The sequence below is a fragment of the Pseudonocardia sp. Ae331_Ps2 genome (genome assembly GCF_001932405.1).
In the GTDB taxonomy this organism is placed as follows: domain Bacteria; phylum Actinomycetota; class Actinomycetes; order Mycobacteriales; family Pseudonocardiaceae; genus Pseudonocardia.
In genome coordinates this window covers 644,042-700,055 of the sequence record NZ_MCIM01000001.1, presented here as the reverse complement: position 1 = coordinate 700,055, position 56,014 = coordinate 644,042, and the positions used below count along the sequence as shown (strand labels likewise).

The following is a 56,014-nucleotide window of genomic DNA, read 5'->3' as shown; positions in this document are numbered from 1 at the left end:
CTCGTGGTCCATGTGCGGGGCCAGCGAGGCACGGCAGTAGATGCCCAGCGGGATCTCGGCGTGCTCGTCGCGGTAGGTGTCGTGCCAGCTCGCGTACGGACCCGCGATCAGCGCCACCAGGTAGGTGGAGAGGATCTCGGTCCGTTCGAAGCGGTGGACCCCGCCCTCGACGGTCGCCGGCGCGTTGGAGATGACCTTCCAGTCCTCCGGCGCGGTCACGGTGAGGGTGTAGCGGGCCTTGAGGTCGGGCTGGTCGAAGCAGGGGAACAGCCGCTTGCAGTCGGCCGTCTCGAACTGCGAGTACAGGTAGACGGCCTGGTCGACCGGGTCGACGAAGCGGTGCAGGCCCTCGCCGGTGTTGGTGTAGAGGCCGGTCGCGACGATCGTCAGCTCGTTGTCGGCGGCCAGATCGGGCAGCGCGAGGTCGTCCTCCTCGGTCCAGCCCGAGACGTCGAGGTCGGCGCCGTTCAGGGTGGCCGAGGTGATGCCGTCGCCGACCCACTCGATCCAGGTGCTCCCGCCGGGCTCGGTGGCGGTGAAGCGCACCGTCGTGGTCACCGCGAACGTCCGCTCGGAGGGGGCTCCGGCGCCGTCGGTCAGGTCGATCGTGACGTCGTAGGTCGACACGTCGAGCAGCGCGGCGCGCTCCTCGGCCTGGGTACGGGTGAGGTTGGGCGGGGTCACGTAGGTCCTCTCCGGGGAGTGGTGTCGTCCGGCATCCAATCACGGTGGGCGCGGCGCGGTCCGAGGAATCGGGGGCGCGTGGCGTGCGTTGTGCCGTACATGACGACTGCTGCTGCTGACGGCAAGGCCCGCATCGACATCTGGTTCGACCCGCTGTGTCCCTGGGCGTGGCTGACCTCCCGCTGGGTGCTGGAGGTGGAGAAGGTCCGTGACGTCGACGTCACCTGGCACGTGATGAGCCTGGCCGTGCTGAACGAGGGCCGTGACCTGCCCGAGCAGTACGTGGAGATGATGAAGAAGGCGTGGGGCCCGGTGCGGGTGTGCATCGCCGCCGCCGAGCAGCACGGCACCGAGGTGCTCGCGCCGCTCTACACCGCCCTCGGTGAGCGGATCCACAACCAGCAGAACAAGGACTTCGACGACGTCGTCGCCGGCGCGCTCAAGGAGGTCGGCCTGCCGGAGTCGCTGGCCGAGGCCGCGCACTCCACCGAGTGGGACGAGAAGCTGCGCGCCAGCCACCACGAGGGCATGGACCCGGTGGGTCTCGACGTCGGCACCCCGACGATCCACGTCGACGGCGTGGCGTTCTTCGGGCCGGTCATCTCCCGGGTCCCGAAGGGGGAGGACGCCGGCCGCCTGTTCGACGGCGCCCGGCTGCTGGCCGAGAACCCGCACTTCTTCGAGCTCAAGCGCACCCGCACCGAGGACCCGTCCTTCGACTACTGACCGGCTCCGGCGGGTGATCGCCGCGGCCGAGGGGACCGGTGCCGGATCCGGCACCGATCCGCTCACCGCCGGTGATCTCCGACGACGGCTGCTCGCGATCGCGAACGGGATGGCCCGTTCGGCCGTGGCGGGCCCCGCGGGGGCGCACAGTGCTCGGCCGTGGACACCTGGTTCTCGCGGCGGACGACGTCGGTGCTCGGGGCGGTGGCGCTGGTCGCCGGGACGCTCGCGGGCGGGCAGATCGCCGTCGGTGCGGTGCTGGAGCGTGGGGCACTCGCCGACGCGGTGCCCCGCACGTCGCTGAGCCCGTATTCCGACGGCGCGTTCACCGTGCGGGCGGCGGCGGTGGACAGCCGGGTCGACATCGCCGGGGCCGAGGACGGCTCCTACGTGCTCGGCCACACCCCGGCGGGCAGCGACGTCGTCCTCGACCTCGACCTGCTCTCCGGCGACACCGCGCGCCCGTGGTGGGTGCAGCCCGCGACCGGGACGACCCTGGAGCTGGCCCAGCTGTCGAGCTCGGGGATCGCCCGGTTCCCGGTGCCGCAGGGCACGGGCGGGAGCGCCGACTGGGTGCTGGTGGTCGACGACGTCGCCGCCGGGTACGGCGCCCCCGACGCCGACGCCATCGCGCGGGCGGTGGGGGAGCGGGTGCGCGCCGCGGTGGCGGAGGCGGGGTCCGGTGCGGATCCGGACCGCGCCGGCTCCGGGGGCGGCTCGGACAGCGGCTCCGACAGCGGCTCCGGCGACGGCCCGGACGGCGGCGGCTCCGACGGGCCTGATCCGAGTGGTTCCCGCTCGGGCCGCTCCGGCTCGGACGACTCTGCCTCGCGCGGCTCCGGCTCGAACGGATCTGGCCCGGGCGGCTCCGGTTCGGACGGCGGTGTGGCGGACCCCGGCGGTTCCGGCCAGCGATCCGGCGGTAGCGCCGGTGACGGCCCGGCCTCGGGCTCCGAGCCGGAGGACCGCGACTTCGGCGGCTCCGGAGACTCCGGCCGCTCCCGCGACGACGATGGCTCGTCCGAGGGCGGGTCCGGAACCGACGGCTCCGGGTCCGGTCGCGACGACTCCGGTGGAGACAAGCCCAGTGGAGACAAGCCCGGCGGCGACAAGACCGGCGGCGACGACAAGTCCGGCGGCGAGAAGTCCGGCGGCGACGGCTCCGGCGGGAATGAGGCCAGCGGAGCGAAGGACAGCGGGACCGAGGACAGCGGGACCGAGGACAGCGGGACCGAGGACAGCGGGACCGAGGACAGCGGGGCCGAGGGCGGTGGAGGCGACAGCGGGACCCCGGCACCCCGAGCCCCGGCACCCCGGGCCCCGGCCCCGGAGCGGGAGGAGAAGAAGGAACCGACGCCGTCGTCGTCGGCGAAGGCGGCCGACGGCACCTGGGACCGGTTGGCGCAGTGCGAGTCCTCCGGCGACTGGGCCATCTCGACCGGGAACGGCTACCACGGTGGTCTCCAGTTCGACAAGGGCACCTGGAGCGACTTCGGCGGCACGAAGTACGCCCCCACCGCCGACGGTGCGACCAAGGAGCAGCAGATCGAGATCGCGACCAAGGTCCGCGACGCCCGCGGTGGTTACGGATCGTGGCCGGCGTGTGCCAACAAACTGGGCCTTCCGAGGTGATCGGGCGTCCTGTGGTGTGGCGTACGGTTACTGGCTGCGGGACCGGTGGACGCGTAGGGTCCGTGGTCCCTCTCCCGGTCGTCCGCAGCACCTGCCCTGCCGACGGCGGCCCGGCCTCGATTCCCTACCCTTGGACCTCATGAGTTCGCCCACCCCCGACACGCCCCGGATCGGGAACCGCTACCGGCTCGACGAGCGGATCGGTGCCGGTGCGATGGGTGCCGTGTGGCGGGGGACGGACGAGCTGCTGAACCGGACGGTGGCGGTCAAGGAGCTGCTCGCGGCGGCGCTGCCGTCCGACGAGCAGCTGGAGGAGTCCCGCCAGCGGATCCTGCGTGAGGGCCGGATCGGTGCCCGCCTGCAGCACGCGCACGTGATCAGTATGTTCGACGTCGTCGTCCACGACGACCGTCCGTGGCTGGTCATGGAGTACCTGCCGTCGCGCTCGCTGGCCGCGGTCCTCGCCGAGAAGGGCCCGATCCCGCCGCGGGAGGCCGCCGCGATCGGCCGTCAGGTCGCCGACGGGCTGGCCGCCGCGCACACCGCCGGTGTCGTGCACCGTGACATCAAGCCGGGCAACGTCCTGATCGCCGAGGACGGCCGGGCCAAGATCACCGACTTCGGTGTGTCCCGCGCCGTCGACGACGTGCAGCTCACCCGCACCGGCGTCATCGCCGGCACGCCGGCGTTCCTCGCCCCCGAGGTCGCCCGCGGCCAGGAGCCGACGGCCGCCTCGGACATCTTCGCGCTCGGCGCGATGCTCTACGCCTCGGTCGAGGGCGAGCCGCCGTTCGGCCTCGACGACAACGCCTACGCCCTGCTCCACAAGGTCGCCACCGGCGCGATCACCCCGCCGCGGGAGGCGGGCCCGCTGACCGCGCTGCTGATGCGCCTGCTCGCCAACGACCCCGCCGAGCGGCCCAGCGCCGCCCAGGCCCGCGACGCGCTCGCCCGGATCGCCGCGGGCCAGTCCGTCGCCGGTCTCGCGACGCCGTCGACGGCGTCCGCGGTGATGGACACCGGTGACGCCGTGGCCGCGCCGCACGGGCTCGCCGCGCAGGGCGGCGGGACGGTCGTCGACGCCCCGGCCGTCCCCGCGCCGCAGGTCATCCCCGGTCCCGGGGGGCGCGGTGCCCGCCGGAAGGGTGCCCCCCGTTCCCGGGACGGGCGGGGCCGTCGCACCCCGGTCGTGCTGGGTGCGCTGGCCGTGCTGCTCGTCGTCGGCGGCGGTGTCGCGTTCGGCATCTACTCGACCAACCAGCAGCAGGGCACCCCGCCGGTGATCGCCGCCCCGCCGACGAGCGGGTCGCCGTCGCCGAGCGCGACCCCGACGACCACGCCCGCGCCGACCACCTCCGCGACGCCGACGCCCACGCCGACCACCGGCACCGGGCAGGTGCAGGACCCGGTCTCGTTCGTGCAGAACTACTACCGGATGCTGCCCGACGACATCGACGGCGCGTTCGCGATGCTCAGCCCGCAGGCACAGGCCCAGAGCCAGGGCATCCAGGGCTTCCGGTCCTTCTACAGCACCGTGCGCAACGTCTACGCCGAGAACCTGCGCAACGCCGGCCCGAACACGGTCACCGCGACCGTCGTGTTCATGCGCAACGACGGCACGACGACCCGGGAGAACTACCGGTTCGTCGTCGGCACCAACAGCGAGGGCCAGGAGATCCTGCAGTCGTTCAGCACGGCCTGACCCGCTCGGCCGGGCCGGGGCGCCCGTTCAGCCACGGGCCGTCGTCGCGGTCACGAAGTCCACGATCCGGGCGTTCGCCGCGGCCCGGGTGTGCCGGTCGTGCACCTCGTGGCCCTCGTCCGGGATGCGCAGCAACTCCACCGGGGCGCCGCGCCCGGCCAGCGCCGCGTGGATCGCGAGCGCCTGCGAGAGCGGGACGTTCGTGTCGTGCTCGCCGTGCACGACCAGCAGCGGCACGGCGATCCGGTCCGCCGTCCGCAGCGGGGACAGCTCCTCCAGCAACGCGCGGTCCCGGTCCGGGTTCCCGTACTCGGTCGTCGCGGGACCGCTGATCCAGGGCTCGGAGTCGGCGAAGAAGGCGGCCATGTCGGACATGCCGCACACGTCGACGCCGGCCGCGAACAGCTCCGGGAACCGGGTCAGCGCGGCGAGGGTGAGGAACCCGCCGTAGGACCGGCCGCCGACGACGATCCGGCGCGGGTCGACGTCGGGCACCCCGGCCAGGAGCCGGGTCGCGGCCCGCACGTCGGCGATCGACTCCGGCCGCAGCGGGCCGTCGTCGAGCCGGGCGAAGGCCCGCCCCCGCCCGGAGGAGCCGCGCACGTTCGGCGTGAGCACGGTGACCCCGGCGGCGACCAGCGCGTGCAGCAGGGGCGCCCAGCCGGGCCGCTCCTCGGACTCGGGGCCGCCGTGCAGCCAGACGAACCCCACCCCCGTCGGCGACGACGGCCGGTGCAGCCACCCGGCCAGCCGCAGCCCGTCCTCGGCGGGGAAGCCGACCGCCTCCGGGCGCGGGGGCCGGGGCGTCACCGGGGTCCCGCCGAGCAGCGGTGTGGCCGGGCGGGCGTCGAGCGGCAGCCGCACCACGTACGGCGGCACCCCCGGGGAGTGGCCCGCGACCAGCAGCGACACGCCGTCGCGGGCGAAGGTCACCCCGGTGACGACGTCGCACGGCGCGGGCAGTCGCTCCGGTCTCCCGCCGCGCAGGTCGGCGATCTCGACCTGGCTGCGCCCGCCGACGTTCCACACCAGCGCGGCCCGCGGGCCGCCCGGGTCCAGTGCCACGACCTCCAGGTCGGCGCCGGGCCGGACGGCGACCGGGCGCGCGGGGGACAGGCGGTGCTCGGCCGTGGGGCCGAGTGCGACGGCGAGCAGCGCGGCGTGCTCGCGGTCGGCGTCGGTGTGCACCCACAGCGTGCCGGGGGCGGAGCCGAAGCGGGCGGCGGCGGTCAGCGCACCGCCGGGCCCGCCGATCACCCGGTCCCGGGTGCCGCGGTGCAGGTCGACCAGCTCCAGGGCGCGCTCCCCACGACGCCCGGTGCGCAGCACGACCCGGCGGCCGTCCGCCGACACCGCCTGGACGACGGCCGCCTGCCCGGACCCGAGGACGGTGGAGGAGCCGTCACGCACGTCGACCAGGCAGGCGGTGCCGTCGCCCGGCTCGCTGCCGCGCGGTGTCGCGTCGGACAGCACGGTGACGCCGAGCGACCGTCCGGTCGGGGCCCAGGCCCCCAGCACGACGGCGGTGGCGTGCGTCGCGATCCCGACGGCCGGACCGCCGTCGGGGTCGAGCAGCGCCACCCGGGTGCGGTCGCCGCCGCACGGGGCGACCTGCACCGCGATCCGGCTGCCGTCGGGGGACCAGGACAGCGCCGTCACGTCGGCGTACGGGCCGGGCGCCGACAGCACCCGTGCCTCGTCCGGGTCGATGGGCCCGTCCGGCGGCAGCGTCGCGACGTGCACCCGTGGGCGCCCGGTGCGGTCGGAGATCCAGGCGATGCGGGTGCCGTCCGGGGACACCGCGGGGGAGTGGTGTCCGGGTGCGGCCCCGGCGCCGTCACGGTCGGGGACGGTCTGGGTGATCTGCCCGGTCTGCCCGGCCTCCACCGATCACACCCCCCGGTTCTGCCCTCGTGTCCTGCGGTTCCGCCTGGCCGGACGTCGAAACTACCCGGTGGGTCCGCGCCGGGTTCCACCTCACGTGCGCCGGGCCGCTCGTGCAAGACCCACAGCGTTTCGGGGTGATGACGACCACTACGGCGAACGAGGGATTCGTTCGTAGGTAAAACGAACAAACTCTGGACCGGGACGGGCCCCGGGAGCATGCTCGCCGGAGCCGGACCCCCACCTCCAGGAGCAGACGATGGCCGTCCCCGCCCCGACCCCCGCCGACAAGTTCTCCTTCGGACTGTGGACCGTCGGCTGGACCGCAGCCGACCCGTTCGGCTCGCCCACCCGCCCCGAGCTCGACGTGGTCGAGGCCGTCGAGGAGCTCGCCGCGCGCGGCGCGTGGGGCCTCACGTTCCACGACGACGACCTGTTCGGCTTCGCGCCGGACCCGGCCCACCGGGACCGGCAGATCGCACGCCTGCGGAAGGCGTGCGAGGCGACGGGCATGACCGTCCCGATGATCACCACCAACCTGTTCTCGCACCCGGTGTTCAAGGACGGCGGGTTCACCTCCAACGACCGCACCGTGCGGCGGCTCGCGCTGCGCAAGGTGCTGCACAACGTCGAGCTGGCCGCCGAGCTCGGTGCCCGCACCTTCGTCCTCTGGGGTGGACGGGAGGGCTCGGAGTACGACTCCGCGAAGGACGTCCGCGCCGCCCTGGACCGCTACCGAGAGGCCATGGACCTGCTCTGCGGGTACGTCCTGGAGCAGGGCCACGACATCCGGTTCGCGATCGAGCCCAAGCCGAACGAGCCCCGCGGCGACATCCTGCTGCCCACCGTCGGGCACGCCCTGGCCTTCGTCGAGCGGCTCGCCCACCCCGAGCTCGTCGGGGTCAACCCCGAGGTCGGGCACGAGCAGATGGCCGGGCTCAACATGGCCCACGGCGTCGCCCAGGCGTTATGGGCCGGGAAGCTGTTCCACATCGACCTGAACGGCCAGCGCGGCATCAAGTACGACCAGGACCTGGTGTTCGGCCACGGTGACCTGCTCAACGCCTTCGCGCTGGTCGACCTGCTCGAGACCGCGGGCTACGACGGCCCCCGCCACTTCGACTACAAGCCCTCGCGCACCGAGGACCGCCGTGGCGTGTGGGACTCCGCCGAGGCGAACATGCGGACCTACCTGCTGCTGCGTGAGCGGGCGGCCGCGTTCCGGGCCGACCCCGAGGTCGTCGCCGCGCTCGCCGAGGCCGGGGTGCCCGCGCTGTCCGAGCCGACGCTGGGGGCCGGGGAGACCGCGGCCGACCTGCTCGCCGACCCGGCGCTGGACACCGTCGACCCGGACGCGCTCGGCCGTCGCGGGTACGGCTTCGTCCGGCTGCACCAGCTCGTGGTGGAGCACCTCGCCGGAGCACGATGACCTCCGTGCCCGACCGACCGGCTCCCCGTGCCCAGTCCCTGCCCGCGCGTCCCCCGACGGTGCGCCGGCACAACCTCGGGCTGCTGCTGGGAGTCCTGCGGACGGCCCCGTCGTCGCGGGCCTCGCTCGCCGCGGCGACCGGGCTGACCCGCGGGACCGTCGCGGGGCTGCTGGACCCGCTGGTCGCCGCGGGGGTGCTCGCGGAGGGGGAGCCGGACCGGAGCGGGGTCGGGCGGCCCGGGACGCCGCTGGCGTTCGCCGGCACCGGGCCCGTCGTGCTGGCCGTGTCGGTCGAGGTCGACGGCGTCGACGCGCTGGTCACCGGCCTGGACGGGCAGGTGGTGCGTCGGTCGCGCCGGCGCCGGGACCACCGCGGCCTCGATCCGGACGCGGTGTTCGGGCGGGCCGCTCGGACCGTGGCGACCCTGGCCGCGCGCACCGGACGCCCGGTGGCCGGGGCCGGGATCGCCGTCCCCGGACCGGTGCACGGCTCCGACGGCGCGGCGGTGCTGCTGCGGGCCCCGAACCTGCCCCTGCTCGACGGCTGCCGCCCCGCCGAGCACACCGACGCGCTCGGCGGGGTGCCGCTGCTCGTCGGCAACGAGGCCTCGCTCGGCGCGCTCGCGCACCTGGGCCAGGCCGACGACTTCGTCTACGTCTCCGCCGACGTCGGGATCGGCGGCGGGATCGTCGTCGACGGGCGGGTGCTGCCCGGTGCCCGCGGCGTCGCCGGGGAGATCGGGCACGTCGTGATCGAGCGCGACGGGCGGCGCTGCGGCTGCGGCGGCACCGGCTGCGTCGAGGTCTACGCGGGCCTGCCCGCCCTGCTCGGCGACGCGGGCGTCGCCGACGTCGCCGCGCTGCGGACCGCCGCCCGCGCGGGGGACCCGGCCGCGACGGAGGCGCTGGCCCGGGCCGGCACCGCGCTCGGGACGGCGCTGACGTCGGTGCTCCACGTCGTCGACGTCGGCACCGTCGTCCTCGGCGGCAGCTACGCGGAGCTGGGCACCTGGCTGGCCCCCGCGGTGCGGGCGGAGCTGGTGCGGCGCGGTGTCGCGACCGGGCCGGACGTCGCGGTGGTCGTGTCCCCGCACGGCCGCGCGGCCACCGTCACCGGTACCGCCCGCGCCGTCGCCGACCGGGTGCTGGGCGAGCCGGACCTGCTGCTCGCCGGCTGAGCCGGCCTCAGGCCAGCACCCAGGTGTCCTTCGCCCCGCCGCCGCGCGAGGAGTTCACGATCATCCCGCCGGGCGGGGCGACCCGCGACAGCGCCGCGGGCAGCACGTCGACCTCGGGCACTCCGCCGGCACCGGGGGACTGCACCGCGAAGACCCGCAGGTCGACGGACTGGGGCTGCAGGGCACCGTCGGTGAACGTGGGGTGGGTGGAGATCCCGACGAGGTCCTGGGCGACCCAGCCGGCCGGGGTGGCCCGGATCGCCTCGGCCACCCGGTCCAGCTCGGCCCGATCGGCGTACGGGCCGATCACGATCCCGGCGCCGCCGTAGCCGTCGACGGGTTTGAGCACCAGCTGGTCGAGCCGGTCCAGGACCTGCTCACGGGCCGCCGGGTCGACGCAGGGCAGCGTCGGCACCGAGGCCAGCACGGGCTTCTCGCCGAGGTAGTAGCGGATCATCTCCGGCACGTAGGCGTAGACCAGCTTGTCGTCGGCGACGCCGTTGCCGGGCGCGTTGCGCAGCGCGACCCGTCCACGGGCCATCGCCGCCCACAGCGCACGACCGAGCGGCCGGTGGTCGGCGCCGCGGGCGGTGGCGAGCTCGTTCTCGTCCATCCGACGGTAGAGGGTGGTGATCCGGCGCCGCCGCCCGCCGCCGACGAGGAACACCGCGCCGTCGGTGACCTGCAGCCGCGCCGGGGTCACCAGCGGGACGTCCATCGCCTCGGCGAGCAGCTGGTGCTCGAAGAACGCCGGGTCCACCTCGCCCGCGGTCAGCAGCGCGGCCTCCCCGTCGGGCCCGTCGGGGTCGCCCGCCGCGAGCGCGGCGCGCAGCCGTTCCGGCACGTCGTCGAGGTGGCGGACCTCCGACGGCGACTCGAGGTCGGGCAGCACGCTGCGGATCAGCCGCCGGCTCATCATCGAGAACCCGATGCCCGACGGGACCCGCAGGTTGTCCTCCAGCACGACCCAGCCGTCGGCGTCGTCGCGGACCAGGTCGATGCCGCCGACGGCGATCCGGACGGCGTCCGGGGGCACCAGCGCGCCGGAGCGGGTGCGACCGGGGGCCTGCTCGACCACCGACCCCGGGACGACCCGGTCCCGCACGATCTCGCGGCGGCCGTAGACGTCGCGGACGAAGCACTCGAGCGCCCGGATCCGCTGCTCCAGCCCGGACGCCAGGTGCGCCCAGTCCTGGGCCTCGATGATCCGTGGCACCAGGTCCAGCGGGAACAGCCGCTCGCCGTCGTCGCCGGGCTCGACGCCGGGCACCGGGAAGGTCACCCCGCGGGCGCGCTGCTCGGTGCGCAGGGCGGCTTCCGCCGCGGCCAGGCCGCGCGGGCCGAGCCGCTCCAGGGACCGGAACAGCCAGCCGTAGCCGGGCCGGACGGCGCCGGTCGCGTCGACGGCCTCGTCGTAGCGGGGCGGGACGTAGCCGTGCAGCAGCTCCGGCGCGGACGGCACGGTCTCCGCGGGGGCCGACGGCGGCCGCTCGCCGTGCGTGCGTGCCAGCAGGTCGTCGACGACGTCGGCCAGCGAGCCGCGACGCCCGAAGGCCCGCCGCTGCGCCGCCGCGCCCGACCCGCGGGCCAGGACGCCCTCGGCGAGCTCGGCGACCTGGTCGTGGTCGCCGACCTCCTCCAGCCACGGCCGCAGCTCCTCGACCAGCCCGCGCAGCTGCATCGACGGGGAGCTCAGCGTCGGGGGACCGCCGGGGGCCCGGCCGATGTCGACGAGGTCGCCCTCCAGCCCGGACCGTGCGGCCCGCCACCCGGCCGCGCGCAGCAGTTCGTACCGGGCGCGGGGCAGCGGCCTGCCCGCCTCGGTGTCGGCGCGGGCGCGGGCGACCAGGGCACGGAACAGTCCCGCGACCAGCACGACGTCGTCGACGTCGGGGCAGGCGTCGCACAGTCGCAGCTCGACGGTCGGCAGGTGCGCGCTGGGGCGGACGTCGAAGTAGAGCATCCCGGCGTCGCTGATCGTCCCGGACGCGATGAGCTCGTCGATCATCGCGTCGTACTCGGCGGCGGTGGTGACGTCACCGGGTGGTCCCGCGGTGGGCCAGCGCTGCCAGATCATGCTGCGGTAGCTGGCGTAGCCGGTGTCGTGGCCGCGCCAGTACGGCGAGCTGGCGGTGATCGCGAGCAGGGTCGGCAGCGCGGGCGCGACCCGGCGCGAGACCTGCACGGCGGTGTCGCGGTCGGGGACGTCGACGTGCACCTGCACCCCGCAGATGTGCTGCTCGCGCACCAGCATCTGGTACTCGTGCTGCATCCGCTCGTAGCGGGCGCCGGCCGAGATGTCGTCGCCGGACAGGTCGACCAGCGGCACCGTCCCGGCCGCGACGACACCCAGCCCCAGCGGCTCGGCGGCCTCGCGCAGCCGGTTGCGCAGGCGTCGCACGTGGGCGCGCAGCTCGTCCAGCGACGGGGTCGCGGGCGAGTTGGTCTCGACCAGCGACCGTTGCAGCTCGGGGAAGAACTCCGCCCCGTCCAGGTGCTCCAGCAACCGTTCCGCGTCGGGCGCGGCCCGGCGGTCGGCCAGGCCGACCACGTGGAACTCCTCCTCGACCCCCACCAGCGGCACGTTCCCCACGGCCGGTGACGCTAGGTGGCTCCTGTTACGTCCGTGTGTCCCGCGGCGATCACGCCCGACACTGCGTCGGCCGCTGGGCCGGACGGCGGTACCGAATCGTCTGTCCGGACCAGTTTCCACTGGGTGTTTTCGCTAGCGTGTCCGGATCCGCCGACCCCACGGAGCCGCCATGACCGCCGGCCGCCGCGCGCGGGCCCTGGTCGCCCTGGTCCAGGTGCTCGGGCTCGCCGTGTGGTTCTCCGCGTCCGCGGTGCTGCCCGAGCTGCGCGCCGAGTGGAACCTGTCCGCGACGGCCGGGGTCTGGCTGACGACGTCGGTGCAGCTCGGGTTCGCCGCCGGCGCGGTGGTCTCGGCGGTGCTGACCCTCGCCGACCGGGTCCCGCCGCAGCGGTTGCTCGCGGCCGGCGCGGCCGCGGCCGCGGCGTGCACGCTGCTGCTCGCCGCCGTCGTCGACGGGCCGGTGGCGGCGCTGGTGCTGCGGACGCTGACCGGGGTGTGTCTCGCGCTCGTCTACCCGGTCGGCATGAAGATCATGACGTCCTGGTCGGATCGGTCGCGCCGGGCCCGCGACCTCGGCGTGCTGGTCGGCGCGCTGACCGTCGGGTCGGCGCTGCCGCACCTGATCGGTGGGCTGCCCGGGCTGCCGTGGCGCGGGGTGCTCGCCGGCGCCGCGCTGTGCGGGCTCGCGGCGGCCGCGCTGGCCCACTGGTGCCTGCGTCCCGGACCGGCGCTCGCCCCGGCCCCGCCCCCGGACACCGGCTACGCGCTGCGGCTGCTCCGGGAGCCCGGCCCGCGGCTGGTCGTGCTCGGCTACCTCGGGCACATGTGGGAGCTGTACGCGCTCTGGACCTGGCTGGGCGCCGCACTCGCCGGTGGCGACCCCGGCCCGTCGGAGCACCTGCTGGTGTTCGTGGCGGCCGGTCTGGGCGGCGCCGCCGGCTGCGTGCTGGGCGGCCGCGCCGCGGACCGCTACGGACGCGTCCCGGTGATCGCGACGGCGCTGCTGGTCAGCGGCGTCTGCTGCCTGGTGTCCCCCCTCGTGATCGGCGCGGCGCCCCTGCTGGTGAGTGCGTTCTGTGTGCTGTGGGGCACGGCCGCCGTCGCCGACTCCGCGGTCCTGACGACGGCGACGATCGAGATCGCCGACCCCCGCTACACCGGCACCGCCCTGACCGTGCAGACCGCGCTGGGGTTCCTGCTCACCGTCGCCGGGATCGCGACGGTCCCGGTGGTCGCGGCCGCGGTCGGATGGCAGGCGGCGCTCGTGGTGCTCGCCGTCGGCCCGGCGCTGGGACTGCCCGCGGTGCTCGGACTGCGCCGGCACCTGCCCGCCGCGCCGGCTCCTTCGGTCACCCCCTCGGCCGGCCCCGCCGCGGGCCTTCCGATGGGCCTGCCGACGGTCGAGCTCCCCCGGATCGCGACGGACGACCACCCGACCGCGCCGCTGCCCCGGGTGGTGGCCGGGCCGCCGACCGTGGAGCTGTACCGCCTGCGCCGGGCGGCGGGCGTGGAACCCGACCCGTCCGGTGTCGCCGGCCGAGTCGCGCGCGTGCTGTCCGACCGGTCCCGGGGCGCCGCCCCACCGGCTGCTGTCCAGCCGGTCGCTCCCCAGCCGAACGCAGCCCAGCCGAACGCAGCCCAGCCGGTCGCTCCCCGGCTCGACGGCGTCCCGCCCGACACGGCCCCGTCGGCCGCCCGCCGATCGGGGTGGGGCACCAGTGCGGCTCCGCGACGGCGGGACCGACCGGGCGAGTGACCCCGGAGCATCGGCAGGCAGGCCGCGGCGGCCACCGGGATCGCGGCGCCGGGGCGGAGCCCGCAACGGACCGCACCCGGCCGGTCGTGCAGGGATTCGCTTACCCGGTAAGCGAATCCACTCGAGGGGCGCCGTCACCCGAGGTCGGCGACCCCGAGCGGTGACGACCTGCACCATCGCTCCCGGCTCCCGGCTCCCGGCTCCCGGCTCCCGGCTCCCGGCTCCCGGCACCGCCCGGCTCTCGGCACCGCCCGGCTCCCGCGGCGTGATCGGCAGACCCTTGTTCTGCGAATTCGCTTACCCGGTAAGCGAATTCGCAGAGGGGACATCCGGAACCGCGGCACCGGAACCCCCGGCCGCCCGGGCGATCCGCCGCAGGTCCGTGTGCTGCGCTGCCGCCTCGTCGGGCGTCATCGGGTCGCCGTGCCCGGGCACGAACACCCGGGTGGCGACGGCCGAGGGTGCCGTGCCGACGTCGAGCAGCAGCCCCACGGCGGCCGCCCAGTCCCGGGGGTAGGCGTCCGGCCCGAACGACGGCGGCGCTCCGTTCTCCAGCAGGTCCCCGGCGAAGAGCACGCCCGCGTCGGGGACGTGCACCGCCAGGTCGTGTCCGGTGTGGGCGGGGCCGGGATGCACGAGCTGCACGACGCGTCCGCCCAGGTCGACCGGGTGCACCGAGCCGGCGCGGGGACAGACGGGGCGGTCGGGGAGCACCGGGACAGTGGCGGCGAGCGCGTCGGCCGTCGCGGCGGCGGTCGAGCCGCCTGTGCCCCCGGTGTCTCCGGAGTCGCGGTAGTGCCGGACCCAGTGGGCGCGCTGCGCGGCGGCCGTCGCCAGGAGCGCGCCGGCGCAGCCGGCCTGGGCGTACACCGGGGCGCCGGGGAACGCGGCGGTGCCGAAGCAGTGGTCGAAGTGTGCGTGGGTGAGGGCCACGACGACCGGCAGTGCGGTCACCGCACGCACCGCGGCGGCGAGCTCGGCGCCCTGGGCAGTGTCGCCGCGGGTGTCGATCACCAGCGCCGCGGAGGTGCCGAGCACGAGGCCGGTGGTCAGGTCCAGCTCGTCGTGCCGGCGAGCGAGCACACCGTCGGCGAGCTCCACCCAGCGCCCGTCCGCCCGCTGCCCGTCCGCCCGCTGCCCGTCCATCCGGTGATCCTCGCGCTCAGACCGCGATCGCGGCGGACCGGCCCAGGGCGTCGGTTCCCGGGCCGAGCACCTCAGCGGTCCCACGGGCCACCCGCTCGGCCGTCCAGGCACAGGCCAGGGCGTCGAGGACGTCGTCGAGCCGGGCGGCGGTGGGCAGGTCACCGAGCGACGCGGCGGAGGGGACCCACCCCGACAGCGCCGCGACCCGCTGGCCCGCCCCGCGCGCGGTCTTCTTCGACGCGAACGCCACCGCCGGTGCCATCGTGCGGAACGACAGCTCCGGGTGCGTCTCGACCACCGACGACGGCAGCCGCACCCGCTGGAACTCCCGGATCTTGTCGACGATGTGCCAGGTCTGGAGGCTGATCTTCTTCCCCGTGACGGCCTGGGCGGCGGCACAGGCCTCCTCGTAGGTCTGCGCGTCGAGCACCGGAGCGGGCGGGGTGGGGAACAGCGAGGACCGCGCCCGGCCCAGCCGCGCCGACGCGAGGACCTCGGCCTCGCGCCGCTGCGCACCGGCCGGGACCGACAACGGGATGTCGACCCCCACGGCGTCGCACCCGGCCGTCGCGGCCAGCACCGACGCCGCGTCGGGGACCACCGTCCACCTCACCTCACGTGCTGCTCCGCTGCCGGAGAGCACGCACACCACCCAGCCACCCGGGACCCCGTCCACGCCGCCGATCCGCATGGGGGAGGATCGTGCCCCGTGCGCGTCTACCTGGGCAGTGACCACGCCGGTTTCGAGGTCAAGGGCAAGCTCGTCGAGTACCTGACCGAGAAGGGGATCGAGGCGATCGACGTCGGGGCGCCGACCTACGACGCCCTCGACGACTACCCCGCGTGGTGCATCGAGACCGCGCGGCGCGTGGTCGAGGACCCGACGTCCCTCGGCATCGTGCTCGGCGGATCCGGCAACGGCGAGCAGATCGCCGCCAACAAGGTGCAGGGCATCCGCGCCGCGCTGGCGTGGAACGAGGCCACCGCCACCCTCGCCCGCGAGCACAACGACGCCCAGATCATCGGCATCGGCGCGCGGCAGCACTCGTTCACCGAGGTCGTCGCGATCGTCGACGCCTTCATCGCCACCCCGTTCTCCGGCGACGCGCGCCACCAGCGCCGCATCGACCAGGTCCTCGACTACGAGCGGACCGGGAAGATCGAGCTCCCCGCGTCCTGATCCCGAGTCCTGACCCGGAGCCGAGATGCCCGAGGGACACACGCTGCATCGGCTGGCCCGGCTGCACCGGAAGCTGTTCGTCCGCCGGCCGGTCGGCGTCTCCAGCCCGCAGGGCCGCTTCGCCGCCTCCGCGGCACTGCTCGACGGCGAGGTGATGACCGGCGCCGAGGCGCACGGCAAGCACCTGTTCCACCGCTACGGCCGCGACCGCGTCGTGCACGTCCACCTCGGGCTGTACGGCACGTTCGTCGAACAGCCGCTGCCCGCGCCGGAACCGGTCGGGCAGCTGCGGATGCGGCTGGTGGGGCAGACCCACTACGCCGACCTGCGCGGCCCGACCGCCTGCGAGCTCCTCACCTCGGCCGAGGCCCGCGCGCTGCGGGCCCGGCTGGGTGCGGACCCGCTGCGTCCCGACGCCGACCCGGACACGGTCTGGGCCCGGATCTCGGCCTCGCGCAGCCCGCTCGCGACGTTGCTGATGGACCAGAAGGTGCTCGCCGGCGTCGGGAACGTCTACCGCGCCGAGGTCCTGTTCCGGCACGGCCTGGACCCGCAGCTCCCGGGCCGGGCGCTGGACCGGGGGACGTGGGACGCGATGTGGGCCGACCTGGTCGTGCTCATGCGTGACGGCGTGCGGACCGGCCGCATCGACACCGTCCGCCCCGAGCACGACCCGCGCCGCCGCGGAGAGCCCGGGCGCACGGACCGGCACGGCGGGGAGGTCTACGTCTACCGCCGCGCCGGGATGGACTGCCTCGTCTGCGGGACGCCGGTGCGGCACGCCGAGCACCAGAACCGCAACCTGTTCTGGTGCCCGCGCTGCCAACCGGCAGCCGTCTAGGGAGGCGGCCTAGGGTGGCGGCCGTGGTGGAGCAGAAGCCGATCGAGTGCTGGATGACCGACATGGACGGCGTCCTCGTCCGCGAGGGCACCATCGTCCCGGGGGCGGACACCCTGTTGTCGCGGCTGCGCGACAAGGGCGTCCCGTTCCTGGTCCTGACCAACAACAGCATCCACACCCCCCGCGACCTGCGCTACCGGCTGCAGGCCACCGGCCTCGACGTGCCGGAGGAGTCGATCTGGACCTCCGCGCTCGCCACGGCCGCGTTCCTCGGGGAGCAGCGCCCACAGGGCAGCGCCTACGTGATCGGCGAGGCCGGCCTGACCACCGCGCTGCACGACATCGGCTACGTCATCACCGACCGCAACCCCGACTACGTGGTGCTCGGCGAGACCCGCACCTACAGCTTCTCCTCGATCGCCACCGCGATGCGCCTGGTGGAGCAGGGCTCCCGGTTCGTCGCCACCAACCCCGACGCGACCGGCCCGTCGCCCGAGGGCATCCTCCCCGCGACCGGCTCGGTCGCCGCGATGATCTCCAAGGCGACCGGGGTCGACCCCTACTTCGTCGGCAAGCCGAACCCGCTGATGATGCGGGCCGCGCTCAACCGGCTCGGTGCGCACTCGGAGTCCACGGTCATGATCGGCGACCGGATGGACACCGACATCCTCGCCGGGCTGGAGGCCGGGATGCGCACGGTGCTGGTGCTCTCGGGGATCACCAAGGAGCACGAGATCGACCGGTTCCCGTTCCGCCCGAACCGGGTCGTCTCCTCGGTCGCGGACCTGATCGACGACGTCTGACCTGCGGGGTTGCGAACTACACCGATGTGGTTCACCCTCGAACGCATGTACGGAGAACTGGTGTCCTGGCAGCGGTGCGCCGCCTGCGGCGCGGAGGCCGAGCTCCCCGGTGACGAGACGGCGGGCGTCGCCGTCCCGTGCCCGGACTGTCCCGGCTCGATGACCGAGGAGTTCAGCTGGGACGCGGTCGCGGCCTGAGCGACCCGCTCAGATCTTGAACCCCAGCGCGCTGGGCTCGCCCCGGCGCAGCGCCGCGACGTGCTCGACGACCGTGGTCAGCGAGTGCAGGTCGTGGCCGTTGCGCATGGCCGAGACCAACGCGCGCTCGGCGGCCTCGATGCCCTCGGCGGTCTCGACGACCTCGGCGAGCCGGTCCGGCGCGGCGATGAGCAGCCCGTCGTCGTCGCCGCACACCAGGTCGCCCGGGCTCACGACGAGCCCGCCGAACGACACCATCTCGTCGACGGTGCCGGGGTCGCTCGTGCTGCCCGACGCCGGGCAGGTCCCGCGGGCGAACACCGGCAGCCCGATCCCGCGCAGCCCACGGATGTCGCGGACCAGCCCGTCGACGACGATCCCGGCCAGCCCGCGCCGCTTCGCCTCCGTCGCGAACAGCTCACCGGACACGGCGCGGTGACCACCGGCCCCGGCGACGACGAGCACCGAGCCGGGGCGGGCCGCGGCCAGCGCCGCGAACATCGGCAGGTGGTCGTCCACGCACGAGACCGTCACCGCGGGGCCGGCCATCGACACGTCCGGGACCAGGGCCCGGATCGCCGGGTCCACCACGGGCAGCGACTTGTCGGCGTCGCACAGGGAGGACACCTGCAGCTCGCGCAGACGGTCGAGGAGATCGGGCATGGACGTCATCCTGTCGCACCTCCCGCCGTTGCGCGTCGTCGAGCGTCGGCGGCGCGCGCGGCGATCTCCGAGCGGCGCACCTTCCCGGCGTCGTCGCGCAGCGGGTGGTCGACGACGTCGATGCTCCGTGGCTGTTTCGCCCTGCTCAGGCGTCCGTCGAGGAACTCGCGGAGATCGTTCTCGATGCCCGGTTCGGCCTGCACCACGGCGTGCACGACGTGCCCGTAGTCGGCGTCGGGCAGCCCGACGACGACGGCGTCGCGCACCCCGGGGTGCGCGGTCAGCGCGGCCTCGACCTCGGCCGGGTACACGTTCGCGCCGCCGACGAGGATCATGTCCGAACGTCGGTCGGCCAGGTACAGGTAGCCGTCGGCGTCCAGCGAGCCCATGTCGCCGAGTGACTCCCAGCCGTCCCGCTCGCGCGCGGAGGCACCCAGGTAGTGGTACGTCGGCGCCCCGCCGGACCGCATCCAGATCTCGCCGGTGACGCCGGGGCCGAGCTCGCGGCCGTCGTCGTCGCGGACCGTGATCTCGCCGCGGGTGACCCGTCCGACCGAACCCGGGTGGGCCAGCCAGTCGCGGCCGTCGATCGCGGTACCGGCCTGGGACTCGGTGCCGGAGTAGATCTCGAGCACCGTCTCCGCGCCGACCCGGTCGATCCAGCCGCGCTTGACCTCCGGCGGGCAGGGCGCGCCGACGTGCAGCACGGTCCGCAGGGTGCTGAGGTCGCAGGCGGCCCAGTCCGCGTCGGGCAGGCGCAGCATCCGGCTCATCATGGTCGGCACCGCGTAGAGCCAGGTCACGCCGTACGCGGGGATCATCGACAGTGCCCGGGCGGCGTCGAACCGGCCCATGAGCACGACGTGGTGGCCCTGCAGCAACGCCATCAGCGTGAACATGAACGGGGCGTTGTGGTGCAGCGGTGCGGTGCAGCCGAACACGCCGTCGCGGTCGATGCGCAGCCCGTCGGCGCGGGCCAGGACCTGTTCGACGCAGGCGGCCTGACCGGCGACGATCACCTTCGGCGTGCCGGTCGACCCGCCCGAGGTGGGTGCCTTCCAGCTCGGCCCGATCACGTCGGGGAGCGGGCCGTCGGGGTACCCGTCGGCGTCGACCGGGGTGTCGACGACGAGCGCCGGCGCGGCGACCGCGAGCACCGCGTCGCGCTCGGCGGCGGGCAGCCGGGCCGACAGCGGCTGGGGCACCGCACCGATCTTCCACGCCGCGACCGAGCACTCGAGGTGCGCGGCGGTGTTCGGCAGCGCGATCGACACCAGGTCCCCGCGCCGGACCCCGCGGTCGGCGAACGCCCTGGCCAGGAGGTTGGTACGGGCGTCGAACTCCGCGCGGGAGCGCACCACGCCGGTACCGTCGGGGCTGTCCTCGGTGACCATGGGGCGGTCCGGGTCGGCGGCGACGAGCGCGCGCAGCCGGGCGGCGAGCGCGGTCGCGCCCGCGGGCACCTCGGGCTCGGGGAAGCGAGGTACGGGGGCAGGTGCGGTCATGCGGTCCTCCCGGTCGTTCCGGTGACGGCGGGGTCGAGCCGCTCGTCGTCGGGGACCGGACCGCGGGCGAGCACGTACCGGGCCGCCGCGAGCGAGACGAGCACGATCACCAGCGAGTACCCGACGACGGGCGCGATCGACCCGGTCGCGGCCAGCAGCGACTGCCCCACCAGCGGAGCGGTGCCACCGAACAACGTGCCGGCCAGCGCGTAGGACAGCGAGATCGCGGTGTAGCGCATCCGGGCGGGGAACGCCTCGGCCAGCATCCCGGCCAGGATCGCGTAGTACATCGTGTGCGGCAGCGTCGCGAGCGCCATGCCCAGCGCGGCCAGCCCGAAGCTCCCGGTGGAGATCAGCCAGAACATCACCGGGAACAGCGGGAGCTCGATCAGCAGCAGCGCGGTGACGACCGTCCGCGGGTTCCACCAGGTCGCCATGAACGCCCCGATCGGCTGCGTGAAGAACTGCACGGTGGAGCTGATCAGCACGACGTTGAGGAACACCTGCCGGTCGAATCCGAGGTCGTTGACCGCCCAGGACAGGGCGAACGTGTTCTTGAAGTACGCCGCCGCGGCCACCAGCGCGCACGCACCGACCGAGACGACCACCAGCGTGGTCCGTTCCCGGAGCAGCTCCGCGAGCGGGAACCGTGCCGTCGTGCCCCGTGCCCGCATCGCGACCAGCGCGGGGCTCTCCTCGATCCGCAGCCGGATCACCAGCCCGACGACGACCAGCGCCGCGGACACGAGGAACGGCACCCGCCACCCCCAGGAGAGGAAGGAGTCCTCCGGCAGCATCGCGACGAGCGCGAACGAGCCGGTGGCGAGCATCTGCCCGGCGGGGCTGCCCTGCTGGGCGAAGGCGCCGTAGAGGATCCGGCGGTTCTTCGACGCGTGCTCCGAGGCGATCAGCACCGCGCCGCCCCACTCGCCGCCGACCGCGAGACCCTGCACCAGCCGGGCCACGACGAGCAGGACCGGTGCGAGGACGCCGATGTCGTCGTAGACCGGGAGCAACCCGATCGCGAGCGTGGAGACCCCCATCAGCAGCAGCGTCGCGACCAGGGCGGTCTTGCGGCCGAGCCGGTCACCGAGGTGGCCGAAGACGATCCCGCCGACGGGCCGGGCGAGGAACCCGACCCAGAACGTCGCGAACGAGGCCAGCACCCCCGCGGCGGGGGAGGCGTTCGGGAAGAACAGCGGCCCCAGCACCAGTGCCGCGGCGGTGCCGTAGATGTAGAAGTCGTACCACTCGATGGTGGTGCCGACGAACGAGGCGATACCCGCCTTGCGGCGCATCGACGGTGTGCTCGTGCTCAACCCGGTGCCCCCTTGCACTCGTCGCGCGCCCACGCCGTCGTGACCGCCGCCACGCAACGGTAGAACAGCATTGCGACGTCATCGGGACGCTCTGGCTTCCGTTCCTGTCGGGCGGTCGACATGATGGCGCGGTGGAGCTACGGCAGCTGGAGTCGTTCGTCCTCGTCGCCGAGGAGCTGCACTTCGGGCGGGCCGCGGCCCGGTTGCAGGTCTCGGGACCGCCGCTGTCCCAGCAGATCCGCCGGCTCGAACGGGAGGTCGGCACGACGCTGTTCGACCGGCACACCCGTGCCGTCGCGCTCACCCCGGCGGGCACGGCGTTCCTGCCCCGGGCCCGTCGCGCCCTCGCCGCCGCGGACGAGGCGAAGGAAGCCGCCCGCGAGGCGGCCGCCGGCGGGACCGGGTCGGTCCGGCTCGGGTTCGCCGGGCCCAGCTCGAACGCCTGGCTGTACCGGACCGCCCGCCGGTTCCGCGCGCACCGTCCCCGTGCCCGGCTGGTGCTGGTGACCGGCCGGTTCTCCGGTGAGCTGGCCGAGGACCTGCGCGCCGACCGGGTCGACGCCGCACTGATCCGCACCCCGGTCGACGCCGACGGCCTGGTCGTGCACGAGATCGACCGGCACCGGCTCGTCGCCGCGCTGTCCGAGGAGCACCCGCTCGCCGGGCGGGAGGTGATCGGCCTCGCCGAGCTGGCCCACGACCCGTTCGTCGCTTATCCGGCACGTCGGATGGCCGTCATGCGGACCTCGGTCGACGCCGCGTGCCTGCACGCGGGGTTCCTGCCGCGCATCGAGCAGGAGGCCCCCGAGACCCACACCCTGCTGTCGCTGGTGGGTGCCGGTGTCGGGGTGGGGCTGGCGCTGGAGGCGACGGCCGAGCTGCGCACGCCGGGGGTGGTACTGGTGCCGCTGACCGACCCGCCGGAGGTGCCGCTGGCGCTGGCGTGGAAGGCGGGCACGGTGAACCCGGTGCTGGCGGCGTTGCTGCAGGCGGCCGGTGTGGGTGGGGCGGCCGTGCGGGGTGTCGGGTCGGGCTGACACCCCGCACGGCCGTTCTGCCTGCTCAGCCGCCGACGCCGGCCCGGGCCATGTAGTCGATCATCGCCTGGTCCGGGCCTCCCGCCGCGGCCACCTCGCCGGGGTTCTCGTCCCGCAGCCGGTACAGCTGCCGGCGCAACGACTCGTCGCCGTGGTGGAAGGCCGCCAGCAGCTCCGACCACCGCGCCGCGAGCGCCTGCACGCGCGGCTCCGACGGGTCGGTGCCGGCGTCCATCTCGGCCCGGACGGCGGCGATCAGCCCCGGCCACGCGGCCGCGGTCGTCTCGCCCTCGGCACGTCGCGCCCGGAGCGCGGCGACCTGCTCGGGAGTGAAGTACTGCGCGAAGGTGTCGTTCACCCTGCTCACCTCGTCGATCATCATCAACACGTCCGACGGGTCGGGGTCCGGAGCCTCCCGGAGCCGGTCGACGACCGCCGCGAGTGTGCCCCGCAGGGCGTGCAGCGCGGCCAGTCTTGCGTCGACCTGGTTCAGGTGCGCGGTGAGGACCTCGGCAAAGGACCCCGACGACAGCAGCCCGCCGATGGCGTCCAGCGGCAGCCCCAGCTCCCGCAGAGCGACCACCTGGTAGACGCTGCGGACATCCTGGTCGTCGTAGACCCGGTGACCCGAGGACGTCCGTGCCGACGGCACGACCAGTCCCCGCTCCTCCCAGTGGTGCAGGGTGCGCACCGTCAGCCCGGTCGCCCGGGCCAGCTCGCCGACCTTCACCCCGTGCCCCTCCCCGTCGCACCGCCACGTCGTGGCGGCATGATGGACGGTGCCGCCTCACGTCGCGTGAGGTGCAAGCCCCGACCGGCACCGTTCTGCCGCGACACGCCGGACTTGGCGACACGCCGGTCACGAATTCACCCCCGCGGGTGGTCGGGCCCCGTCCACGGGTCGGGCATCCCGTCACGCTTCGCGTCCGTCGCCCCGTCCGTGGGGACGGAGGGTGTCCGGCGTCCAGGACGAACCCGTTCCGTCCGGTTCACACCACACGTTCGGTACCCGTGGTGACCGTGTCACCCGGTGGTGTCGTTCGCGTATCCCCGCCGGTGAGCACCTGCCTACTGTCCGCTTGCCGTGACGCACAGGCGTCCCGGTGGTGCTCACGGGAATCGTGAGGCACGTCCGTCCCACCGGACACGATCGGGGAGAACGACATGCGCAGGAAGCTCGCGGTCACCGGCGTCGCCGTCATCGCCACCATGGTGGCCTTCAGCCCGCTGGCGTCGGCTGCGCCCGCGCCGAAGGACGACGACGGTGACTCCTTCGTCCAGGACGTCGGCAACACCAGGGGCGACCAGTTCGGCCTGGTGAACCTGGACGACGTCAACGTCCTCAACAACGCGAACATCTGCCCGGGCATCAACGCGACCCTGGGCAACGTCCTCGGGATCCTCGGTGGCGGCGCGGCCCAGACCCGGGACAACCCCACGAAGTGTGACTGACCCGCACACGCCTCCGCCCCCTGCACCCCGCCGCCACGGGGTGCAGGGGGCGGTTCCGTGCCGGGGTGGGATCAGTGGAAGACGTAGTCCGACGGCTCGACACGGCGGGTGCGCTCGTCGTACTCGCGCATGTAGCCGGGCCAGTTGGTGACGATCCGCCCGGTGTCGTCGCGGTACCAGGAGTCGCACCGGGTCCACGCGGTGCCGGGGAACCGGGCCTGGATCTCCTCGTCGTAGGCCCGCTCGACCTCGGGGCGGACCTCCATGCCGGACGCGCCGCGCCGGGCCGCCTCCTGCAGGGCCTCGCGGACGTAGCGGACCTGGTGCTCCAGGTACCGGATGATCGAGCCGCCCGAGGTGTTGGTGTTGGGGCCGTAGAGCACGAACAGCGACGGGAACCCGGGCACGGTCATCCCCAGGTAGGCGTGCGCGCCGTCGGACCACTCGGTGCGCAGCGACCGCCCACCCGGACCACTGATCTCCATCGGGAACATGAAGTCGGTCGCCGCGAAGCCGGTGCCCCAGATGATGGTGTCGACCTCGTGCAGCGTGCCGTCCTCGGTGCGCACCCCGGTCGGCTCGATCGCGGCGATCCGCGACGTCTCGACCTCGACGTTGGGCCGCTGCAGCGCGGGCAGCCAGTGTGAGCTGAACAGGATGCGCTTGCAGCCGAAGGTGTAGTCCGGCCAGACCTTGCGGCGGACCTCCGGGTCGCGCAGCTGGGCCCGCATGAACAGCGTCGACCAGAGCCGCCCCAGCCGTCCCCAGGTGGCGGGGTGGCGGATCATCAGCGTCAGCGTCTCGCAGTACTCGGTGATGAACCGACGGCGCGCGGCCTGCAGGCCGGGCACCCGGGCGATCGCGGCCCGCCACCACGCCGGGAACCTCCGGTTCCGCCGCGGCAGGAACCAGTTCCCGGATCGCTGGAACACCGTCATGTGCCCCACCTCGGGGGCGATCGCCGGCACGAACTGCACGGCGCTGGCGCCGGTCCCGATCACGGCGACGCGGCGTCCGCGCAGGTCGTGGTCGTGGTCCCAGCGCGCGGAGTGGAACATCGTCCCGGTGAAGGAGTCGACTCCGGGCAGGTCGGGGGAGACCGGCCGGTTGAGTTGCCCGGTCGCGACGATCAGCACGTCGCAGGTCCAGGTGCGGCCGTCGTCCGCGGTGACCGTCCACGGTCCGTCGGCCTCGTCGCGGCGGGCGTCGACGATCCGCACACCGGTCTGCACCAGCTCGTCGATCCCGAACTCGGCGGCGACGCCGCGCAGGTAGGCCAGGATCTCCGGCTGCGGTGAGCAGAGCCGCGACCAGTCGGTGCGCTGGGCGAACGAGTACGAGTACAGGTGGCTCGGGACGTCGCAGGCCGCGCCCGGATAGGTGTTGTGCAGCCACGTGCCGCCGATGCCGTCGGCGGCGTCGACGATCGTTACGTCGCGGATGTCGTGGGCGCGCAGCTCGATCGCGGCAGCGATGCCACCGAATCCGGCGCCGACGATGAGAACGCTCGGTGCGTGCATGGGACCTCCCTGTCGCCGCCGGTCACGGTAACGATCGCCCGCGGGGCCCCGGGGGCCCGTCCCGGCCCGCGCGGGCCGTCTGCCACCTCACATTCCGGACACGTGCGGGGCGGCGCGGATCGGAGCACAGTGGAGGGTGAGAGGCCGACACCGGGCCGGCCGGGAACGGAGCACAGTGATGAGCACCGTCGTCGTCGGCGTGGACGGATCGGACGCGGCCCTGGACGCCGTCGCCTGGGCGGCTCGCGAGGCCGCCACCCGGCACGCCGACCTGCTGCTCGTACAGGCCTTCGACGTGGCCCGTCTCTACGCCGACGCCGCCGTCGCACCCCTGCTCGACGACGTCGAGACCTCGATCCGCGAGGAGTCCCGCGCGACCCTCGACGCGGCCCGGCACACCGCCGCGCAGGCCGCACCCGAGGTCGCGGTCGACCTCGCGGAGGACCGGCGGGCGCCGTCGACGGCGCTGGTCGAACGGTCCGCCACGGCCGAGCTGCTGGTGCTCGGGTCCGCCGGGCGCGGTGCGATGGGCACCGCGCTGGGATCGGTGACCCTGGCGGTGGCCTCGCACGCCCAGTGTCCGGTCGTCGTCGTGCGCGGCACCTCGTCGGAGGGACCGGTGCTGGTCGGCGTCGACGGTGGTCCGCTGTCCGACGCGGCCCTGGAGCACGCCTTCGCCGCGGCCTCCGAGCACGGCACCGGCCTGGTCGCCCTGTACGCCTGGCACGACGGCCGCTCCCCGGCACTGCGTGCCGCCGGGGTCTTCGACCGGCTGCGCGACGCCGAGGAGCGCGCGCTCGCCGAGCGGCTCGCGGGCTGGTCGGAGCGCTATCCCGACGTCGCCGTGGAGCGGGTGATCGAGCGCGAGGAGCCGGGGCGGGCGCTGGCCCGGCGCAGTGGTGCGGCGCGGCTGGTCGTCGTCGCCACCCGGGGTCGTGGCGGGTTCACCGGGCTGTTGCTGGGGTCGACCGGTCTGGCCCTGGTCCAGCGTGCGGACTGCCCGGTGATGCTGGTCGGTCCGGCCGCCGCGACGTGAGCGCGGCGCCCCACGTCGGGTGCTCTCCTCAGCCGTGGTGGCGGTAGTCGACGATCGCCCGGTCGGTGCACGCTCCGCAGTCGGCGCCGACGAACTGTGCGGCGGCGGCCGTGTCTCCGCGCAGCTGGTAGTCCAGCCAGGCGGTCAGCAGACCGCGGAACCGGCCTCCGTCGGGGAGCGGCTCGAAGTGGCCGACCCCGGCGAACTCGGCGTAGGCCGCCTCGACCTGGGGGGTGTTCTCGTAGAACGGCTCCACGATCAGCTCCGGCTGCACCGTCGTGTCCCGCTCGCCCGCCAGGTACAGGATCGGGCCCCGGATGCGCTGCGGCACCGCCAGCGGCCCCGGCTGCACGGCGACGGTGGTCGTGATCAGCGGGTCGGCCGCGGCGACCATCGCACCGGCGCCCCCTTGCGAGTGCCCGGTGGCGGCGATCGCCGAGGTGTCGACCCGCTGGTAGTAGGGGCTGCCGGGGTCGGCGTCGGCCCGCACGAGCGTGCGCGCGCCCGCGAGCATCTCCTGCCCGCTGTTGGCCAGCGGGGTGTTGGCGGCGGTGACGAGGTAGCCGTGCGAGGCGAGGTGGATCAGCAGGCCCCGGTAGACGGCGGGGATGCCGCCGGTGCCGTTGCCCCAGGTCACGACCGGGTGCCGGGTGCCGGGTGGACCGAGGTCGGCGGGCCGGAACACGGTGTGGGTCGCCCCGATCTCCTCGGTGACCTCCTCCGGACCCGGCGCGCTCCAACGGTCGATCGGAGCGGTCGTGGTCGTGGTCGCGGTGTGTGCGATCCGACCGGTCGCGGCGGTCGCGGGCTGTGCGGCCGCGACCGGGCCGAGCAGGGCGCCGACGCACAGCACCGCGGTGAGCAGGGGAGTGACACGCACGCTTGTTCCTCCGTCGGGTGATGCCGGGCGCGACCGTGATAAGCAAAGATAGCCAACGTTACTTATACGGTCGAGTGTGGCCTGCCGTACATGGACCACCCAGTAGGGTGGCGAGGTCGAGCGGAAGAGGTGACGGTCGCGGTGGCAGAGTCGGTGTCGGACGCGGTGGGCGCGGAGCGCACACCGACGACGATTGCGGAGGGTGTGTTCTTCACGACCCCACCCGCCCTGCCCCGAGGTCGACACCGGCTCAGCCGCGAGGAGGTCTACACCAAGCGCCGGGAGCGGATGATGATCGCCGCGACCGAGCTGCTGGCCGGCGACGGCTACCGCAACATCGGCGTCCGCGAGATCTGCGCCCGTGCCGGGGTGTCCCTGACGGCCTTCTACGAGGTCTTCTCGGACAAGGACGAGTGCATGTTCGCGGCCTTCGACCGGTTCGTGAACGTGATCGTCGGCGGCTTCGCCGAGGTCCACTACCGCTCCGACGACTGGACCTCGATCATCCGGCACTTCACGCTCGTCTACCTGGACCTGCTGGGCCGCGACATCGTCGTGGCCCGTGCCTTCCTCGTGGAGCTCGAACCGCTGGGCCGGGAGGCCCGGCACCGGAACCGGCTCGCGATGCAGGGCATCGCGGCGCTGCTGGAGGTGCGCCGCCGGGAGTGGGCGGGCGGTGTCGAGGACGATCTGGAGTCCGAGGTGTTCCTCGTGGTCGTCTACGCGTTGCGTCAGCTCGCGGTCGACATCCTCGACGCCCCGAACCCGTCCTTCGACGGCTGCGCCAACCGCTGGACACCCTGGCTCGCCCGTCTGCTGCCCCCGCCGACCGGGTGAGGCCGCGGTCGGTCGGACGCGCACCTCAGCACGCATGCTCGAGGAACCAGGCGTAGGTGTCGGCGAGCCCGTCGCGCAGCTCGACCGTCGGCTGCCAGCCGAGTCCCCGGATCCGGGTGGTCTCCAGCAGCTTGCGGGGCGTCCCGTCCGGACGCCGTCGGTCGGGCACGATCAGCCCCCGGAAGCCGACCACGCCCGCGATCATCGCGGCCAGGTCGCTGATCGCCACGTCGAACCCGCTCCCGACATTGATCGGTTCGGGATCGTCGTAGTGGTCGAGCAGGTGGATCACCGCGCTCCCCAGGTCGTCGGCGTGCAGCAGCTCGCGGCGCGGCGTGCCCGAACCCCACAGCTCGACGGTGCCCGCACCGTGGCGCTCGGCGTCGTGCAGCCGCCGGATCAGCCCGGGGACCACGTGTGAGTCGTGCGGGTCGAAGTTGTCCCCCGGCCCGTAGAGGTTCGTCGGCATCGCCGAGATCCACGGCAGCCCCAGCTGGTTGCGGACCGCCCTGACCTGCATCAACCCGGCGATCTTGGCGACGGCGTAGGCCTCGTTGGTGGGCTCGACCGAGCCCTGCAGCAGGCTGGACTCCCGGATCGGCTGCCCGGCGAACTTCGGGTAGGCGCACGACGAGCCGAGGAACAGCAGCCGTCGGACCCCGGCCCTGGCCGCCGCGTCCATCACGTTGACCTGGATCTGCAGGTTCTCGGAGATGAAGTCCGCGGGCCGGGAGCTGTTCGCCAGGATGCCGCCGACCCTCGCCGCGGCCAGCACCAGCGCCGTGGGACGCAGGTCGAGCAGATGCTCGAACACCGCCGCCCGGTCGCGCAGGTCGAGCTCGTCGCTGGTGGCACCCACGACGTCGGTGAACCCGGCCGCCTGCGCGGCCCGGACGACCGCGGAGCCGGCCAGACCGCGTCGCCCGGCCACGTACAGGCGTGCGTCACGAGGCAGCATCGAGACCCTCCACGACCAGGCGGGTCGCACGCGGAGCGGGCTGCTCGGCGTCGACCATGATGCGGGCGAGTTCCGGGGCGGTGACCCGGGGCGTCCACCCGAGCTCGTCGTGGGCCTTGCCCGGATCCCCGACGAGCGCGTCGACCTCGGAGGGGCGGAGGTAGGACCGGTCGAACCGGACGTGCTGGCGCCAGTCCAGGTTCACGTGGTCGAAGCAGAACCGGGCGAAGTCGCGGACGGTGTAGGCGGTGCCGGTGGCGAGGACGTAGTCGCCGGGCTGGTCGGCCTGGAGCATCCGCCACATGCCCTCGACGTACTCGGGTGCGTAGCCCCAGTCCCGGACGGCGTCGAGGTTGCCGAGGTGGAGGTGTTCCTGCAGGCCCGCGGAGATGCGGGCGGCGGCGCGGGCGATCTTGCGGGTCACGAAGGTCGGCCCGCGTCGGGGGGACTCGTGGTTGAACAGGATGCCGTTGACGGCGTAGATGCCGTGCGCCTCGCGGTAGTTGCGGGTGATCCAGTAGCTGTAGACCTTGGCCGCACCGTAGGGGGAGCGGGGGTGGAAGGGCGTGTACTCGTTCTGCGGCGGCGGACTGGCACCGAACATCTCCGAGCTGCTGGCCTGGTAGAAGCGGCAGTCGAGCCCGACCATGCGGATGGCCTCGAGCAGGCGGGTGGTGCCCATGCCGGTGGTGTTGCCGGTGAACTCGGGTTCGTCGAAGGAGACGCGCACGTGGGACTGGGCGGCGAGGTGGTAGATCTCGCGGGGGTGGATCTTCTCGATCAGCGTGACGAGCCGGGAGGCGTCGGTCAGGTCGCCGTAGTGCAGGAACAGCCGGGCATCGGGCTCGTGCGGGTCCTGGTAGAGGTGGTCGATGCGGCTGGTGTTGAAGGTGGAGGCGCGGCGGATGAGGCCGTGCACCTCGTAGCCCTTGGCGAGGAGCAGCTCTGCCAGGTACGAGCCGTCCTGGCCGGTGATGCCGGTGATCAGCGCGCGGGGCGGGGTGTGGGACATCGGGACTCCTGAAGGGGTCAGGCGGTCCGCTGGATGAAGACCATCCACATGGACCGCAGGGGCGGAGGGGTGATCGCCGCGACGGCGCGGAACGCCGACCAGGCCAGCACCGACCGGCCGACGTAGGCCGGTTCGCTGTCGTGGGTGTAGGAGCAGTGGCGGAAGGACGTCTCGGGGAACCAGCGGCGCAGGTCGGCCGCGGTGTTCATCCGGTACGCCGTCGGGAAGGTGTCGCGTTCCTGTTTGCCCGGCTGCACCCGGGCCAGGACCCTGCGGTGCAGCCGGTCGGGGACCAGCCGGGCCGGCAGGGCGATCGACCCCCAGCGGTTGGGGGTGCGGGCACAGATCCAGCCCCCGACCCGCAGCACCCGGGTGAGCTCGGCGGCGGTCCGGGCCGGGTACCGGACGTGCTCGAGGACGAAGTCGGCCACCACCGCGTCGACCGAGGCGTCCGGCAGCGGCAGGAACCCGTCGGGCCCGATCACGTGGGCGCGGTCCAGCGTCGGGTTGGTGGTGACGACCGGGTCGACGTCGGCGCCGACCAGCGCCCCGACCCTGCCGCGCAGTCGTCGCAGCTCCCGGCGGTGCTCGACGGGGTCCTCGACGAAGCAGCCACGGCCCGCACCGAGGTCCAGGACCACGTCGTCCGGCCCGACGAGGGCCCGGACCCGCTGGTAGAACTCCACCGCCCCGTCGAGCCGGGAGAACCCGCCGGCACCGAGCTCGGGCAGCGTGCGGTGTCGGTGGCGTTCCAGCCGTCCGGTCGCCTCCTGCGGGGCCCTCATCGGGACCTCCCGGGCAGGGCACGACGGGCGCGGTGCCGGTAGCGGCCGGTGTCCCCGGGACGGTCCGGGTCCGGCTCCAGCACGTCCGGGTCCCGTGTCGGGGCGGCGGTCGGTTCCGTGTCCCGGTCGGAGGCGTGCCCTCCGGTGTCGACCGACCCCATCGGCGTCACGTGCACGGCGCCCAGCTCGTCGACCGCCGCGGTCAGCTCGTCGGCGCCGGTGGAGTCGGTGCGGCACACCAGCAGGACACCGTCGGCGAGGCGGGCCAGCTCGACCGCCTCGGAGGACTCCCGGACCGCGGGGCCGTCGACGAGCACCACGTCGTAGCGCTCACGCAGCAGCGCCAGCACCCCGGCCATGGCCGGGCCCTGAAGATCGGCCCCGAGCCCGGCACCGGGGCCGCCGGCCACCAGTACGTCGACCCCGGCCGCGTCCCACCGCAGCATCGCGTCCCCGAGCGTCGCCCGGCCCGCGAGGACCTCGGCCAGACCCCGGTCGGGGGGCAGACCGAGGAGCCCGGCGATCCCGGGGTTCCGCAGGTCCGCCTCGACCACGGCCACCCGCTCGGTGCCGGCGAACGCCGCGGCCAGGGCCAGCGCGGTGGTCGTGCGGCCCTCTCCGCGCACGGCGCTCGCCACGGCCAGCACCGCCCGGTTGCCGCCACGGGCGGTCACCGCGGTGCGCAGGCGGCGGGCACCGTCGGTGACCTCGGGGGAGCCGAGCCGGCTCCCGTCGCGTGCCCGCCGGGGGTGCACCGGCAGCCTGCCGAGCAACGGTGCCCCGCTGAGGGCGGGCAACCGGTGGCCGACCCTGCGGTCGGTCGTGTGCCGGACCAGGGCCACCCCCGCCGCGACGATCAGCCCCGCGACGGCGGCGACCGGCGCCGTCGTTGCGAGCCCCGGTGACGAGGGCCGGACGGCCGGGCGCGCCGGGTCGACGGTCTCCAGCTGCACGCCGGAGCGGGCGGACCGTTCCAGCTCCCCGACGACGGCGACCAACCGGCCGGCGACGGCGTTCGCCGTCTCCGCGTCCTGTACCGGATCCGGGCCGGACACGGTCAGTGACAGCACGGTCGACTCCGGCGCCGCGGTGACGGAGATCCGGCCCGCCAGGTCCTCGGCCGGTTCGGCCCGGCCCTGCTGCTCGACCACCGGCACGAGCACCCGGTGGGAGGTCGCGAGCGCGCGGTAGGAGGCGATGCGGTCCTGGGAGAGCAGCGTGCCCTGGTAGGCCGACGTCGGATCGTCGCCGGAGGCGCGGGCGGTGACGTAGATGCTGGTCGTCGCGTCGTAGGTGGGCGGGACGAACAGGGCCGCCAGCGCCGCCAGCAGGACGCCGAGGAGCGCTCCGGCGAGCAGCAGACGGCGGTGGGCGGACAGGACGTGCAGCAGGGTCGCGGAGGTCATACGAGGGCCTTCCCGGAGGGGACGGGCGTCGCGGAGGACGCGTGGAGCCCCGCCAGGAGGGCGGGGGCGGTGTAGAGGTAGAGGTCGGCGAGCTGGTTCTCGACCAGGCCTCCGACGAGCCAGGCCGCGACGCTCACCCCGAGGGCGAGGGACAGACCCTCGTACCGGCCGCGCAGGGCGTGGGCGTCGGCGAGCATCCCGGCGGCGGACAGGACGAAACCGACCAGCAGCAGCACCCCTCCGGCGGCGACGAGCTGCACCCAGATGGAGTGGCCCTGGGGCAGGACGGCCAGCCCGACCCCGGTGACCGGGCTGTGCCGGGCGTCGTCGACGGCCTGCTGCAGGATCGAGGCCCGGATCGTGTCGCTGGCCTGCGCCGAGGCCGAACCGGTGATGCGCAGCTGCGACGCCACCGTGGGCAGCCGGTCGCCCGCGACGAGCACGGTGACGAGTCCGGCCGCGACGACCAGGAGCCCCGGTCCGAGCAGACGCACGCGTGCCCACCGGTCGGTGACCAGGACCCCCAGCGCCCCCAGGACCGCCAGCACGGTCCCGCCGCGGGACTGCGCGACGACCAGACCGCCGACGAGGGCGGCGATGCACAGCAGCGCGGCGCCGCGGTGCCGACCGTGCAGTGTCCGGTGCACCGCCAGGGGCAGGGCGAGGGCCGAGGCGATGGCCAGGTGGTTGGGCTGGACCGAGAGCCCGGTCTGCCTGCCCCCGACGTCGACGGCGTCGATCAGGTTCGCCGAGATCGAGGTCAGCCCGGTGGCGTCGCCGACCGCGACCAGCGCGTTCACCGCGGCCCCGAGCAGCCAGGCCGCGCACAGGCGCCCGATCAGCTGCGGTCGCCCCGGTGCCGCCACGCAGACGGCCAGGGGCAGCGCGAACGCGGCGACCAGCCACTGCAGGCCCGCGACCAGGCCCAGCACCGGCGCGGCACCGATCTCGTCGGCGGAGGGCACGTGGTCGGGGAGATAGCGTCCGGCCAGGTAGGCCCCGGTGGGGTGGAACAGGACCGAGGTGACCGTCGCGAGCGCGATCGCGGCGCTCAACGGCCACACCCAGGCCGGTACCACCAGTGGCCGGCATCGCAGGCACGCGTCGACGGCCAGCGCCAGGCAGGCCGCGGCCAGCAGGAGCGGGGCCGGCTTGAACGGGCTCCAGCCCAGGGCGTTCCACGGTGCGCTGAGCACCGCGGCGGCCAGCAGCAGCTCTCCGATGCGTGCGGCGGCGGTACCCGCCCGCGGGTCCGGGCCGGTCATCGGAGGTCCCCCAGGTGTACCGGGACCGCACCGCGCTCGGCGGGGACGAGCAGCACGTCGTAGTGCTCGTCGACCGGCGGGCGCGGGCCGGCGGGCTGCAGCTGCGTCCCGAGCCGCAGCACGAGGTACCCGCCGCCCACGAGCTGTTCGAGCACCCGGTCCAGCCGCGGTGTGTCGGGCATCCGTTCCACCAGCAGGATCGGCCGGTCGCGCAGGATGATGTCCAGGGCCGACTCCAGGATCCCGGCCTCCGCCCCCTCCACGTCGAGCTTGACCAGGTCACGGCCGGTGATGAGATGCCGGGCGGACAGGGTCGGGACGGTGAGCGAGCGCCGTGCGGCGCGGTCGGCGGTCCCTTCGGTGTGCCCGCGCAGGTAGGACCCGGTCGGTGCCGCGGAGAACGACTCCTGGTCGGGCAGCGCCAGGTACAGCGACGAGGGAGCACCCTGTCCCACCGCGGCCGCGGTCAGCACCGCACCGTGGCCGAGCCCGTTGAGCTCGAGGTTGCGACGGGTGGCGCGGGCGGCCTCGGGGTTGGCCTCGACCGCGAGATAGCCCCCCACCGGGGCCGCCGCGGCGCCGACCGTGGTGTACCAGCCGATGTTGGAGCCGATCTCGAGGACCGCGGTCGCCCGGCTGCACAGCAGCCGCCACCAGGCGGCCTCCCCGGGCTCGTAGCCCTGCTCCCCGAACCAGTACAGCGTCCGTTCGAGCCGTGCCCCCACGACGTGCAGGCGGATGCCGCCGCTGCCGGGGACCGTGACGACGGTCTGGTGCAGCGGCCGGTGGAACAGCAGCCGCGCCACCGGCGCCCAACGGGGGTCGGTCCTGCCGTCGTCGGTGATCCAGTGTCGGTGCGCCCAGTCGACGGTGCGGCCGGGCACCGCACGGAGCAGCCGGGCGAGCAGCCGGCGGGCACGGACCCTGGACCGGCCGACGAAGGAGAGCCTCGGGCCGGTCATCGGGCACCGCCCGGTGTCCTGCGCAGCTCCCGGCGGACGACCGCGGCGGTCCCGAGCAGGACGACCGCGGCGACGACGGCCAGCGCCCACGCGGCCCCCGCGGCGCCGCCGAGCACACCGCCGAGCGCGGTCCCGGCCACCACGACGGTGCTGCGGCACAGGTGCAGCGCGAGCGAGACCCGACCGCGCCGTGTGCCGTTCAGCAGGGCCATCGCGGGCATGCACCACGCGAGCAGTCCGGTCTGCAGAGCCACCGGCAGCGCGAGCGGCGCGTAGCCGGACCACCGCGGGAACAGCAGCTGCATCAACGGGCCGGCCAGCGCCGCGACCACGGCGACGCCGACGACGACCGGGGCCACCTGGCGGACCACCTGTCGGTGGACCGTGCGCAGGGACGTACCGCCGGGGCCCTGTGCGGCCGTGGCCACCGTCGGGGTCGCCAGGACCAGCATGGCCCCGAGCACGACGGTGGCGGGCTGGGAGACGAGCAGCTGCACGGCACGCAGCCCGCCCGCGTCGGCGGGACCGAGGACCAGCCCCACCGTCGCGAGCACCAGGAACAGCTCGACCTGGGCGACGACCGCCACGGCGGTGAACCAGCCGGCGATGTCCCCACTGGCCCGCATCCAGGGGCCCGGGGGCGACGGCAGGCCGTCGACCCCGGCCAGGCAGAGCAGCGCCAGCACCCCGGCCAGCGCGCCCGCACCCCAGGAGAGCGCCAGCAGCGGGAGGCCGACCGGTCCGGCCGAGACCTGTCCGAGCGCCCAGTGCCCCAGCACCAGGGTGGCACCCTGGACCACGGCCCACACCGAGTCGAGTGTCAGCGCGGCGCCGGGTCGTCCCCCGGCCAGGAAGGTGGAGCGGCCGACGTCCTGGACGAGGCTGAACACCACACCGGGCAGCAGCCACACCAGCGTGCCGTCGATCACCGCGGCCAGCACGAGCAGGGCCGCCACCGCGGGAAGGGTGCCCCACCACGCCAGCCCCAGGGCGGAGCGGGCCAGTGGCGCCCTGCGGTGCGGTTCGACGGCGGGCAGGTGGACGAGCAGGGAGGAGCCGATGAGCCCGCGGGCACAGGCGAGCACGACGGTCACCCCGGCGAACCCGACGGCGAAGGTGCCGAAGGCGTCGGGGGCGAGGAACAGCGATGCCAGGTAGACGGTGGCGACGTTGGTCCCGGCGTTGACGAGCTGGGAGCTGATGCCCAGGACGGTGGGGAGATGGTGCCCGAGTCCGACGGGCCGGGCCGTGCGCAGGGTCTCGGGCATCATGCGACCCCGCTCCGGCACAGGCGGTCGAGCCAGCCGAGGTATCCCGCGTGGGCCTGCGCGGCCGAGCAGCGTTCGCGGGCGTGGTCCCGGCCGCGGTGGCCCAGCTCGGTGGTGTCCTGGCCGATCAGCCGTTCGATCGCGCTGAGCAGCGCGCCGGGGTCACCCGGCCCGACGACGACGCCGGCCTCCGCGGTACGCAGATCGGCCGCGGCGGGGCTGCGCGCGTCGGTGGCGGCCACGATCGGCCGGCCGGCGGCGAAGTAGGAGGTCAGCTTGCTGGGTGCGCAGGTCTCGCGCAGACCGGGGCGCTCGTGGAGCAGCAGCACGTCGGCGGCGGCGAGCACGTCGGGGAAGTCGTCCTCGGGGACCGGCGGCAGCAGCCGGATCCGTGAGCATCCCTCGGCGGCCCGGGCGATGCGGGCCCGCTGGTTGCCGTCGCCGACCAGGACGAACTCGACCGGCACGTCCCAGCCCTCGGCGAGCCGGGCCGCCTCGACGACCCCGTCGAGCCCTTGCTTGGCCCCCATGTTCCCGGCGTGCATCACGACGTGCCGGTCGGGCCGCAGCCCCAGCCGGGAGCGGACGGTGTCGCGGTCGCGGACCGGGCCCGCGACGTGGGTCCAGTTGTGCACCACGTCGACGTCCGCACCGGGGATCCCCTGGGCGACGAGCCGGTCGCGCAGCACCTCGTGCACCGTGAGGATCCCGTCGGCGCGACGCAGCAGCGCGGTCTCGGTGCGGGTGACCAGGTCGGCCAGCACGTGTCGGGCCCGCGGGCCGACGCTGCTCAGGGGGCCGCGCGCCCCGCCGAGCTCGTGGGCACCCGCGCCGTAGAGGTCCTGGACGACGACCCCGAGCGCCGTCGTCCGTCCGGCCCGGCGGCCGCGGCGGCGCTGCACCTGCGCGGCGGCCACGCCGAGCAGGGCGGGGCTCACCGCGACCACGACGTCGGGCGGATCGGGAACGACCCTCGCCGCGGCCGTGGCGAACACGGCTTCCATCGCGATGCGGCCCATCGGGCCGCCGTCGCGGGGGACGGGGTGGGGCACCCGGGTGATCCGCACCGGCCCGTCCCACTCCTGACGGCGGACCCGGCAGCCGTCCTCGCTTCGCCACCGGGGGTAGTGTGGAAACCCAGTAACGACAGTTATCTGGTGTCCGGCTTCTGCGAAGGCGTGCGCCATACCTGTCGTGTACGGAGCGATTCCGGTCGGCTCCGGAGAGTAGTTGAGGCCCACTATCAGGATGTCAAGGCGCTTCATATGGGCCTCCTGCTTACGGGTCGTTCGGGTGGGGTGGGGGCGTTTGCCCTGCGAGGAGGACTGATCCCTTGATGTCCTTGTCGACGGTAACTGTCGCTACGTTAACAGTGAAGTGGCGGTCGACACAGTTGCTCCGCGATGTTTACGTTTCCTTTCCGGGTGTCTCCGGAAGGGTCCGGGTTGTCGCTCATGCTTGCTGATGTGGTCGAGAACGGGCATTATCTTTATAAGCAGTAACGACTGTTACTGATAGTCTCGTTGCTCGAACAGGGAGTCACGATGCCGTTCGGAGTCCGGTCCCGGCGCCTGCGTACCGCGTGCGCGCTGCTCGCGGCCGCCCTGCCGTGGGCGGTGCGTCGTCCGATCCTGGTGCACGTACTGGGCCACAGCATCCATCCCACGGCCAGGGTCGGCTTCTCCCTGGTGGACGTCGGTCACCTGGAACTCGGGCCCGGGGCCGAGATCGGTCATCTGAACGTCGTCCGGGGGCTGGACCGGGTCACCCTCGGAAGGTCGGCGGTCCTGGCCCACCTGAACTGGGTCAACGCCGTCCGGCGGGACCGCGGTTTCCTCCAGGGGGTCGACCGGTCACCGGAGCTGGTCCTCGGCCCGTGCGCCCGCATCATGGTGCTGCACCTGCTGGACTGCACGGCCCGGATCGAGCTCCGGGAGCGGGCGACGGTCGCCGGCTACCAGTCGCTGCTGATGACCCACTCGTTCGACCCGGCGACCCACAGCCAGACCGCGCAGCCGATCGTGGTGGGGGAGCGCACCGTCCTCGCGGCACGGGTCACGGTGTTGCCGGGGGCGGAGGTCGCGGGGCACAGTCTCGTCGCGGCCGGTGCGGTCGTGGTCCGCCCGCTGCACGGGAGCCACCACCTCTACGGCGGTGTCCCCGCGAGGGCGCTGGGCACCCTCGCCCCGGACACGGGGTTCCTCGTGGCCGACGAGGAGATCGCCCGATGAGCGGGGTGTCCGAGTCGGAGCTCTCCGAGATCTACGGTCGGCTGCAGGAGCACGTGGCGTCCGGGGGGTCGCCACTGGGGCATCTGCTGCACAACCCCGGGGACGTCCTGCGGGCCGTGCGCGCGATCGCGGCGTTGCCCGTGCTGGAAGCCCGCTTCTCCGCGGGCCCGGACGGCCGGGCACTGCGTGCGGTCTTCCGCGAGGGACGTGTCCGGTTCGGGCGTTGGGAGCATCGTTCGGTCGTCGTCCTGCCCGACCGGGTCGAGGACGTCGGGTCCGGACGGCCCAACCGCACCCTGCGCCGCCAGGTACGCCACGCGACCGCCGCCGGACTGCGGTGCGAGACCGTCGACGATCCCGACGAGCGACGCCGGCTGGTGGCCCTGGCCGACGAGTGGGAGCGCTCCCAGCCCGGGGCCTACCGCAATCCCGACGCGGACAACGGGGACCTCGTGCGCTTCGACCTGTGGCTGGCGGTCTACTCCGCGGAGGGCCTGCCGTTGCTGCTGTCCGTCGCTCCGGTGGACGGTGGGTGGGGGTGCGTGCGCTACTTCCGCACCCTGGCCCCGGGCCCGGACCGGTCGGGTGCCCGCTACCTCGCCGTCCACCGTCTGCAGTGCGAGCTGGTGGCACGTGGTGTCCGCTACCTGGTCGACAACCGGTCGCCGGTCGGGCTCCCGAACGGGCTGCGTCACTTCCAGCGGATGGTGGGGTTCCGCCTCCACCGGGTCCGGGTGCGTCCCGAGCCGGCAGTCGGGTCCGCAGGGACCACTCCGGGGCCGAGGGGGCCGTTGCGGGTGCTGCACGTGCTGGGTCGCATCGGCGCCGAGCAGGGCGGGTCGGCGGCCGCGGCGGTGGCGGTGGCCCGCACCACCCGGGCCGTCGGCGACCGGGCGACCCTGCTGACCACGGTCGGCTCGCCCGACGAGCTGCCCGGCGCCGAGGAGCTGGGCGACGTGGACCTGGTGGCGTGCCGGCGATCGTGGCCCGGCTGCTGGGCGCTGTCCTGGTCGTTGGTGGGGTGGCTGCGCCGGCACGCGCACCGTTACGACCTGCTCGAGGTGCACGAGGTGTTCTCGATCCCCGCGCTCGCCTGCTGGTGGGCCGCTCGCCGGTCCGGTGTGCCCCTGGTGATCCGGCCGCACGGCTCGTTGGAGCCCTACGACATGGCCCACAACCACCCGTGGCTCAAGCGGATGCTGCGTCCCGCGCTGCGCCGGCTGCTGGAGGACTGCGCGGCGGTCTGGCTGACCGCGCAGCGCGAGTCGGCCAATCTGGCGGGCCTGGGCGCCGCGCCCTGCACCGTGGTGACCGCACTGCCGGTGGACGCCCCGTCGAGCCCCGGAGACGGAGCCGGGTTCCGGGCCTCGCTAGGGCTGACCGCACAGGCACGGATCGTGCTCTTCCTCGGCCGGCTCGACCGCAAGAAGGGACTGATCCGGCTGGTCGAGGCCGTGGACAGGGTCCGGGCCGAGGACCCGCACGCGGTGCTGGTCGTGGCCGGATCCGGGGACCCGGCGTTCGCCACGGAGCTGCGGTCGCGGGTCGCCGGCCTGGACCACCCGTCGGCGGTGCACCTGGTCGGGTACCTCGGGGGGCAGCGCAAACGTGACGCCCTGGCCGCGGCGGACCTGTTCGTCCTGCACTCCGACAACGAGAACTTCGGCATCGCCCCGGTGGAGGCGGTGCAGGCCGGGCTGCCCGTGCTCGTCTCCGACGAGGTCTACGTCGGCGACGACCTCGCCGCCGCCGGGGTCGCCGTGGTGGTGCCGGCCGGTGACAGCGCGGCGCTGTCCTGCGAGATCGCCGCGTTGCTGGCCGATCCCGCCCGGCGGGCCGCGCTGGCCGCGGCCGCCGGCCCCGCCGCTGCCCGCTACCTGCCCGACCGTGTCGCCCGGCGCGACGCCCGGGTCCGCCGTGCCGTCCTCGCCGGAACCGTCGACGCCCTCGGGGAGCACCCGGAATGACCCTGCACGTGACCACACCCCCGCGCACGCCGGGAACCCGACGCACCCGCCTCCACACGACGCTGGACAGGACCCGCCTGCGGGTGCGCAAGCTCGTCCGGGTGGCCCGGCGTCCCCGGCTGCGCGCCGCGTTGCGCCAGGGTGTGCTGGCCGCCACCGACCACCAGGACTCCGGTCTCGGCGGCCCGTTCGCGACCGTCGTCGACGTCGGGGCCTCGCGGGGACAGTTCGCCTCCTGGATCCGCGACCGCCACCCCGACGCCCGGATCGTGTGCTTCGAGCCCCTCGCCGAGGCGGCGGGGCGGATCCGCGCAGTGGTGGACGGCCCCGTGGAGGTGCACGTCGCCGCCGTGGGAGCCCGGCCCGGCCGGTGCACGCTGCACGTCTCGGCCGCCGACGACTCCTCCTCGTTGCTGCCGATCGGCCGGCAGGCCCACGAGTTCCACGGCACCGCGGAGGCCGGGGTGCGCGAGGTACCGGTCACCACCCTCGACGAGCACCTCGACGCCGACATCGCGCAGCCCGCCCTGCTGAAGATCGACGTGCAGGGCTACGAGCTGGAGGTGCTGCGCGGCGCCACCCGGGTGCTCGACTCGGTGCAGGAGATCCTCTGCGAGTGCTCGTTCGTCGAGCTCTACGTGGGTCAGCCGCTCGCGGGCGACGTCGTCGCCCATCTGGCGGGCCGGGGGTTCCGGCTGGTCCATGTCGCGGGCATCAGCACCGGGGTGGACGGCGAGCAGCTCCAGGCCGACCTGACCTTCCGCCGGGTAGCGGGGTGACCACGCGTCTGCGGCCGTGCACCGATCCCGCCCGGTGGGATGCCGCACGGGCCGCCTCGGGGCGCGCCCCGATCCCCTTCCACGACCTGACCTGGCTCCGGTCGGCCGCGGCGATGACGGCGACCATGCTGCACCCGATGGTCGTCGAGCGGTCCGGCGAGCCCATCGGCATCCTGCCCCTGCTGTGCCGGCGGATCGGCCCGCTGGGCCTGGTCAGCTGGTCCCCGACGCCCTACGTCGGACCGGTGCTCGCGGCCGCGGACCTCGCGGAGGGTCTGGAGCTCGCCACCCGCTGGTCGTTCCGGCACGGGGTCGGGGTGCAGCGCTACGGGTTCCCCCCGGTGGAGAGCCCGTCTGAGGAGGTGCTCCGTGCGTGCGGGTACACCGTGTCCCACGAGCGCACCTACCTGCTGGACCTCGGTGTCGGGGTCGACGCGCTCTGGGCGGGGACGAGTACGCAGTGCCGCAAGAAGGTCCGCAGGGCGCGGGCACGGGGCATCGAGGTACACCCGGTCCGCGACACCGGCTCGCTGGGACGTGCCGTGCGGGCGGCGTTCGCCTCCCGCGGTCGTCGCGACGGGCTGCGTGGCGTCTTCCCACCCCGCTACGACGACCTGACGGCGGGTCCGGCGGCGGTGCACCTGGCCGAGGCCCGCGACGTCGACGGCCGGGTGCACGCCGTGCTGGCCACCGTCTGCCTCGACGGGTACGCGGTGACCTGGGCGGGCGGGGTCCTGCCCGAGCACCGCGACTCACCGGCCGGGGTGCTCCTGTACTGGGACGCGATCGCCTGGGCGTGCGGGCGGGGCGCGCACACGCTGGACCTGCTGGGCGTGCCGGACGAGGGCATCGACCGCTTCAAACGGCAGTTCGGCGGCACGTCGCACCCGGTCACCGTGGCGGAGCGGGCCCTGCCCGGGCTGCGGATGCTGCGTTCGGGATGACCCCGGATCTCAGGAAGTACCCCGGAGCTCAGGACGACCCGGTGTCGTCCGGGTGGGGCCCGGGCGGTCGGCGCAGCCGGTGCACCGACCACCAGCGCGCGGTGGCCGTGCGCTCCCAGCGCGGGTCGTCGTCGAGCACGGCGCGGTGCACCGGGTTGACGTAGCCGACGGTCACCGGGCCGCTCGCCTGCTCGGCCACACGGTCCAGCACGCGTCGCAGCACGGCGGGGCCGAAGGGGTTGAACAGGAACACCAGCAGCGGTCCCGCCGGGACCGTCGTCGTCGCGGCGTCGCCGGTGTGGACCACCACCGCGGTGGATCCGCCCGCGGCCAGGTTGGCACGCGCGGTGCGGGCCAGCTCCGCATCGAGCTCCACCCCGACGACCCGGGCGAAGCCGTGCGCTCGGGCGAGCGCCAGGGCCCGCCCCCGTCCGCATCCCAGGTCCAGGAAGGTGGTGACCGACGGTGTCGTCGCACAGGCCGCCACCACGGCGCGGAAGCGCCGCAGCCCCACCGGCTGGTAGGCGTAGGCGGCGTGTGGGTCGGGGGTGTCGCCCGGGGAGTCCGGCCGGAGCATTCCGGCGGTCCGGATGCCGTAGCGACGGTCGACCGCGGTCTCCGCGGCGCGGCGCAGGCACCGGTGTCCGAGTGCCACGGTCTTGGCCACGACGAACCCGGCGACCGCACGCGGTGCGCCGCTCTCCCCGAGCCCGCTCCGCGACCGGTGCAGGTCGTCCGCCAGCCGTCGTCGCTCGGCGCGCAGCACGTCCGCGAGCCGGTGGGTGCGGCTCACCACGCCCCGTCCCCTCGCAGCACCGCGCGCACGGTGCGCACCAGGATGATCAGGTCCAGCCACAGCGACCAGGTCTCCACGTAGCGCAGATCGAGTGTCAGCGACTCCTCCCAGCTCAGGGTGCTGCGGCCGCTGACCTGCCAGAGCCCGGTCATCCCTGGCCGCACGAGCAGCCGGCGTCGGGCACGGTCGCAGTAGGTCGCCACCTCGCCCGGCAGCGGCGGACGCGGGCCGACCAGGCTCATCGATCCGCCGACGACGTTGAACAGCTGCGGCAGCTCGTCGAGCGAGTACCGACGCAGGACCGCCCCGACCCGGGTCACCCGTGGGTCGCGCCGCATCTTGAACAGCGGGCCCGCCCCCTCGTCCACCGCGTGCAGCCCGGCGCGCAGCTGCGGGGCGTCGGGCACCATCGTCCGGAACTTCAGCATCTCGAAGGGCCTGCCCCGAACGCCGATCCGCTCCTGGCGGAAGAAGACCGGGCCGCCGTCGCCGCAGCGCACGGCCAGCGCGACGACCAGCAGCAACGGGGCGGTGAGGAGCAGGATCGCCAGCGCGGCCGCCCGGTCGAACGTGTGCTTGAGCGTCCGCGCGGCCCCGTCGAGTCGCAGCCGGGGCAGGCGCAGCAGCGGGAGGCCGTCGAGGTCGGTCAGGGACGCCCGCCGGGCGGTCACGTCGACGAGCCCGGCATCGACGACCAGCTCGACGGGGGTGTCCTCCAGCGACCAGGCCAGGCGGCGGAGCTCGGCGGGGCCGGCACCGGCCGAACGGCACACGACGACGACGTGGTGTCCGTGGCGCAGGGCGACACTCGCCGCGTCGTCCTGGTCGCCGAGTACGGGGACGTCCTCGACCGCGGCAGGTCCCGTACGGGTGGCGGCGGGCGTACAGACCCCGGTCACCTCCCATCCGGAACCGCGGTCGGTGCGGGCCCGTCGGACGAGGTCGGCGACGGCATCGGCCGGGCCGACCGCGAGAACCGGGGTGAGGCCGACTCCCCGGCGTCGGCGCCGTCGGAGGAACCGGTCGCGCACCAGCCGGACGGCCCCCAGCAGGACCCCCGTCACCGGGACGACGACCAGGGCCCAGGTGCGCGCGGGGTCCGCGGTCGGTGCGATCCCGCTCGCGGCGAGTCCGCCGGCCGCCAGCACGCCGCCGGCGACCAGCACCGCCTGCCCGAGCCGCCGGAACTCCTCGGCCCTCCTGCCGACGACCTCCGGCGACCAGGAGCGGACCAGCGCCAGCGCGCCGACGAGCGCCACCGCGGTGGTGACGGCGCCGGCGAGCCGGTCGGCCGGCTGGGCCCCGCCGATCCCCGACGCCACCGCCCCGGTCACCGTCAGCAGGATCGTCGCCAGGTCCGCGGCCGCGGTGCGCGACGCCCTGGAGGCCCGCCGGATCGGGCGGTGCGGACGGGAGACGGGCGTGACCGGGGGCGTGGGACCGGGGGGCCGACGGAGAAGGGTCTCTCGGGGCCGGGGGACCGGTGGAGCGGTCTGGTCGGGCGCCGCGGCCACGACGAGCGGGTGCTGGGAACTCACGTGGGCTCCTCGGATCGGGCGGGGGCGCGTGTCAGCGGAACGCCCACAGTAACAAGCGCTATTGATATACGAAACCGGAGATGCGGCGAGGTGGGAATCACCTGTCGAATGGTGACCGGCTGCCTACTGAGCGTCGCCGAGCTCGACCGTCGTACTAAAAGGCCTGGATGCGGGGGGTTCGAGGTCGCCGGAGCATGTGAGGTCCGTGACAGTAGGAGATATCGGTAGCGTCGGTTACTGTGAAGTCTCCACGGAAGTCCACGAGAGGAAAAGCCATGAATGCGAACTGGTTCAAGAGGACTGCGGCACTGATGGGCGGCGTGGTGGTCGCCGGTCTGCTGTTCACCGGCACGGCGATGGCGGACGAGCCGGTGGGCGACGGCGTGTGGAGCCCCTCGCACGACGCCTCGCTGCAGCGTGCGCCCCTGTGCCAGGGGCCGTTCGCGACACTGGACTGGCTGGACAAGAACTTCGCCGACCACGGTCGCGACGGCCAGGCCCAGCTCGCGGCGAACCTCGCCGCCCTGCAGAGCGGCGACCCCGGGAAGATCCTCGGCCAGGCGGAGACCTCGCTGCTCCAGTACCCGATCTACGCCGTCAACGACACGTTGTTCCACGTCCCGGCGACGGTGGGCGACGTGGCCGCGCTGTGCGCGTCGACCCGCCAGTGAGCTGACCCGATCGATCGTCATTCGGCCCCGTCCGCCTCGGGCGGGGCCGGGTGGTCGGCCGGCCGCGACATCGAGGAGAGCGAACATGCGAGAACTGACACGCCGGGCGGTCCTGCGTGGTGCGGCACTGGCCGGAACGGCGGTCCTCGTCGGTGTCCGGACGCCCGCCCAGATGGGTACGTCCCTGCCCGACTTCCCCGCCGGCGTCCCGGTGCACCGGGAGGTCTTCGAGAACTGGGACGGGGTGATCACGACCGATCCGTTGTGGACCTGCGTTCCGCGTACGCCGGCCGACGTGGTCGCGGTGCTCGACTGGGCGCACCGATCCGGGTACCGGGTGCGGCCGCGCGGCTACCGCCACAACTGGTCCCCGCTGGCCGTCTCACGGGGGCAGAACGAGGGGGCGAAGATCCTCGTCGCCGACCTCACCCAGGGGCTGACCGGTATGACGATGACCGCCCCGGGCGAGGTGCGGGTCCAGGCCGGTGCCCGGATGGACCGGTTGCTCTCGTTCCTGCACCGCAACGGTGCGTCGATCACGAACGCCCCCGCTCCGGGCGACGTGACGGTCGCCGGCGTGCTGGCCGTCGGGGGACACGGGTCCTCGGTGCCCGCGGCCGGTGAGCGACGGGTGCGCGGGCAGAGCTTCGGTTCCGTGTCCAACCTCGTGACCGCGGTGACCGCCGTGGTCTGGGACGCGGCGCGGGGCGGCTTCGCCGAGCGGACCTTCGACCGGTCGGACCCCGGGTGTGCCGCGTTGCTCACCGGGCTGGGGCGCATCGTGCTCACCGAGGTCCGGCTGCGGGTACAGCCCGCCTACGACCTGCGCTGCCGGAACCACACCGACATCCCGGCCACCGAGTTCTTCGCGGCCCCGGGGCGCACCACCGCCCGGTCGATGTCGTCGATGCTCGACCGGTCCGGGCGGGTCGGCGCCATCTGGTACACCTTCTCCGACCACCCGTGGATCCAGGAGTGGACGGTCACCCCGCGGCGGCCGCTGCTGTCGCGGCCCACGCTCGGGCCGTACAACTACCCCTTCGCCGACAACGTCCCCGCAGTCGTCGAGCAGCCGCTGTCGGCGATCGTGTCCGGTCACCCGGAGGTGGCGCCGCTGTTCGGCAAGACCGTGTACGGCGCCACCGTCGCCGGACTGACCGCCGTCGGCGCCCGCGACATGTGGGGGCCGGCGAAGGACTCCATCCACTTCGTGAAGCCGACGACGCTGCGGGTCAGCGCCGGCAGCCACGCCGTCGTCGTCGCGCGGGCCGACGCACAGCGGGTCGTGCACGAGTTCAGCTCGTTCATCACCGGGGCCCTGGCCCGGTACGCCGCGCAGGGGCGCTATCCGCTCAACTCCTGCGTGGAGATCCGGGTGACCGGTGTCGACGACCCGGCCGACTGCGAGGTCCCGGGGGCGGTGGTCCCGGCGTTGTCGGCATCGCAGCCGGTGCCCGGCCACCCCGACCGCGACACCGTCGTCTGGCTCGACGCCCTCGGCCTGCCCGGTACTCCGCACGAGTACGAGTTCTTCGCCGAGATGGAGGCGTTCGTGCGGTCGGCGTTCCGCGGGTACGCCACCGTGCGGCCGGAGTGGGCCAAGCGGTGGGCGACGACCGCGAGCGGCCCGTGGACCGACTCCCAGGTGATCGGTTCGATGCCGCAGGTCTTCCCGGGGTGGGCCGCCGCGCGCGACGCCTTCGCGGCGTTCGACCCGCACCGGGTCGTCACCGCGGACCTGCACGACACGCTCGGAATCTGAGCGGGACCGTTCCACCACCCGGCGGCGGGACGCCGTGCACGTCCGCGTCCCGCGGGTCACACGGTGTCGGTGCGGCCGGAAGGGGGCCGGTGCGTCACATCCCGAGCAGTGCGGCGGTGGCGTAGCGCTGGTAGGCGTCGATGACCTCGTCGCGAGATGCCTCGTCACGGTGTCGGAGCCACCAACGGCCCAGCTGCTCGCCGCCGCCGGAGATCATCTGGGCGGCCACCATGGCGTCGGTCGTGCTGAACTCCGGGAGGGGTGTCCGGATGAGCACCACCAGGGTCTGCACGGTCTCCTCGCGCAGGGACTCCAGCTGGTCGGCCGACTCACGGGACAGACCCATGGCCGGGTAGAGCATCGCCCAGCGATGCGGGGCCTGCTCGATGAGGGTGAAGAACGCCTCGCCCGCGACCCGGAACACGGTCGCCAGGTCGGCCGACTCCGCCGCGCGCATGAGTCCGAGCAGTCCCTCCTGGAACTCCTGCCGGATGCGGCGTACGCAGGCGATGTAGGCGCCGGTCCGCGAGCCGAAGTGGTCGTAGAAGACCGGTCGGCTCACCTCGGCCGCCCGGCAGATGTCCTCGACCGACACACCGTCCAGTCCGTGCTCGACGAACAACGCCTCCGCGCAGTCCAGGAGCTGTTGCGCGCGTACCGCCCGAGGGACCCGGCCGTGACGGAAGCCCTGGACGTCCTGGGGATGAGCCTCGCCCGGCCGATCGTCTCCAGCTGCCATTCGTCAAGGTTACATCGTGTAGGTCAAGCGTCTGTCGTGCGCAGGTGATCCGGCCCGGCGCGCCGGCTGGCCGGTGACGCCGACCGCTCCGTCCGCTACGAGGTGAGCGCGGGGTCCAGTGCGGCGGAGAGCTCCGCGACGCCGACCTGGCCGCGGTAGCGCTCCCCGTTCACGAACAGTGTCGGCGTGCCGCGGACCCCGGAACGCACGGCCGCGTTGAACCCGGCCTCCACCCGGTCCTCCGCCAGCTGCGTCGCCGGCCAGACGACCCGGTCCGGACGCACCCCCGCGGCGACGGCGTGTTCCCGCAGGTCGTCCTGGCGCAGCCTGGGCGGGCCGGGGGCGAACAGCGTGTCGTGCATCTCCCAGAACCGGCCCTCGAAGCCGGCCATCTCCGCGGCGAGCGCCGCCGCGATGGCGTGCGGATGCACCTCGTGCAGCGGGAAGTGCCGGAACACGAACCGCAGCCGGTCCCCGAAGCGGGCGCGGACCTGCTCCAGGACCGGCGCCGCATCCCGGCAGTACGGGCACTCGAAGTCGCCGTACTCCACCAGCGTCAGCTCGGCCTCGGGTGGGCCCAGGACGTGGTCGTACGGTCCGACGGGTGGGTCCAGACTGATGGCGGCCTCCTCGTCGTGACCCGCGCAGGGCAGGATCAGCACATGGCGGTGGTGACCCTAGCCGAGCGCGGCGACCTCTCCGATGCCGCGAGGCGCTTCCTCGGGACCGAGTCCGGATCGGCGGTCCTGCTGGTCGGGGCGGCCGTCGTGGCCCTGGTGTGGGCCAACCTGGGGGCCGGGTACGAGTCGTTCTGGCACACCGGCCTGGCCGTCTCCTTCGGCGACGCCGCACTCGACCTCGACCTGAGGCACTGGGTCAACGACGGCCTGATGGTCCTGTTCTTCCTCTCGGTCGGGCTGGAGATCGCCCGCGAGACGACGCTGGGGGAGCTGCGCGGGTTCCGCGCCCTGGCCGCACCGGCCGCGGCCGCGCTGGGTGGCCTCGTCGTCCCCGCGTTGTTCTTCCTCGCGCTCAACGCCGGTGGTGAGGCAGCGGGCGCCTGGGGCATCGCGATCTCCACCGACACCGCGGTGATGCTCGGGGTATTGGCGCTGCTCGGGCCGCGCTGCCCGGACCAGCTGCGGGTGTTCCTGCTGGCGCTGGCCATCGTCGACGACATCGGCGCGGTGCTGGCGATCGCGCTGTTCTACACCGACGAGGTCGACCTGCTCGCGCTGTTCGTCGCCGTCGTGCTGCTCGCCGGGCTGCTCGCGCTGCGCTGGGTGCGGTTCTGGCGGACGCCGTTCTACGCCGTCGTCGGGATCCTGTGCTGGGTCGCGGTGCTGCGCTCGGGGGTGCACCCGAGCGTCGTCGGCGTCGCGCTCGGGCTGCTGGTCAACGCCTACGCACCCCGCCGCACGGAGATGGTCGAGGCGGTGCGGATCGGCAAGAACTTCCTGCTCGACCCGACCCCGGAGCGGGCTCGCACCGCCCGTGCGGTCGCGGTCGCCGCCGTCTCGCCGAACGAGCGGCTGCAGCAGGCGATCCAGCCGTGGAGCAGCTACGTCATCGTGCCGCTGTTCGTGCTCGCCAACGCCGGCGTGGTGCTCTCGTCGGAGACCCTGTCCGCCGCGGCGACCTCGCTGCTGACCTGGGGCATCGTGCTCGGGCTGGTGATGGGCAAGCCGATCGGTGTCGCCGTCGGGACGTGGGTCGCGCTGCGCACCGGGCTGGGACGGGTGCCGGACACGCTGCGCTGGGGGCAGCTGCTCGGCGGCTCGGCGCTGTCGGGCATCGGGTTCACCGTGGCGCTGTTCGTCACCGAGCTCGCGCTCACCGACGAGCTGCTCATCGCCGAGGCGAAGATCGGGATCCTCACCGGGTCGGTGCTGGCGGCGCTGTCGGGCTGGCTGGTGTTCCGGCTGGCCGGCGAGCGCGGTGGGCAGTGCGCGCCGAGCGGGCTGCCGATGCTGCCGCCGCGTCCGTGGCGGCCGGTGGACTGACCGGCCGCCACGGCCCGCGTGCGACGACGGGGTCAGCCGGTGACGTCGCGCCCGATCAGCTGCCGGGCCACGATCCACTGCTGGAGCTCGTTGGCGCCCTCGAAGATCTCCAGAATCTTCGCGTCCCGGTACATCTCCTCCAGGCGGACCGACTCGCCGGACTCCGACACCTGGCGGGCGAAGCCGAGTGCGCCGTGGATCTGGATCGCCTCGCGGACGAGGTCGTTGGCCAGCCGGGTGCCGTAGGCCTTGGCCATGGCGGCCTCGGGCTCGGCCGACCGGTCGCCGCGGTCGAGCAGGGTCGCGGCCTTCTGGTAGAGCGTGCGGGCGCACTCGATCTCGGTCGCGCGCTGGGCCATCGTGAACTGCCAGTGCTGCATCGCGCCGAGCGGTCCGCCGAAGACCTGCCGCGTGCGCAGCCGCTGCACGGCCAGGTCCAGTGCGGCCTGGGCGACGCCGACGCCCGCCGCGCCGATCCCGATCCGGCCCCGGACGAGCGCGGACAGGGCGACACCCAGCCCCGCACCCCACTGACCGAGCAGGTTCCCGGCGGGGACCCGGACGTCGTCGAACACGATGTCGGCGGTGATCTGGCCCCGGTGGCCCATCTTCAGGTCGGGGGCACCGATCCGGACCCCGGGGGTGGACAGGTCGACGAGGAACATGGCGGCCCGGTCGCTGCCCGCCCCGGCGCGCACGAGCACCGACACCCAGCCGGCGACGACGCTGTTGGTGATCCAGCGCTTGCGCCCGTTGAGCAGGTAGTCGCCGTCGGCGGTCGGCTCGGCGACGGTCTGCATCCGCTCCGCGGTGAGGTCCGAGCTGGTCTCCGGCTCGGTCGTGGCGAAGGAGAACGCGGCGCGGCCGCTGGTCAGCTCGGGGATCAGCCGGGCGCGCAGCTCGTCGGAGGCGTAGGTGAGCGTCTGCGGGACGAGGATGCACTGGCCGTCGTAGACGCCCGCCATCGAGCTCGAGTGGTAGGCGATCTCCTCGGTGACCGTGCAGGTGGCGAGCATCGGGTGCGCCAGCCCCGCGCCGAAGTCGGCGCCGAACGGCACCTCGAACAGGCCCTCCTCGGCGAGGCCGCGGAACGCCTCCCACGGGAAGCTGTCGGCGGACTCCTCACGGGTGCCGATGTCGCGGGCGTGCGGGGCGAGCCGCTTCTCGACGGCGGCGCGGGCCGTCGCGCGGACCGCGACGATCTCGTCGGGCAGCCAGACGTCGTGGGCCATGCGGTCCTGCGTGCGCGGCACCTGGGTCTCGGTGCCCCGTCCCTGCTCGGCGATCGTCACGGAACGTCCCTCCTCGGTCGACAGGCGCACACTAACAGTCATTGCTGACTGTTAGTGGTGTGTGTCTCGACGCGCCCCGGTCCGCGCCGCCCGCGCGGCGGGCTCGTGATCGGGGTCCCGAGCACCCGTCCGGGTGGTCGGGCACCGGTGTGTCGCCCGGTTCCGGCCAGCCGGCTCCAGGACTGGCAGGGTGGTCGGCCCACCGGTACCGAGCCGGCCGGACCCGAAAGGACCTCGATGTCGCAGCCGTACCCCGCCGAATCCAGCCGGATCGCCGCGATCCTCGCCCACCTCTCGGCGCCGATCGCCGCGATCCTGAGCGCCGGGCTGCTGAGCCTGGTCGGCCCGCTGCTGGTGTGGCTGGTCAAGAAGGACGACCCGTTCGCGCGGCGGGCCGCAGCCGGGGCGTTCAACTTCAACCTGTCGTTCTGGGTGCTGTTCATCGTCAGCTGGATCCTGATCTTCACCGTGGTGGGGATCCTCGTGGCGATCCCCCTCATGATCGCGCTGTTCGTCGTCTCCGCGTGGTGCCACATCAAGGGCGCGGTGCGGGCGTCGAACAACCGGGCCTACGACTACCCGTTCCAGCTGCGCGTGCTGTCCTGAGTCCGGGTTGCGCGGGTCAGCGGCGTCGGGCGCTGTGACGCCGCGGCACCCCGAGAAAGAGGTCGATCCACCCGTCGGAACGATCACACGTCCCGATGTCGACCTCCGGAATACTCTTCTGTGACGTCCACCGTCGACCTCGCCCCGGGCGGCACACATGAAGGCACGGAACCCCCTCGACGCCGTACGCGACCGGCTGCGGCTCCCTCCGTCGCGGCCCGGCACCGCGGAGGCCCGGCTGGTTCCGTACGCCGACGCCGTGCGCGCTCTCGGTCGCGACGGCGACATGATGGAGTATCCCGACGATGTCCGCGTCGAACGGATCGTCGGCACCGTCGGGCGGGCCGACGACTTCGACGCCGAGTTCCAGCTCCGCAACCCGCAGTTGCGTGCGCGATGGGATGCGGTCGCCGAGCTGATGGCCCGGCCCGGCCAGATGGTCCCGCGGGTCGAGCTGATGCGGCTGGGGGAGATGTACTTCGTCGTCGACGGGCACCACCGTGTCTCGGTCGCCCGTGCGCGCGGTGTCGTCGCCCTCCCGGCCCGGGTGCGGTGGGTCTGCACCGTGGCCTATGCGATGGCCTGCCTGCGCGCGATGCACCTGCCCAGCAAGGCCGCCGAGCGTGAGTTCCTCACCCGCATCCCGCTGCCCGACCCGATCCGGACCGAGCTCTGGCTCGACCGCACCGCCGACTGGATGCGGTTGGCCGACGCGGCAGAGGCATGGGCCTTCCGCGAGACCCTGCGCGGGGCGCCCCTGCCGGACCGCCGGGCACTCGCCGAGCGCTGGTGGGCGGACGAGGTGACACCTCTGGTGCACCACCTCCGCCGGGCCGGCGTCGGCGTCGGCCTGCGTGACATTCAGCTCTACGCCGCCGCGACCGCCGCCCGGGACCGCCGGGGCGGGAGCGACTGGCCGCCCGCGGTCACCTGACGGCCGGATCAGCTGGTCGCCCTCATGGGGCAGACCGAGCACCACCGAGCTGGCTACACACCTGCGACGGCGTCGACAACGCCGCTGGAAGTACAGCGAGCAGGGCTTGTCGCCCGGCGTTTATCTCACGACCACCACGTTAAAAAGGGATCCCTATCCAGCAAATTTCGGAGCGCACTATGCGTGCGACTGCAGTCCGTGGAACCTCTTGACGCATCTGCTCGGTATCGTAGGATGTCTTCATGCGGTGCGGAACCACATAATCCCGCGCGATACTCGTTTATAACACAGAAGGCATGGTGTATCACGCCACAGTCATGGGCCCGGACCGTTCGGGCGTCTATGTGATCGTTCTGCAGGCGCGGCCGCTCCGGCTGCGCTTCGCGCGCCCATGCGGGCAGAATTGCAACCCCTGACAATTCTTCATTCTGGATCGGCACATCTATGCCTGAGGCACGACGCACGGAACATGATTGTGAGCTCTTCTGGCTCCATGGGCAGGGTGAATTCTGCCCGCATTGCGATGTACTGAGGTGTTCTCAGTAGCGGGTTGATCATGTCGTGCGGTCGTACTCGGTGTGGAGTAGTACGAGCGCAGCTGCGGTGATCGCGCCGGTGCGCCAGGGACATAGCGTGACTCGCCGCAACGCGGCGAAGGTGGTCTTGAGCAGGGCGTTTCCGCGTTCGGCCAGAGCACGAAGGGCTGAGTGCAGGGTGTTGACGGTGCGCTGGTTGACCGTCTGCCCGCGGCCGGGGACGGGTTTGATGGGCACGGTGAGCCGGTCGGCTTCGCCTTCGTAGCCGAGGTCGCCCAGCGCGGCGTGGGTGTCGTCGGTGAACGCGGCCAGGCCCTCGAGCAGCCCGGGGTGGGTACGGGCGCAGCGGGTGTCGTGCTCGCGGCCCGGCCGCACGTCGCTGGTCCATAGCGGCCATCCATCAGGTGCGGTGAGGACCTGGATGTTCCCGCCGTGGCGGCGGTGCTTGCCCGACCACCACAGGTCGACCCCGGGGGTGAGGCCGAGCGCGCGGCACCGGTCGGTGGCGATCAGGGTGCCGTCGAGATTCACGTGGGTGTGCCCGGCTGTGCGGGCGGCGAGCAGGGCTCCGTGCAGGCCGGGTGCGGCCGCGGCGAGGACGTCGATGCCTTCGTGCAGGTAACGGTAGGCCGTTGCAGTGCTGATCGCGTTGTCACCGGCCAAACATCGGACCCGGGTAGCATCACAGAACCAGCGGATCACCAGCACTGCCTGGGCGAACGGGGTCAACGCCCGCCGCCGGGTGCCACGTCGACGGCGTTGAAGGACCAGGAGCCGCGCCAGATAGGCCACGGTGCGCTCCCCGATCGGGAGGACAGCGGTGTAGGTGACAGGATCAGACATGCAGGACCTCGGTGACGGTGTCGATCTGTGCTGGACCGAACCGATCTACCGGGGTCCTGCCCCGTTCCCGCTCATCTCACCACCCTCGGCGTGTCGCCACGACCTGCCACCCCGCTACTGAGAACACCTCAATGTGCACGGGATCCGTGAACTACTGATCGAGGTAGTTCGCCGGATCCACACCACGGGCTTCGAGATCCCGACGAAATTCTTCCACCACTTCGTCGGCGAAGAGAACGAGCACATGTGGTTCTTCGCCGAGTTCTGCCTGCGCTACCTCGGCAAGATCTACCCGGACCGATCCATGAGCTTCGGCCCGGATCCCGGGTCACCGCTGGTGCAGAACTTCATCGTCTTCAGCCGAAGGCGAATTCAGGCGGTCGAAGCATCTAGCTCAACGAGTTCGGCGAATATCTCGGAGGGCTTCTTCCAGTTGTGGATCTTACGGGGTCGGTCGTTGATATCGCAAGCCACCATCGCCAGATACTTCGGGTCCGAGGTGATTTCCGTGCCTTTCGGGAAGTACTCGCGCACGATGCGGTTGAGGTTCTCGTTGCTGCCGCGTTCCCACGGCGAGTGCGGGTGGGCGAAGTACACCGGCATCGACCCCTTGGTGACGGCGGCGTGGCCGGCCATCTCCGCCCCGCAGTCCCAGGTCAGCGAGGCCCGCATGTGGGCGGGCAGGCCACTGGTGGCGGCGATGACCCCACGGCCGACGGTCAGCGAGTCGCGCCCGTGCAGCGGAACGAGCACGAGGAACCGGGAGGTGCGCTCGACCAGGGTCCCGACGGCGGTCTTGCCGTCCTTGCCGATGATCAGGTCACCCTCCCAGTGCCCGGGCACCACACGCCCCTCGGCGTTGACGGGGCGCTCGTCGATGTAGACGGGGTCCTTGATCCGCGGAGCCGGTGGTGGCTTCCGTCCGCCACGTCGAGTGGTGCGCCCGGAGCGCAGTGCGAGCAGCTCGCGGGCCAGGGTGGACACCGGGGTGGCATAGATCCACTGGTAGATCGCCTCGTGAGACACCCGGCAAGCCTGATCGTCGGGATACTCGGTCGGCAACCGGCCCGCGATCGAGGCCGGTGACCAGCCACGACGCAGCAGAGCGTGCACGATCCCGCGCAACCGCGGATAGCGGTCCACCGCGAGCTGCTTCGGGCGCGCCCGCGCCGCCTGGGCCCGTTCCTGCGCTGCCGCGGCCCGGTACTCGTGGCGTCCGCCGTGGCGACGGACCTCACGAGAGATCACCGACGGATCACGACCCACCACCGAGGCGATCTGCTTGTAGGACAAGCCTTCCGCCAGACCCCTCGAGATCTCCTCCCGATCCGACAACATCAACATTTCACGCACGGAACATCCTGTCCCGCCCAACTCGCCAAGATCAAGTGCTACGACCGGCAGAACTCACCCCCTTGATCTTCAGTCCACCCAATTTCGTATTCACCGTAGGAGAATGTTGACCCAGGAAAGTCTCGGCCTTTTCGCATCATAAATTCATCGGCAGCCGCGCTGTCGCGAAAAACTCCGAGGATTCGACAGGAGTCGACGCCCTCCTCGAGAACAATCCAGACCGTCAGTTTCATCGCAGCACTAGTAGCCACAGGGCAAGTCTACTCGGGGAGTAATTACAGCTGACTGGTAGGTGCGACCGAGCTGAACGGAGTACCCCTTTGTCTCCTGCTGGAACCTCGAAGTATTATTGTTCTTGCAGTAGAACTCAATATTCTTCTGCGTGAGCGATGCTACCCCGCGGGACGTTCCCGTCTTCCTGTCCACCTGCTTGTAGCGCAGGCCGGCCCACTCCACAATGTAGAGAGTGCTCGTCTGTGAAATAATTGTCGGCCTGCCGGCTTTGCAACTTGTGTATGGCTTAGCTCCGACGGACTTCTTGCCTGCAGAGGTTCGAGGATGAACGACCGATGGATACAATGTGCATTGGAACGGATCTAGGGTCGCCATCGGTTGAGCCGATCGAGGGTCAGTGTCGTGATATGGTTGATACGGAGCACTCCGCCCCGCGATACGCTGAAGTTCGTCCAGGTAGTTCTCGTCAGGGCCCGGCTCACTGGCGAGTGCCGGATGAGCCAGCCCCACCGCTGCGAATACGACAGCCAGGGCCAGTCCGATAAAACGCCTCACTGATTACCTCCCCCATAGAGTGGATGAATACTAAACAGGCGCAAATAGGCGTCGCGACGCATCACCACTGGCAAATATTGGCAATCGCCGTGTTGGCGTAATGGAGCTGCCGCTTGACCCCCTCGTCGACTTGAACGTCGAAGCCTTTCGGATCATCTACAGCAAGATACGGCAGCACCACCTTGTAGCTAGCCACCCACGCCTCAACTGCAACTTTCAGATCCCCATTCTTCAAATTTAGCGCTCCTCCTTCCATCATCGAGGGGATGGAGTGAAGCTGGATCGGGGTCAAGACTTGATTCGCCACGGGCCAGCCGACGCCGTGTGCAGTCAGGTCAGCCTGGGTGATCGCGCACCATTCGACATCCTCGATGGGTTTCTGACAGCCAGCAACGAGAGACCCCACCACCCCGAGCGCCAGCAGCAACGCCGCAGACCCGACCTTCGGTCGAGACATCGGCGCCCCTTCTCTCCTTGCACACCGGTCGCACGTCCCTGCCCGACTTCTCTTCAAGATCGACTAGGGCTGGTGTTTCGGCCTGTCGTGCGGCGTGAGCGGGCGACGGGAATCGAA

The 56,014-nt window shown here is 73.3% G+C and carries 50 protein-coding genes (1 of these 50 only partly in view); 23 read left to right on the top strand and 27 right to left on the bottom strand.

The features are described 5' to 3' along the window. Positions 1–684, bottom strand: partial view of an aminopeptidase N gene (gene pepN, locus Ae331Ps2_RS03415; protein ID WP_075310762.1) — the 5' portion only. It extends 1,923 nt beyond the left edge of the window; 684 of the gene's 2,607 nt are visible here — the first part of the coding sequence; the start codon lies at positions 682–684; the stop codon falls past the left edge of the window. 99 nt (positions 685–783) lie between these two features. On the opposite strand from pepN, the gene Ae331Ps2_RS03410 reads away from it, so the two are divergent. From Ae331Ps2_RS03410 to Ae331Ps2_RS03400, 3 genes are all read left to right on the top strand, one after another. Further along, complete coding sequence (locus tag Ae331Ps2_RS03410) at positions 784–1,410, top strand: DsbA family protein (RefSeq protein WP_043281316.1); 627 nt, start codon at positions 784–786, stop codon at positions 1,408–1,410. Between the two features lie 159 nt (positions 1,411–1,569). After that, entirely contained in the window at positions 1,570–3,042 is a 1,473-nt protein-coding gene (locus Ae331Ps2_RS03405; protein WP_075310764.1) for a transglycosylase family protein, read from the top strand. A gap of 139 nt (positions 3,043–3,181) precedes the next feature. Next, positions 3,182–4,744 carry a serine/threonine-protein kinase gene (locus tag Ae331Ps2_RS03400; protein ID WP_075310766.1) on the top strand — a complete coding sequence of 521 codons (1,563 nt, stop codon included), beginning with the start codon at positions 3,182–3,184 and terminating at the stop codon, positions 4,742–4,744. 27 nt (positions 4,745–4,771) lie between these two features. On the opposite strand, the gene Ae331Ps2_RS03395 is transcribed toward Ae331Ps2_RS03400, so the two are convergent. Continuing rightward, positions 4,772–6,631: a prolyl oligopeptidase family serine peptidase gene (locus Ae331Ps2_RS03395; RefSeq protein ID WP_075310768.1), complete on the bottom strand. Its 1,860-nt coding sequence runs from the start codon at positions 6,629–6,631 to the stop codon at positions 4,772–4,774. Positions 6,632–6,887: 256 nt separating this feature from the next. Between Ae331Ps2_RS03395 and xylA the strand changes: the two genes are divergently transcribed. Both xylA and Ae331Ps2_RS03385 read left to right on the top strand, forming a co-directional pair. Beyond that, complete coding sequence (xylA, locus tag Ae331Ps2_RS03390) at positions 6,888–8,057, top strand: xylose isomerase (protein ID WP_075310770.1); 1,170 nt, start codon at positions 6,888–6,890, stop codon at positions 8,055–8,057. 5 nt (positions 8,058–8,062) lie between these two features. Then, positions 8,063–9,235, top strand: coding sequence for an ROK family protein (locus Ae331Ps2_RS03385; RefSeq protein ID WP_158071524.1), 1,173 nt, complete (start codon positions 8,063–8,065; stop codon positions 9,233–9,235). A 7-nt stretch (positions 9,236–9,242) separates the two neighbouring features. Here Ae331Ps2_RS03385 and Ae331Ps2_RS03380 read toward each other — a convergent pair whose 3' ends face one another. Beyond that, the gene (locus tag Ae331Ps2_RS03380) at positions 9,243–11,828 is read right to left on the bottom strand and encodes a carboxylate--amine ligase/circularly permuted type 2 ATP-grasp protein (RefSeq protein ID WP_075310774.1); all 2,586 of its coding nucleotides are present in this window, start codon (positions 11,826–11,828) and stop codon (positions 9,243–9,245) included. Between the two features lie 169 nt (positions 11,829–11,997). Between Ae331Ps2_RS03380 and Ae331Ps2_RS03375 the strand changes: the two genes are divergently transcribed. Further along, positions 11,998–13,584, top strand: a complete 1,587-nt coding sequence (locus Ae331Ps2_RS03375; RefSeq protein WP_075310776.1) for an MFS transporter — start codon at positions 11,998–12,000, stop codon at positions 13,582–13,584. 297 nt (positions 13,585–13,881) lie between these two features. Here the strand turns inward: Ae331Ps2_RS03375 and Ae331Ps2_RS03370 are convergent, their stop codons facing one another. Then, positions 13,882–14,730 (bottom strand): MBL fold metallo-hydrolase, encoded by an 849-nt coding sequence (locus tag Ae331Ps2_RS03370; RefSeq protein ID WP_075310778.1) that lies wholly within the window; start codon positions 14,728–14,730, stop codon positions 13,882–13,884. Positions 14,731–14,746: 16 nt separating this feature from the next. Continuing rightward, the gene (locus tag Ae331Ps2_RS03365; protein ID WP_075310780.1) at positions 14,747–15,421 is read right to left on the bottom strand and encodes a DUF429 domain-containing protein; all 675 of its coding nucleotides are present in this window, start codon (positions 15,419–15,421) and stop codon (positions 14,747–14,749) included. An 18-nt stretch (positions 15,422–15,439) separates the two neighbouring features. On the opposite strand from Ae331Ps2_RS03365, the gene Ae331Ps2_RS03360 reads away from it, so the two are divergent. The 4 genes from Ae331Ps2_RS03360 to Ae331Ps2_RS31785 all read left to right on the top strand — a co-directional run bounded on the left by Ae331Ps2_RS03360 (position 15,440) and on the right by Ae331Ps2_RS31785 (position 17,752). Further along, positions 15,440–15,910: a ribose-5-phosphate isomerase gene (locus Ae331Ps2_RS03360; protein WP_020626091.1), complete on the top strand. Its 471-nt coding sequence runs from the start codon at positions 15,440–15,442 to the stop codon at positions 15,908–15,910. Positions 15,911–15,935: 25 nt separating this feature from the next. Further along, entirely contained in the window at positions 15,936–16,751 is an 816-nt protein-coding gene (locus Ae331Ps2_RS03355; protein WP_020626092.1) for an Fpg/Nei family DNA glycosylase, read from the top strand. Between the two features lie 62 nt (positions 16,752–16,813). Next, on the top strand, positions 16,814–17,554 hold the full coding sequence (locus Ae331Ps2_RS03350; protein ID WP_198932332.1) for an HAD-IIA family hydrolase: 741 nt from the start codon (positions 16,814–16,816) through the stop codon (positions 17,552–17,554). Positions 17,555–17,599: 45 nt separating this feature from the next. Continuing rightward, complete coding sequence (locus Ae331Ps2_RS31785; protein ID WP_158071523.1) at positions 17,600–17,752, top strand: hypothetical protein; 153 nt, start codon at positions 17,600–17,602, stop codon at positions 17,750–17,752. Between the two features lie 9 nt (positions 17,753–17,761). Here the strand turns inward: Ae331Ps2_RS31785 and Ae331Ps2_RS03345 are convergent, their stop codons facing one another. Genes Ae331Ps2_RS03345 through Ae331Ps2_RS03335 form a run of 3 tightly spaced genes read right to left on the bottom strand, consistent with a single transcriptional unit; the run spans position 17,762 to position 21,239 of the window. Continuing rightward, entirely contained in the window at positions 17,762–18,415 is a 654-nt protein-coding gene (locus tag Ae331Ps2_RS03345; protein WP_249265639.1) for an RraA family protein, read from the bottom strand. Positions 18,416–18,420: 5 nt separating this feature from the next. Continuing rightward, positions 18,421–19,920 carry an AMP-binding protein gene (locus Ae331Ps2_RS03340; protein ID WP_083695193.1) on the bottom strand — a complete coding sequence of 500 codons (1,500 nt, stop codon included), beginning with the start codon at positions 19,918–19,920 and terminating at the stop codon, positions 18,421–18,423. Continuing rightward, on the bottom strand, positions 19,917–21,239 hold the full coding sequence (locus Ae331Ps2_RS03335; RefSeq protein WP_083695191.1) for an MFS transporter: 1,323 nt from the start codon (positions 21,237–21,239) through the stop codon (positions 19,917–19,919). Before Ae331Ps2_RS03335 ends, Ae331Ps2_RS03340 begins: the two co-directional genes overlap by 4 nt. Positions 21,240–21,370: 131 nt before the next feature. Here Ae331Ps2_RS03335 and Ae331Ps2_RS03330 point away from each other — a divergent pair, with 131 nt between their 5' ends. Further along, a complete protein-coding gene (locus tag Ae331Ps2_RS03330; RefSeq protein WP_075310788.1) occupies positions 21,371–22,276 on the top strand; it encodes a LysR family transcriptional regulator in 906 nt (301 codons plus the stop codon). A gap of 25 nt (positions 22,277–22,301) precedes the next feature. Here the strand turns inward: Ae331Ps2_RS03330 and Ae331Ps2_RS03325 are convergent, their stop codons facing one another. Then, entirely contained in the window at positions 22,302–23,006 is a 705-nt protein-coding gene (locus tag Ae331Ps2_RS03325; protein ID WP_075310790.1) for a MerR family transcriptional regulator, read from the bottom strand. A gap of 434 nt (positions 23,007–23,440) precedes the next feature. On the opposite strand from Ae331Ps2_RS03325, the gene Ae331Ps2_RS03320 reads away from it, so the two are divergent. After that, on the top strand, positions 23,441–23,728 hold the full coding sequence (locus Ae331Ps2_RS03320; RefSeq protein WP_020627158.1) for a hypothetical protein: 288 nt from the start codon (positions 23,441–23,443) through the stop codon (positions 23,726–23,728). 71 nt (positions 23,729–23,799) lie between these two features. Here the strand turns inward: Ae331Ps2_RS03320 and Ae331Ps2_RS03315 are convergent, their stop codons facing one another. Further along, on the bottom strand, positions 23,800–25,248 hold the full coding sequence (locus Ae331Ps2_RS03315) for an NAD(P)/FAD-dependent oxidoreductase (RefSeq protein WP_075310792.1): 1,449 nt from the start codon (positions 25,246–25,248) through the stop codon (positions 23,800–23,802). 178 nt (positions 25,249–25,426) lie between these two features. Here Ae331Ps2_RS03315 and Ae331Ps2_RS03310 point away from each other — a divergent pair, with 178 nt between their 5' ends. Further along, on the top strand, positions 25,427–26,284 hold the full coding sequence (locus tag Ae331Ps2_RS03310; protein ID WP_020627160.1) for a universal stress protein: 858 nt from the start codon (positions 25,427–25,429) through the stop codon (positions 26,282–26,284). 28 nt (positions 26,285–26,312) lie between these two features. Here the strand turns inward: Ae331Ps2_RS03310 and Ae331Ps2_RS03305 are convergent, their stop codons facing one another. Beyond that, entirely contained in the window at positions 26,313–27,164 is an 852-nt protein-coding gene (locus tag Ae331Ps2_RS03305; RefSeq protein ID WP_083695190.1) for a hypothetical protein, read from the bottom strand. Positions 27,165–27,305: 141 nt separating this feature from the next. Here Ae331Ps2_RS03305 and Ae331Ps2_RS03300 point away from each other — a divergent pair, with 141 nt between their 5' ends. After that, a complete protein-coding gene (locus Ae331Ps2_RS03300; RefSeq protein ID WP_158071522.1) occupies positions 27,306–28,001 on the top strand; it encodes a TetR/AcrR family transcriptional regulator in 696 nt (231 codons plus the stop codon). A gap of 25 nt (positions 28,002–28,026) precedes the next feature. Here the strand turns inward: Ae331Ps2_RS03300 and Ae331Ps2_RS03295 are convergent, their stop codons facing one another. Genes Ae331Ps2_RS03295 through Ae331Ps2_RS03260 form a run of 8 tightly spaced genes read right to left on the bottom strand, consistent with a single transcriptional unit; the run spans position 28,027 to position 36,922 of the window. Continuing rightward, positions 28,027–28,959 carry a GDP-L-fucose synthase gene (locus Ae331Ps2_RS03295; protein ID WP_075310794.1) on the bottom strand — a complete coding sequence of 311 codons (933 nt, stop codon included), beginning with the start codon at positions 28,957–28,959 and terminating at the stop codon, positions 28,027–28,029. Further along, positions 28,946–29,971, bottom strand: coding sequence for a GDP-mannose 4,6-dehydratase (gmd, locus tag Ae331Ps2_RS03290; protein ID WP_075310796.1), 1,026 nt, complete (start codon positions 29,969–29,971; stop codon positions 28,946–28,948). The genes Ae331Ps2_RS03295 and gmd overlap by 14 nt, the downstream gene beginning before the upstream one ends. Positions 29,972–29,988: 17 nt before the next feature. Beyond that, on the bottom strand, positions 29,989–30,756 hold the full coding sequence (locus Ae331Ps2_RS03285) for a class I SAM-dependent methyltransferase (RefSeq protein WP_020627165.1): 768 nt from the start codon (positions 30,754–30,756) through the stop codon (positions 29,989–29,991). After that, complete coding sequence (locus Ae331Ps2_RS03280; RefSeq protein WP_075310798.1) at positions 30,753–32,162, bottom strand: polysaccharide biosynthesis tyrosine autokinase; 1,410 nt, start codon at positions 32,160–32,162, stop codon at positions 30,753–30,755. Before Ae331Ps2_RS03280 ends, Ae331Ps2_RS03285 begins: the two co-directional genes overlap by 4 nt. Then, positions 32,159–33,427: an O-antigen ligase gene (locus Ae331Ps2_RS03275; protein ID WP_075310800.1), complete on the bottom strand. Its 1,269-nt coding sequence runs from the start codon at positions 33,425–33,427 to the stop codon at positions 32,159–32,161. Before Ae331Ps2_RS03275 ends, Ae331Ps2_RS03280 begins: the two co-directional genes overlap by 4 nt. After that, positions 33,424–34,389: an FkbM family methyltransferase gene (locus Ae331Ps2_RS03270; RefSeq protein WP_043281493.1), complete on the bottom strand. Its 966-nt coding sequence runs from the start codon at positions 34,387–34,389 to the stop codon at positions 33,424–33,426. The genes Ae331Ps2_RS03275 and Ae331Ps2_RS03270 overlap by 4 nt, the downstream gene beginning before the upstream one ends. Next, a complete protein-coding gene (locus tag Ae331Ps2_RS03265; protein ID WP_139318955.1) occupies positions 34,386–35,660 on the bottom strand; it encodes a hypothetical protein in 1,275 nt (424 codons plus the stop codon). Before Ae331Ps2_RS03265 ends, Ae331Ps2_RS03270 begins: the two co-directional genes overlap by 4 nt. Further along, positions 35,657–36,922 (bottom strand): glycosyltransferase family 4 protein, encoded by a 1,266-nt coding sequence (locus tag Ae331Ps2_RS03260; protein WP_043281494.1) that lies wholly within the window; start codon positions 36,920–36,922, stop codon positions 35,657–35,659. Before Ae331Ps2_RS03260 ends, Ae331Ps2_RS03265 begins: the two co-directional genes overlap by 4 nt. A gap of 279 nt (positions 36,923–37,201) precedes the next feature. On the opposite strand from Ae331Ps2_RS03260, the gene Ae331Ps2_RS30935 reads away from it, so the two are divergent. Genes Ae331Ps2_RS30935 through Ae331Ps2_RS03240 form a run of 4 tightly spaced genes read left to right on the top strand, consistent with a single transcriptional unit; the run spans position 37,202 to position 41,578 of the window. After that, on the top strand, positions 37,202–37,888 hold the full coding sequence (locus Ae331Ps2_RS30935) for a hypothetical protein (RefSeq protein WP_075310802.1): 687 nt from the start codon (positions 37,202–37,204) through the stop codon (positions 37,886–37,888). Further along, entirely contained in the window at positions 37,885–39,855 is a 1,971-nt protein-coding gene (locus Ae331Ps2_RS03250) for a glycosyltransferase (RefSeq protein ID WP_075310804.1), read from the top strand. The genes Ae331Ps2_RS30935 and Ae331Ps2_RS03250 overlap by 4 nt, the downstream gene beginning before the upstream one ends. Then, the gene (locus Ae331Ps2_RS03245; RefSeq protein WP_020627172.1) at positions 39,852–40,634 is read left to right on the top strand and encodes an FkbM family methyltransferase; all 783 of its coding nucleotides are present in this window, start codon (positions 39,852–39,854) and stop codon (positions 40,632–40,634) included. The genes Ae331Ps2_RS03250 and Ae331Ps2_RS03245 overlap by 4 nt, the downstream gene beginning before the upstream one ends. Continuing rightward, positions 40,631–41,578 carry a GNAT family N-acetyltransferase gene (locus tag Ae331Ps2_RS03240; RefSeq protein WP_075310806.1) on the top strand — a complete coding sequence of 316 codons (948 nt, stop codon included), beginning with the start codon at positions 40,631–40,633 and terminating at the stop codon, positions 41,576–41,578. Before Ae331Ps2_RS03245 ends, Ae331Ps2_RS03240 begins: the two co-directional genes overlap by 4 nt. Before the next feature lie 28 nt (positions 41,579–41,606). Here the strand turns inward: Ae331Ps2_RS03240 and Ae331Ps2_RS03235 are convergent, their stop codons facing one another. Continuing rightward, positions 41,607–42,371 carry a class I SAM-dependent methyltransferase gene (locus Ae331Ps2_RS03235; RefSeq protein ID WP_139318956.1) on the bottom strand — a complete coding sequence of 255 codons (765 nt, stop codon included), beginning with the start codon at positions 42,369–42,371 and terminating at the stop codon, positions 41,607–41,609. Beyond that, entirely contained in the window at positions 42,368–43,912 is a 1,545-nt protein-coding gene (locus Ae331Ps2_RS03230) for a sugar transferase (protein WP_075310810.1), read from the bottom strand. The genes Ae331Ps2_RS03235 and Ae331Ps2_RS03230 overlap by 4 nt, the downstream gene beginning before the upstream one ends. A 275-nt stretch (positions 43,913–44,187) precedes the next feature. On the opposite strand from Ae331Ps2_RS03230, the gene Ae331Ps2_RS30200 reads away from it, so the two are divergent. Further along, complete coding sequence (locus Ae331Ps2_RS30200) at positions 44,188–44,583, top strand: hypothetical protein (protein WP_139318957.1); 396 nt, start codon at positions 44,188–44,190, stop codon at positions 44,581–44,583. 85 nt (positions 44,584–44,668) lie between these two features. After that, on the top strand, positions 44,669–46,345 hold the full coding sequence (locus Ae331Ps2_RS03225; RefSeq protein WP_083695181.1) for a cholesterol oxidase substrate-binding domain-containing protein: 1,677 nt from the start codon (positions 44,669–44,671) through the stop codon (positions 46,343–46,345). Between the two features lie 94 nt (positions 46,346–46,439). Here the strand turns inward: Ae331Ps2_RS03225 and Ae331Ps2_RS03220 are convergent, their stop codons facing one another. Together Ae331Ps2_RS03220 and Ae331Ps2_RS03215 are read right to left on the bottom strand one after the other, a co-directional pair. Further along, positions 46,440–47,084: a TetR/AcrR family transcriptional regulator gene (locus Ae331Ps2_RS03220; RefSeq protein ID WP_075310812.1), complete on the bottom strand. Its 645-nt coding sequence runs from the start codon at positions 47,082–47,084 to the stop codon at positions 46,440–46,442. A 95-nt stretch (positions 47,085–47,179) separates the two neighbouring features. Then, positions 47,180–47,746, bottom strand: a complete 567-nt coding sequence (locus tag Ae331Ps2_RS03215) for a DsbA family protein (protein ID WP_020627179.1) — start codon at positions 47,744–47,746, stop codon at positions 47,180–47,182. Here Ae331Ps2_RS03215 and nhaA point away from each other — a divergent pair, their 5' ends adjacent. Further along, positions 47,747–49,087 (top strand): Na+/H+ antiporter NhaA, encoded by a 1,341-nt coding sequence (gene nhaA, locus Ae331Ps2_RS03210; protein WP_075310814.1) that lies wholly within the window; start codon positions 47,747–47,749, stop codon positions 49,085–49,087. Between the two features lie 32 nt (positions 49,088–49,119). Here the strand turns inward: nhaA and Ae331Ps2_RS03205 are convergent, their stop codons facing one another. Then, positions 49,120–50,379: an acyl-CoA dehydrogenase family protein gene (locus Ae331Ps2_RS03205; RefSeq protein ID WP_212567596.1), complete on the bottom strand. Its 1,260-nt coding sequence runs from the start codon at positions 50,377–50,379 to the stop codon at positions 49,120–49,122. Positions 50,380–50,616: 237 nt separating this feature from the next. On the opposite strand from Ae331Ps2_RS03205, the gene Ae331Ps2_RS03200 reads away from it, so the two are divergent. Beyond that, positions 50,617–50,985 carry a DUF4870 domain-containing protein gene (locus tag Ae331Ps2_RS03200; RefSeq protein ID WP_020627182.1) on the top strand — a complete coding sequence of 123 codons (369 nt, stop codon included), beginning with the start codon at positions 50,617–50,619 and terminating at the stop codon, positions 50,983–50,985. A gap of 157 nt (positions 50,986–51,142) precedes the next feature. Continuing rightward, positions 51,143–51,919 (top strand): hypothetical protein, encoded by a 777-nt coding sequence (locus tag Ae331Ps2_RS03195; protein ID WP_075310816.1) that lies wholly within the window; start codon positions 51,143–51,145, stop codon positions 51,917–51,919. Positions 51,920–52,473: 554 nt separating this feature from the next. Here Ae331Ps2_RS03195 and Ae331Ps2_RS03190 read toward each other — a convergent pair. From Ae331Ps2_RS03190 to Ae331Ps2_RS32420, 3 genes are all read right to left on the bottom strand, one after another. Next, positions 52,474–53,298, bottom strand: coding sequence for a transposase family protein (locus tag Ae331Ps2_RS03190; RefSeq protein WP_075329683.1), 825 nt, complete (start codon positions 53,296–53,298; stop codon positions 52,474–52,476). A gap of 372 nt (positions 53,299–53,670) precedes the next feature. Then, complete coding sequence (locus Ae331Ps2_RS03180) at positions 53,671–54,642, bottom strand: IS30 family transposase (protein WP_075308805.1); 972 nt, start codon at positions 54,640–54,642, stop codon at positions 53,671–53,673. 859 nt (positions 54,643–55,501) lie between these two features. Next, positions 55,502–55,897 (bottom strand): hypothetical protein, encoded by a 396-nt coding sequence (locus Ae331Ps2_RS32420; protein ID WP_075310818.1) that lies wholly within the window; start codon positions 55,895–55,897, stop codon positions 55,502–55,504. Positions 55,898–56,014: the final 117 nt, after the last annotated feature.

What these genes read in the sequence shown, in the direction of transcription:
- Ae331Ps2_RS03410 (WP_043281316.1), top strand. Translation starts at nt 784, where the DNA reads ATGACGACTGCTGCTGCTGACGGCAAGGCCCGCATCGACATCTGGTTC.
- Ae331Ps2_RS03400 (WP_075310766.1), top strand. Translation starts at nt 3,182, where the DNA reads ATGAGTTCGCCCACCCCCGACACGCCCCGGATCGGGAACCGCTACCGG.
- xylA (WP_075310770.1), top strand. Translation starts at nt 6,888, where the DNA reads ATGGCCGTCCCCGCCCCGACCCCCGCCGACAAGTTCTCCTTCGGACTG.
- Ae331Ps2_RS03375 (WP_075310776.1), top strand. Translation starts at nt 11,998, where the DNA reads ATGACCGCCGGCCGCCGCGCGCGGGCCCTGGTCGCCCTGGTCCAGGTG.
- Ae331Ps2_RS03370 (WP_075310778.1), bottom strand. Translation starts at nt 14,730, where the DNA reads ATGGACGGGCAGCGGGCGGACGGGCAGCGGGCGGACGGGCGCTGGGTG.
- Ae331Ps2_RS03365 (WP_075310780.1), bottom strand. Translation starts at nt 15,421, where the DNA reads ATGCGGATCGGCGGCGTGGACGGGGTCCCGGGTGGCTGGGTGGTGTGC.
- Ae331Ps2_RS03355 (WP_020626092.1), top strand. Translation starts at nt 15,936, where the DNA reads ATGCCCGAGGGACACACGCTGCATCGGCTGGCCCGGCTGCACCGGAAG.
- Ae331Ps2_RS03350 (WP_198932332.1), top strand. Translation starts at nt 16,814, where the DNA reads ATGGACGGCGTCCTCGTCCGCGAGGGCACCATCGTCCCGGGGGCGGAC.
- Ae331Ps2_RS31785 (WP_158071523.1), top strand. Translation starts at nt 17,600, where the DNA reads ATGTACGGAGAACTGGTGTCCTGGCAGCGGTGCGCCGCCTGCGGCGCG.
- Ae331Ps2_RS03345 (WP_249265639.1), bottom strand. Translation starts at nt 18,415, where the DNA reads ATGCCCGATCTCCTCGACCGTCTGCGCGAGCTGCAGGTGTCCTCCCTG.
- Ae331Ps2_RS03340 (WP_083695193.1), bottom strand. Translation starts at nt 19,920, where the DNA reads ATGACCGCACCTGCCCCCGTACCTCGCTTCCCCGAGCCCGAGGTGCCC.
- Ae331Ps2_RS03320 (WP_020627158.1), top strand. Translation starts at nt 23,441, where the DNA reads ATGCGCAGGAAGCTCGCGGTCACCGGCGTCGCCGTCATCGCCACCATG.
- Ae331Ps2_RS03315 (WP_075310792.1), bottom strand. Translation starts at nt 25,248, where the DNA reads ATGCACGCACCGAGCGTTCTCATCGTCGGCGCCGGATTCGGTGGCATC.
- Ae331Ps2_RS03310 (WP_020627160.1), top strand. Translation starts at nt 25,427, where the DNA reads ATGAGCACCGTCGTCGTCGGCGTGGACGGATCGGACGCGGCCCTGGAC.
- Ae331Ps2_RS03295 (WP_075310794.1), bottom strand. Translation starts at nt 28,959, where the DNA reads ATGCTGCCTCGTGACGCACGCCTGTACGTGGCCGGGCGACGCGGTCTG.
- gmd (WP_075310796.1), bottom strand. Translation starts at nt 29,971, where the DNA reads ATGTCCCACACCCCGCCCCGCGCGCTGATCACCGGCATCACCGGCCAG.
- Ae331Ps2_RS03285 (WP_020627165.1), bottom strand. Translation starts at nt 30,756, where the DNA reads ATGAGGGCCCCGCAGGAGGCGACCGGACGGCTGGAACGCCACCGACAC.
- Ae331Ps2_RS03280 (WP_075310798.1), bottom strand. Translation starts at nt 32,162, where the DNA reads ATGACCTCCGCGACCCTGCTGCACGTCCTGTCCGCCCACCGCCGTCTG.
- Ae331Ps2_RS03275 (WP_075310800.1), bottom strand. Translation starts at nt 33,427, where the DNA reads ATGACCGGCCCGGACCCGCGGGCGGGTACCGCCGCCGCACGCATCGGA.
- Ae331Ps2_RS03270 (WP_043281493.1), bottom strand. Translation starts at nt 34,389, where the DNA reads ATGACCGGCCCGAGGCTCTCCTTCGTCGGCCGGTCCAGGGTCCGTGCC.
- Ae331Ps2_RS03265 (WP_139318955.1), bottom strand. Translation starts at nt 35,660, where the DNA reads ATGATGCCCGAGACCCTGCGCACGGCCCGGCCCGTCGGACTCGGGCAC.
- Ae331Ps2_RS03260 (WP_043281494.1), bottom strand. Translation starts at nt 36,922, where the DNA reads ATGAAGCGCCTTGACATCCTGATAGTGGGCCTCAACTACTCTCCGGAG.
- Ae331Ps2_RS30935 (WP_075310802.1), top strand. Translation starts at nt 37,202, where the DNA reads ATGCCGTTCGGAGTCCGGTCCCGGCGCCTGCGTACCGCGTGCGCGCTG.
- Ae331Ps2_RS03250 (WP_075310804.1), top strand. Translation starts at nt 37,885, where the DNA reads ATGAGCGGGGTGTCCGAGTCGGAGCTCTCCGAGATCTACGGTCGGCTG.
- Ae331Ps2_RS03245 (WP_020627172.1), top strand. Translation starts at nt 39,852, where the DNA reads ATGACCCTGCACGTGACCACACCCCCGCGCACGCCGGGAACCCGACGC.
- Ae331Ps2_RS30200 (WP_139318957.1), top strand. Translation starts at nt 44,188, where the DNA reads ATGAATGCGAACTGGTTCAAGAGGACTGCGGCACTGATGGGCGGCGTG.
- Ae331Ps2_RS03225 (WP_083695181.1), top strand. Translation starts at nt 44,669, where the DNA reads ATGCGAGAACTGACACGCCGGGCGGTCCTGCGTGGTGCGGCACTGGCC.
- Ae331Ps2_RS03220 (WP_075310812.1), bottom strand. Translation starts at nt 47,084, where the DNA reads ATGGCAGCTGGAGACGATCGGCCGGGCGAGGCTCATCCCCAGGACGTC.
- nhaA (WP_075310814.1), top strand. Translation starts at nt 47,747, where the DNA reads ATGGCGGTGGTGACCCTAGCCGAGCGCGGCGACCTCTCCGATGCCGCG.
- Ae331Ps2_RS03200 (WP_020627182.1), top strand. Translation starts at nt 50,617, where the DNA reads ATGTCGCAGCCGTACCCCGCCGAATCCAGCCGGATCGCCGCGATCCTC.
- Ae331Ps2_RS03195 (WP_075310816.1), top strand. Translation starts at nt 51,143, where the DNA reads ATGAAGGCACGGAACCCCCTCGACGCCGTACGCGACCGGCTGCGGCTC.
- Ae331Ps2_RS03190 (WP_075329683.1), bottom strand. Translation starts at nt 53,298, where the DNA reads ATGTCTGATCCTGTCACCTACACCGCTGTCCTCCCGATCGGGGAGCGC.
- Ae331Ps2_RS03180 (WP_075308805.1), bottom strand. Translation starts at nt 54,642, where the DNA reads ATGTTGATGTTGTCGGATCGGGAGGAGATCTCGAGGGGTCTGGCGGAA.
- Ae331Ps2_RS32420 (WP_075310818.1), bottom strand. Translation starts at nt 55,897, where the DNA reads ATGTCTCGACCGAAGGTCGGGTCTGCGGCGTTGCTGCTGGCGCTCGGG.